This window comes from Burkholderia sp. NRF60-BP8 (genome assembly GCF_001522585.2).
GTDB lineage: Bacteria > Pseudomonadota > Gammaproteobacteria > Burkholderiales > Burkholderiaceae > Burkholderia.
The window spans coordinates 1875657-1932519 of the sequence record NZ_CP013373.1 but is presented as its reverse complement, the minus strand read 5'-3'; the positions used below and the strand labels follow the sequence as shown (position 1 = coordinate 1932519).

52 protein-coding genes and 1 pseudogene (1 of these 53 running past the window's edge) are annotated in these 56863 nt (G+C 67.3%); 36 read left to right on the top strand and 17 right to left on the bottom strand.

Annotated elements, in window-relative coordinates; translation table 11 throughout:
* Positions 1-1492, top strand: the 3' portion of a protein-coding gene (locus tag WS54_RS22330; protein ID WP_034207430.1) for a potassium transporter Kup. 425 nt of this gene lie to the left of the window's left edge; 1492 of the gene's 1917 nt are visible here — the last part of the coding sequence; its start codon lies off the left edge, out of view; it ends in the stop codon at positions 1490-1492.
* A gap of 110 nt (positions 1493-1602) precedes the next feature.
* Here WS54_RS22330 and WS54_RS22325 read toward each other — a convergent pair whose 3' ends face one another.
* Entirely contained in the window at positions 1603-3927 is a 2325-nt protein-coding gene (locus WS54_RS22325) for a Tex family protein (RefSeq protein ID WP_059781073.1), read from the bottom strand.
* 164 nt (positions 3928-4091) lie between these two features.
* Here WS54_RS22325 and WS54_RS22320 point away from each other — a divergent pair, with 164 nt between their 5' ends.
* From WS54_RS22320 to WS54_RS22310, 3 genes are all read left to right on the top strand, one after another.
* Positions 4092-4841: a hypothetical protein gene (locus WS54_RS22320; RefSeq protein WP_034207428.1), complete on the top strand. Its 750-nt coding sequence runs from the start codon at positions 4092-4094 to the stop codon at positions 4839-4841.
* 76 nt (positions 4842-4917) lie between these two features.
* On the top strand, positions 4918-5133 hold the full coding sequence (locus WS54_RS22315) for a YdcH family protein (RefSeq protein WP_006478692.1): 216 nt from the start codon (positions 4918-4920) through the stop codon (positions 5131-5133).
* Between the two features lie 55 nt (positions 5134-5188).
* Entirely contained in the window at positions 5189-7435 is a 2247-nt protein-coding gene (locus tag WS54_RS22310) for an ATP-dependent DNA helicase (RefSeq protein WP_059781076.1), read from the top strand.
* 121 nt (positions 7436-7556) lie between these two features.
* On the opposite strand, the gene WS54_RS22305 is transcribed toward WS54_RS22310, so the two are convergent.
* On the bottom strand, positions 7557-8381 hold the full coding sequence (locus WS54_RS22305; protein WP_034207426.1) for an outer membrane protein assembly factor BamD: 825 nt from the start codon (positions 8379-8381) through the stop codon (positions 7557-7559).
* A 41-nt stretch (positions 8382-8422) separates the two neighbouring features.
* On the opposite strand from WS54_RS22305, the gene WS54_RS22300 reads away from it, so the two are divergent.
* The 7 genes from WS54_RS22300 (at position 8423) to WS54_RS22270 (ending at position 16773) form a co-directional block, all read left to right on the top strand.
* Positions 8423-9631, top strand: a complete 1209-nt coding sequence (locus WS54_RS22300; protein ID WP_059781079.1) for an RluA family pseudouridine synthase — start codon at positions 8423-8425, stop codon at positions 9629-9631.
* A 6-nt stretch (positions 9632-9637) separates the two neighbouring features.
* Entirely contained in the window at positions 9638-10477 is an 840-nt protein-coding gene (pgeF, locus tag WS54_RS22295) for a peptidoglycan editing factor PgeF (RefSeq protein WP_059781081.1), read from the top strand.
* A 360-nt stretch (positions 10478-10837) separates the two neighbouring features.
* Positions 10838-12700 carry a class I poly(R)-hydroxyalkanoic acid synthase gene (gene phaC / locus WS54_RS22290; RefSeq protein ID WP_059781084.1) on the top strand — a complete coding sequence of 621 codons (1863 nt, stop codon included), beginning with the start codon at positions 10838-10840 and terminating at the stop codon, positions 12698-12700.
* Positions 12701-12799: 99 nt separating this feature from the next.
* Positions 12800-13981, top strand: a complete 1182-nt coding sequence (locus tag WS54_RS22285; RefSeq protein ID WP_108041942.1) for an acetyl-CoA C-acetyltransferase — start codon at positions 12800-12802, stop codon at positions 13979-13981.
* 135 nt (positions 13982-14116) lie between these two features.
* Positions 14117-14857: a 3-ketoacyl-ACP reductase gene (locus tag WS54_RS22280; protein WP_034207422.1), complete on the top strand. Its 741-nt coding sequence runs from the start codon at positions 14117-14119 to the stop codon at positions 14855-14857.
* A 119-nt stretch (positions 14858-14976) separates the two neighbouring features.
* Positions 14977-15543, top strand: a complete 567-nt coding sequence (gene phaR / locus WS54_RS22275) for a polyhydroxyalkanoate synthesis repressor PhaR (protein WP_006485265.1) — start codon at positions 14977-14979, stop codon at positions 15541-15543.
* A 105-nt stretch (positions 15544-15648) separates the two neighbouring features.
* Complete coding sequence (locus WS54_RS22270; RefSeq protein ID WP_236872771.1) at positions 15649-16773, top strand: lysozyme inhibitor LprI family protein; 1125 nt, start codon at positions 15649-15651, stop codon at positions 16771-16773.
* 121 nt (positions 16774-16894) lie between these two features.
* Here WS54_RS22270 and WS54_RS22265 read toward each other — a convergent pair whose 3' ends face one another.
* Positions 16895-17149, bottom strand: a complete 255-nt coding sequence (locus WS54_RS22265; RefSeq protein WP_059498821.1) for a hypothetical protein — start codon at positions 17147-17149, stop codon at positions 16895-16897.
* Between the two features lie 533 nt (positions 17150-17682).
* Here WS54_RS22265 and WS54_RS22260 point away from each other — a divergent pair.
* On the top strand, positions 17683-17955 hold the full coding sequence (locus tag WS54_RS22260) for an AbrB/MazE/SpoVT family DNA-binding domain-containing protein (protein WP_059785958.1): 273 nt from the start codon (positions 17683-17685) through the stop codon (positions 17953-17955).
* A 26-nt stretch (positions 17956-17981) separates the two neighbouring features.
* Complete coding sequence (locus WS54_RS22255) at positions 17982-18320, top strand: type II toxin-antitoxin system PemK/MazF family toxin (protein ID WP_059785955.1); 339 nt, start codon at positions 17982-17984, stop codon at positions 18318-18320.
* Between the two features lie 29 nt (positions 18321-18349).
* On the opposite strand, the gene WS54_RS22250 is transcribed toward WS54_RS22255, so the two are convergent.
* Positions 18350-18637 (bottom strand): hypothetical protein, encoded by a 288-nt coding sequence (locus WS54_RS22250; protein ID WP_059785952.1) that lies wholly within the window; start codon positions 18635-18637, stop codon positions 18350-18352.
* Positions 18638-18893: 256 nt separating this feature from the next.
* Here WS54_RS22250 and rimO point away from each other — a divergent pair, with 256 nt between their 5' ends.
* From rimO to WS54_RS22230, 4 genes are all read left to right on the top strand, one after another.
* A complete protein-coding gene (gene rimO, locus WS54_RS22245) occupies positions 18894-20255 on the top strand; it encodes a 30S ribosomal protein S12 methylthiotransferase RimO (RefSeq protein WP_006497181.1) in 1362 nt (453 codons plus the stop codon).
* A gap of 3 nt (positions 20256-20258) precedes the next feature.
* The gene (locus WS54_RS22240; protein ID WP_034207417.1) at positions 20259-21185 is read left to right on the top strand and encodes a sugar kinase; all 927 of its coding nucleotides are present in this window, start codon (positions 20259-20261) and stop codon (positions 21183-21185) included.
* A 120-nt stretch (positions 21186-21305) separates the two neighbouring features.
* Positions 21306-21848, top strand: a complete 543-nt coding sequence (locus tag WS54_RS22235) for a hypothetical protein (protein ID WP_059785950.1) — start codon at positions 21306-21308, stop codon at positions 21846-21848.
* Positions 21849-21961: 113 nt separating this feature from the next.
* Positions 21962-23143: a cystathionine beta-lyase gene (locus tag WS54_RS22230; protein ID WP_059785947.1), complete on the top strand. Its 1182-nt coding sequence runs from the start codon at positions 21962-21964 to the stop codon at positions 23141-23143.
* An 87-nt stretch (positions 23144-23230) separates the two neighbouring features.
* Here the strand turns inward: WS54_RS22230 and serB are convergent, their stop codons facing one another.
* Positions 23231-24076, bottom strand: a complete 846-nt coding sequence (serB, locus tag WS54_RS22225; RefSeq protein WP_059498826.1) for a phosphoserine phosphatase SerB — start codon at positions 24074-24076, stop codon at positions 23231-23233.
* 173 nt (positions 24077-24249) lie between these two features.
* Complete coding sequence (locus WS54_RS22220; protein ID WP_059785944.1) at positions 24250-25185, bottom strand: LysR family transcriptional regulator; 936 nt, start codon at positions 25183-25185, stop codon at positions 24250-24252.
* Positions 25186-25309: 124 nt separating this feature from the next.
* On the opposite strand from WS54_RS22220, the gene WS54_RS22215 reads away from it, so the two are divergent.
* Both WS54_RS22215 and WS54_RS22210 read left to right on the top strand, forming a co-directional pair.
* Entirely contained in the window at positions 25310-26326 is a 1017-nt protein-coding gene (locus WS54_RS22215) for a zinc-binding alcohol dehydrogenase family protein (RefSeq protein WP_059785943.1), read from the top strand.
* A 159-nt stretch (positions 26327-26485) separates the two neighbouring features.
* A complete protein-coding gene (locus tag WS54_RS22210) occupies positions 26486-27037 on the top strand; it encodes a DUF6013 family protein (protein ID WP_034207915.1) in 552 nt (183 codons plus the stop codon).
* A 260-nt stretch (positions 27038-27297) separates the two neighbouring features.
* Here WS54_RS22210 and WS54_RS22205 read toward each other — a convergent pair whose 3' ends face one another.
* Positions 27298-28101, bottom strand: coding sequence for an ABC transporter permease (locus WS54_RS22205; protein WP_059785938.1), 804 nt, complete (start codon positions 28099-28101; stop codon positions 27298-27300).
* The gene (locus WS54_RS22200) at positions 28098-28799 is read right to left on the bottom strand and encodes an ABC transporter ATP-binding protein (RefSeq protein WP_059785936.1); all 702 of its coding nucleotides are present in this window, start codon (positions 28797-28799) and stop codon (positions 28098-28100) included. The genes WS54_RS22205 and WS54_RS22200 overlap by 4 nt, the downstream gene beginning before the upstream one ends.
* Positions 28800-28951: 152 nt before the next feature.
* On the opposite strand from WS54_RS22200, the gene WS54_RS22195 reads away from it, so the two are divergent.
* The gene (locus WS54_RS22195; RefSeq protein WP_059785934.1) at positions 28952-31249 is read left to right on the top strand and encodes an AsmA family protein; all 2298 of its coding nucleotides are present in this window, start codon (positions 28952-28954) and stop codon (positions 31247-31249) included.
* Between the two features lie 6 nt (positions 31250-31255).
* Here the strand turns inward: WS54_RS22195 and WS54_RS22190 are convergent, their stop codons facing one another.
* Positions 31256-31708, bottom strand: coding sequence for a lipocalin-like domain-containing protein (locus WS54_RS22190; RefSeq protein WP_034207409.1), 453 nt, complete (start codon positions 31706-31708; stop codon positions 31256-31258).
* Between the two features lie 169 nt (positions 31709-31877).
* On the opposite strand from WS54_RS22190, the gene WS54_RS22185 reads away from it, so the two are divergent.
* The 6 genes from WS54_RS22185 to WS54_RS22160 all read left to right on the top strand — a co-directional run bounded on the left by WS54_RS22185 (position 31878) and on the right by WS54_RS22160 (position 38612).
* On the top strand, positions 31878-33470 hold the full coding sequence (locus tag WS54_RS22185) for an ABC-F family ATPase (RefSeq protein WP_059785932.1): 1593 nt from the start codon (positions 31878-31880) through the stop codon (positions 33468-33470).
* A gap of 233 nt (positions 33471-33703) precedes the next feature.
* The gene (locus WS54_RS22180; protein ID WP_034207407.1) at positions 33704-34453 is read left to right on the top strand and encodes an FkbM family methyltransferase; all 750 of its coding nucleotides are present in this window, start codon (positions 33704-33706) and stop codon (positions 34451-34453) included.
* Entirely contained in the window at positions 34454-35452 is a 999-nt protein-coding gene (locus WS54_RS22175) for a phosphotransferase enzyme family protein (protein WP_059785929.1), read from the top strand.
* A 1-nt stretch (position 35453) separates the two neighbouring features.
* Positions 35454-36332: a 4Fe-4S cluster-binding domain-containing protein gene (locus tag WS54_RS22170; protein WP_059785926.1), complete on the top strand. Its 879-nt coding sequence runs from the start codon at positions 35454-35456 to the stop codon at positions 36330-36332.
* Positions 36329-37396: an asparagine synthase-related protein gene (locus WS54_RS22165; RefSeq protein WP_059785924.1), complete on the top strand. Its 1068-nt coding sequence runs from the start codon at positions 36329-36331 to the stop codon at positions 37394-37396. The genes WS54_RS22170 and WS54_RS22165 overlap by 4 nt, the downstream gene beginning before the upstream one ends.
* Before the next feature lie 7 nt (positions 37397-37403).
* Positions 37404-38612, top strand: coding sequence for a glycosyltransferase (locus tag WS54_RS22160; RefSeq protein WP_059785922.1), 1209 nt, complete (start codon positions 37404-37406; stop codon positions 38610-38612).
* On the opposite strand, the gene WS54_RS22155 is transcribed toward WS54_RS22160, so the two are convergent.
* Entirely contained in the window at positions 38569-39258 is a 690-nt protein-coding gene (locus tag WS54_RS22155) for a cephalosporin hydroxylase family protein (protein ID WP_034207402.1), read from the bottom strand. The genes WS54_RS22160 and WS54_RS22155 overlap by 44 nt on opposite strands.
* Positions 39259-39283: 25 nt before the next feature.
* On the opposite strand from WS54_RS22155, the gene WS54_RS22150 reads away from it, so the two are divergent.
* Positions 39284-40249: a phosphotransferase gene (locus WS54_RS22150; protein ID WP_059785919.1), complete on the top strand. Its 966-nt coding sequence runs from the start codon at positions 39284-39286 to the stop codon at positions 40247-40249.
* Positions 40250-40261: 12 nt separating this feature from the next.
* Here WS54_RS22150 and WS54_RS22145 read toward each other — a convergent pair whose 3' ends face one another.
* Complete coding sequence (locus WS54_RS22145; RefSeq protein WP_059785916.1) at positions 40262-40840, bottom strand: polysaccharide deacetylase family protein; 579 nt, start codon at positions 40838-40840, stop codon at positions 40262-40264.
* A 408-nt stretch (positions 40841-41248) separates the two neighbouring features.
* On the opposite strand from WS54_RS22145, the gene WS54_RS22135 reads away from it, so the two are divergent.
* Entirely contained in the window at positions 41249-41731 is a 483-nt protein-coding gene (locus WS54_RS22135) for a DUF2501 domain-containing protein (protein WP_034207399.1), read from the top strand.
* Positions 41732-41884: 153 nt separating this feature from the next.
* On the opposite strand, the gene WS54_RS22130 is transcribed toward WS54_RS22135, so the two are convergent.
* Positions 41885-42250 (bottom strand): hypothetical protein, encoded by a 366-nt coding sequence (locus WS54_RS22130; protein ID WP_027784520.1) that lies wholly within the window; start codon positions 42248-42250, stop codon positions 41885-41887.
* Positions 42251-42533: 283 nt separating this feature from the next.
* Between WS54_RS22130 and WS54_RS22125 the strand changes: the two genes are divergently transcribed.
* The 3 genes from WS54_RS22125 to WS54_RS22115 all read left to right on the top strand — a co-directional run bounded on the left by WS54_RS22125 (position 42534) and on the right by WS54_RS22115 (position 45991).
* Entirely contained in the window at positions 42534-43970 is a 1437-nt protein-coding gene (locus tag WS54_RS22125) for an aldehyde dehydrogenase family protein (protein ID WP_059785913.1), read from the top strand.
* A 123-nt stretch (positions 43971-44093) separates the two neighbouring features.
* A complete protein-coding gene (locus tag WS54_RS22120; RefSeq protein ID WP_059785910.1) occupies positions 44094-45284 on the top strand; it encodes an NAD(P)H-dependent flavin oxidoreductase in 1191 nt (396 codons plus the stop codon).
* Between the two features lie 65 nt (positions 45285-45349).
* Positions 45350-45991: an OmpW/AlkL family protein gene (locus WS54_RS22115; protein WP_059785908.1), complete on the top strand. Its 642-nt coding sequence runs from the start codon at positions 45350-45352 to the stop codon at positions 45989-45991.
* Between the two features lie 75 nt (positions 45992-46066).
* On the opposite strand, the gene WS54_RS22110 is transcribed toward WS54_RS22115, so the two are convergent.
* Positions 46067-46270, bottom strand: coding sequence for a DUF1289 domain-containing protein (locus tag WS54_RS22110; protein ID WP_006493160.1), 204 nt, complete (start codon positions 46268-46270; stop codon positions 46067-46069).
* Positions 46271-46687: 417 nt separating this feature from the next.
* On the opposite strand from WS54_RS22110, the gene WS54_RS22105 reads away from it, so the two are divergent.
* From WS54_RS22105 to WS54_RS22090, 4 genes are all read left to right on the top strand, one after another.
* Positions 46688-47782, top strand: coding sequence for a polyamine ABC transporter substrate-binding protein (locus WS54_RS22105; protein ID WP_034207395.1), 1095 nt, complete (start codon positions 46688-46690; stop codon positions 47780-47782).
* Positions 47783-47868: 86 nt separating this feature from the next.
* Entirely contained in the window at positions 47869-49029 is a 1161-nt protein-coding gene (locus WS54_RS22100; protein WP_059785905.1) for an ABC transporter ATP-binding protein, read from the top strand.
* Positions 49026-49952, top strand: coding sequence for an ABC transporter permease subunit (locus tag WS54_RS22095; protein WP_034207393.1), 927 nt, complete (start codon positions 49026-49028; stop codon positions 49950-49952). The genes WS54_RS22100 and WS54_RS22095 overlap by 4 nt, the downstream gene beginning before the upstream one ends.
* Positions 49949-50770, top strand: coding sequence for an ABC transporter permease subunit (locus WS54_RS22090; protein WP_034207392.1), 822 nt, complete (start codon positions 49949-49951; stop codon positions 50768-50770). Before WS54_RS22095 ends, WS54_RS22090 begins: the two co-directional genes overlap by 4 nt.
* 99 nt (positions 50771-50869) lie before the next feature.
* On the opposite strand, the gene WS54_RS22085 is transcribed toward WS54_RS22090, so the two are convergent.
* The 3 genes and pseudogenes from WS54_RS22085 to WS54_RS22075 all read right to left on the bottom strand — a co-directional run bounded on the left by WS54_RS22085 (position 50870) and on the right by WS54_RS22075 (position 53951).
* Positions 50870-51676, bottom strand: a complete 807-nt coding sequence (locus tag WS54_RS22085; RefSeq protein WP_059785902.1) for a sulfite exporter TauE/SafE family protein — start codon at positions 51674-51676, stop codon at positions 50870-50872.
* Positions 51677-51694: 18 nt separating this feature from the next.
* Positions 51695-52984 (bottom strand): annotated as a pseudogene (locus WS54_RS22080) (NAD(P)/FAD-dependent oxidoreductase); the annotation flags it as partial.
* An 82-nt stretch (positions 52985-53066) separates the two neighbouring features.
* Positions 53067-53951, bottom strand: coding sequence for an MBL fold metallo-hydrolase (locus tag WS54_RS22075; protein ID WP_059785897.1), 885 nt, complete (start codon positions 53949-53951; stop codon positions 53067-53069).
* Between the two features lie 253 nt (positions 53952-54204).
* On the opposite strand from WS54_RS22075, the gene WS54_RS22070 reads away from it, so the two are divergent.
* Complete coding sequence (locus WS54_RS22070) at positions 54205-55602, top strand: sigma-54 interaction domain-containing protein (RefSeq protein WP_059785894.1); 1398 nt, start codon at positions 54205-54207, stop codon at positions 55600-55602.
* Between the two features lie 159 nt (positions 55603-55761).
* Here WS54_RS22070 and WS54_RS22065 read toward each other — a convergent pair whose 3' ends face one another.
* Positions 55762-56790, bottom strand: a complete 1029-nt coding sequence (locus tag WS54_RS22065) for a MerR family transcriptional regulator (protein WP_034207388.1) — start codon at positions 56788-56790, stop codon at positions 55762-55764.
* Positions 56791-56863: the final 73 nt, after the last annotated feature.

Genomic DNA, 56863 nt, shown 5'->3' with positions numbered 1-56863 from the left:
GGCCGTCGAAGGCCTCGAGATCGCGACGCCGCACCTGTCCCATCTCGTGCTGCCGATCACGATCGTGATCCTGATCGCGCTGTTCTGGATCCAGCGGCACGGCACCGCGCTGGTCGGCAAGCTGTTCGGCCCGATCATGGTGCTGTGGTTCGTCGTGATCGCGGCGCTCGGCGTATACCACATCGTTCGCGTGCCGGGCATCATCGCGGCAATCAATCCGTATTACGCGGCGTCGTTCATGGCCGATCACCTGCTGCAGGCGTACGTCGTGCTCGGCTCGGTCGTGCTGGTGCTGACCGGTGCGGAAGCGCTCTACGCGGACATGGGCCATTTCGGTGCAAAGCCGATCCGGTTGGCCGCGTACGGGCTCGTGATGCCGTCGCTCGTGCTGAACTACTTCGGTCAGGGCGCGCTGCTGATCCAGAATCCGAAAGCGATCGAAAACCCGTTCTTCCTGCTCGCGCCCGAATGGGGGCTGCTGCCGCTCGTCGTGCTGTCGACGGTCGCGACCGTGATCGCGTCGCAGGCCGTGATCTCCGGTGCGTATTCGCTGACGTCGCAGGCGATCCAGCTCGGCTACGTGCCGCGCATGAAGGTGCTGCATACGTCCGAGCTTGCGATCGGCCAGATCTACGTGCCGGTCGTGAACTGGCTGCTGCTGTTCGTGATCCTCTGTATCGTCGTCGGTTTCAAGAGTTCGGACAACCTCGCGGCCGCGTACGGTATCGCGGTGACGGCGACGATGGTGATCACGACCGTGCTCGCGTGCGTCGTGATGGTGAAGGTGTGGAACTGGAACCGGCTGCTGGTCGGCGCGATCATCGCGGTGTTCCTCGCGATCGACCTCGGCTTTTTCGGCGCGAACCTGCTGAAGGTCGCGCAGGGCGGCTGGTTGCCGCTCGGCATCGGTGCGCTGCTGTTCTTCCTGCTGATGACCTGGTACAAGGGGCGTCACATCGTCAAGGAGCGCACGGCGGCCGACGGTATTCCGCTCGAGCCGTTCCTGCAGGGGCTGCTCGCGCATCCGCCGCATCGCGTGTCGGGCACCGCGATCTACCTGACCGGCAACGACAAGCTCGTGCCCGTCAGCCTGCTGCACAACCTGAAGCACAACAAGGTGCTGCACGAGCGGACCATTTTCCTGACGTTCGTCACGCGCGACATTCCGTACGTGCGCGACGACAGGCGCCTGAGCTCGCGTGATGCGGGCGGCGGACTGTACATCGTCAAGGCCGAGTACGGCTTCAACGAGACGCCGGACGTGAAGGCCGTGCTCGAGGAATTCGGCCGCACGCACGACATGACGTTCGAGCTGATGGACACGTCGTTCTTCCTCGCGCGCGAAACGGTCGTGCCGACGCATCTGCCCGGCATGTCGATCTGGCGCGAGCGCGTGTTCGCGTGGATGCATCAGAACGCGGCGAAGCCGACCGATTTCTTCTCGATTCCGGCGAATCGCGTCGTCGAGCTCGGGACGAAGATCGAGATCTGACGGGCGCGAGCGGGCTGCGTATGCGGCCCATGCCGAATCGGGCTGCGCGCCGCCGAAGCAATAAAAAACCCGCCTTTCGGCGGGTTTTTTATTGCTTCGGCGCCTTCGACTCAGCGTTTCAGCTTCGCGAATGCCGCGGCCATCGCGCCGGCCGGTTCCGGCTCGCGCGTCCGCTGCGGGCGGGCGGCGCCGCGCCCCGCGTTGCCGCGATCCTGGCCGCCGCGCGACGACGTGCCGGGGGCTGCCGCGTCGTCGTCGAGGCGCATCGTCAGCGGAATGCGCTGGCGCTTCACGTCGACGTCGATCACCTTCACCTTGACGACCTGGCCGGCCTTCACGACTTCGTGCGGATCCTTGATGAACTTCGTCGACATCGCGGACACGTGGACGAGGCCGTCCTGGTGCACGCCGATATCCACGAACGCGCCGAATGCGGCGACGTTCGTCACGACGCCTTCGAGCGTCATGCCCGGCACGAGATCCGAGACCTTCTCGACGCCTTCGCGGAACGTGGCCGTCTTGAATTCCGGGCGTGGATCGCGGCCCGGCTTTTCCAGCTCGGCCAGGATGTCGCGCACGGTCGGCAGGCCGAAACGTTCGTCAACGAATTCCATCGGCGACAGGCCCGCTAGCGCTTCGCGGTTGCCGAGCACGTCGTCGATGCGCTTGTTGATCTTCGCGAGCATCCGTTCGACGACCGGATACGCTTCCGGGTGCACCGACGAGCGATCGAGCGGATTCTCGCCGCCGTTGATGCGCAGGAAGCCGGCGGCCTGTTCGAAGGTCTTGTCGCCGAGGCGCGGCACCTTGCGCAGGTGCTCGCGCGACGGGAACGGGCCGTTCGCGTCGCGATAGTCGACGATGTTGCGCGCGAGCGTCGCGTTCAGGCCCGACACGCGGGCGAGCAGCGGGGCCGACGCCGTGTTCGCGTCGACGCCGACCGCGTTCACGCAATCCTCGACGACCGCGTCGAGCGAGCGGGCGAGTTCGCGCTGGTTCACGTCGTGCTGATACTGGCCGACGCCGATCGCCTTCGGCTCGATCTTCACGAGCTCGGCGAGCGGGTCCTGCAGGCGACGGGCGATCGACACGGCGCCGCGCAGCGACACGTCGAGCTCCGGGAATTCCTTCGCGGCGAGCTCGGACGCCGAGTAGACCGACGCGCCGGCTTCCGACACGACGATCTTCTGCAGCCGCAGCTCCGGGTGTTTCGCGATCAGTTCGCTCGCGAGCTTGTCGGTTTCGCGCGACGCGGTGCCGTTGCCGATGCTGATCAGTTCGGCCTGCGTCTGCGCGGCGAGGCGCGCGAGTTTCGCGATCGAGCCGTCCCAGTCGCGGCGCGGTTCGTGCGGGTAGATCGTGTCGGTCGCGAGCACCTTGCCGGTGCGATCGACGACCGCGACCTTCACGCCGGTGCGCAGGCCGGGGTCGAGGCCGATTACGGCCTTCGGGCCGGCCGGGGCGGCCAGCAGCAGGTCGTTCAGGTTGCGCGCGAACACGCGGATCGCTTCGGTTTCGGCCGTTTCGCGCAGTTGCGTGAGCAGTTCGTTTTCGATATGCGGCTGCACCTTCACGCGCCAGCACCAGCGGCAGACGTCGGACAGCCATTTGTCGGCCGGGCGATTCTGGTTCGCGATGCCGAAATGGCGCGCGATCATCGCCTCGCCGGGATGCGGCACCTGCGCGTCGAGCTCTTCGCCGAGGCCGAGCTTGATCGTCAGCACGCCCGCGTTGCGGCCGCGGAACAGCGCGAGCGCGCGGTGCGACGGCACCGTCTTGATCGTTTCCGCGTAGTCGTAATAGTCGCGGAATTTCTCGCCTTCCTCGTTTTCCTTGCCCTCCACGACCGCCGACGACACGACGCCCTGGTTGTGCAGGTAGTCACGCAGCTTGCCGAGCAGCTCCGCCGTCTCGCCGAACTGTTCGGACAGGATGTCGCGCGCGCCGTCGAGCGCGGCCTTCACGTCGGCGACGCCCTTGTCGGCGTCGACATACGCGGCCGCCTCGGTCTGCGGGTCGAGCAGCGGATTCGCGAGCAGCGCCTGTGCGAGCGGCTCGAGGCCTGCCTCGCGGGCGATCTGCGCACGCGTGCGGCGCTTCGGCTTGTACGGCAGATAAAGGTCCTCGAGCACCTGCTTGCTGTCGGCCGCGTCGATCGCGGCACGCAGTTCGTCGGTCAGCTTGCCCTGTTCGTCGATGCTCGACAGGATCGCGGCGCGGCGATCCTCGAGTTCGCGCAGGTACAGGAGGCGTTCCTCGAGCTGGCGCAACTGCGTGTCGTCCAGGTTGCCGGTCACTTCCTTGCGGTACCGGGCAATGAACGGAACGGTCGAGCCTTCGTCGAGAAGTTGCACGGCCGCCGCGACCTGGCGCGGCTGGACGGACAGTTCGGTGGCGATGCGCTGTACGATCTTGAGTGCTACGGTTTCCGTCATGTCGTGGATGGTCTGTCTGCCTGCTGAAATCGCGGCGCGGGCCGGCAGGCCCGGAGCGGCGGGCTGCCCGGCCGGCCCGCCGGGCCAGAGGCCGCGGGTGAATGAAGCGGGGCATTTTGCCATAAATGGCGGAGCGTCCAGCCGGGGGTGATAGAATTTGACACATGTCCCGCAGCTTTCCTACGACGTTGCCAACTTCCCGTATTTCTCTCGTCGCGCTCGGCGCAGCGCTCGCCGCCGCTTTGTCTGCCGGGCCTTCCGGCGCATTCGCGCAGGCCTCGGGCGCCAGCGCGCCGGACGCCGCCGCTTCCGCGCCCGTCGCAGCCTCCGCCGCGCCGGATTTCGACGCCCGTCAAAAAGTGCTCAATCAACGTTCCGCGGAAAACGATTATCGTTATGCGGTGGCGGAGCACGATTGTTACAGCAAGTTCTTCGTCAACCATTGTCTCGGCAAGGCGCGCGATCGGATGCGCGAGGAGCGGGCGAGCATTCGCCAGGAGCAACTCGCGCTCAACGACGAGCAGCGCGCGGTGCGGGCGCAGCAGCGCGACCAGCAGCAGGCGCTGAAGCAGGCCCGGGACGCGGCGGAAGCGCCGCAGCGGGCGGCGAACGACGCGGCGAACGCGGCTGCATTCCGCGACAAGCAGGAGCAGAATGCACTGAAGCAGGCGCAGCGCGGCGCGGAAGCCCCGCAACGCGCGGCGAACAAGCAGGCATACGACCAGAAGCAGGCGGATTTCCAGCGCAAGCTCGACCAGGCGCACCAGCAGGCGGCGCAGAAGGCGCAGGAGCGGGCGGACAACGCCACGCGCTACGAGCAGAAGCAGAAGGCAGCCGCGCAGCACAAGGCCGATGTCGAGCGGCGTCAGCAGGAAGCGGCCGAGAAGGCCAAGCAGCAACAGCAGGGGCAGTAACGTGTTGAATTGATCGGGCTCAGTCTCGGGCGCGTCGGCACGCCAGCCGTCGCGCTGCTTCGATGAGGAGGCAGGTATGCAAAACCGTCACACGGAACAGCAGCAGGAATTGCACAACCGTTTGGCTGCATTGCAGGAGCAGCACCAGCAGCTCGCTCGGGAGATCGAGCTGAAGGAAGGACACTCCGACATCGACGACATCACGCTGCACCGGCTGAAGAAGGAAAAGCTGGCCGCCAAGGACAAAATCATTTTGCTGCAATCGCAGCTCGAACCGGATAAGCGCGCCTGAGCGCGGCCTGGCAAGCGCCGGCGCCGCTCGGGCGCTGGACACAGGAACGCTTGCCTTGAATTCACCGCTTGAAGCCACCCCCGATGCCCGGCGTGACACGACGTCCGCCGGGCGCGTTCGTGCGCCCGAAGGCACTTTCGAGCTGAGCCGCAAGCGCGTCGACGAACTCGACACGATCTTCGGCGAAGGCGGGTTGCTGGCGCGCGCGCTCGACGGCTATCGACCGCGTACGTCGCAGATCGAGATGGCGCGCGCGGTCGCGTCCGCGATGGAAGCGTCCGCACGCCGGATGCCCGAGCCCGAGATCTTCGAAACCCGCAAGCGGCCGGCGCGCCGCCTCGGCGACGGCGGCCAGGCGGCCGAGGCGGCCGGGGACGCCGCCGCGCCAGCCGAATCCGACAACGACGCAGGCGACAACACGCTGATCGTCGAGGCCGGCACGGGTACCGGCAAGACCTACGCGTATCTCGTGCCCGCCATGTTGTGGGGCGGCAAGGTGATCGTGTCGACCGGCACGAAGCACCTGCAGGACCAGTTGTTCCAGCGCGACATCCCGACCGTGCGCAACGCGCTCGCGGTGCCGGTGACGGTCGCGATGCTCAAGGGACGCTCGAACTACCTCTGCCATTACTACCTGCAACGCACCGCCGACAACGGCCGGCTGCCGTCGCGGCAGGACACCGCGTATCTGCAGGAAATCGTCCGCTTCGCGAAAATCACGAAGAGCGGCGACAAGGCCGAACTCGCGAGCGTGCCGGAAACGGCGCCCGTGTGGTCGATGGTCACGTCCACGCGCGACAATTGCCTCGGCCAGGAGTGCCCGCACTACAAGGAATGCTTCGTGATGCAGGCGCGGCGCGAGGCCCAGCAGGCCGACGTCGTCGTCGTCAACCATCACCTGTTCTTCGCGGACATCATGCTGCGCGACACGGGGATGGCCGAACTGCTGCCGAACGCGAACACGATCATCTTCGACGAAGCGCACCAGTTGCCGGAAACGGCGACGCTGTTCTTCGGCGAGACGCTGTCGACGACGCAGATCCTCGAGCTCGCGCGCGACACGGTCGCCGAGGGCCTGAGCCATGCGCGCGATGCGGTGGAGTGGGTGAAGCTCGGCGGCGATCTCGAGCGCGCGGCGCGCGACTTGCGTCTCGCGTTCGCGAACGACCAGATCGTGCGCATGTCGCTCGCACAGCTCGGCGACGATCACCCGATGTTCGGTGCGCTCGACGCGCTCGACGTTGCGCTCGATGCGCTCGCAACGGCGCTCGCGAGCCAGGCCGAGCGCGCGGAATCGCTCGGCGCATGCCTGCGGCGCGCCCGCGAGCTGCAGGACCTGCTGGCGGGCTGGGTCGCGCCCGGCGCGGCGCAAGCGGCAGCGAAGGCCGATGCGGCGGCCGGCGACAACGCGGCCGCCGACGGCGATCCGAACGAGAAGGTGCGCTGGGTCGAGGTGTTCGCGCATACCGTCCAGCTCCATGAAACGCCGCTGTCGGTGGCGCCGATTTTCGCGAAACAGCGTGCGGGCGTACCGCGTGCATGGGTGTTCACGTCGGCGACGTTGTCGGTGCGCGGCGATTTCACGCACTACGCGGCGCAGATGGGCCTCAGCTCGCGTCGTTCGATGACGCTCGCCAGCCCGTTCGATTACCAGTCGCAGGGGCTGCTGTACGTGCCGCGCAATCTGCCGCAGCCGTCGTCGCCGGCATTTACCGACGCCGTCTTCGATGCCGCGCTGCCGGCGATCGAGGCGTCCGGCGGCGGCGTGTTCATGCTGTGCACGACGCTGCGCGCGGTCGACCGGATCGCGTCGAAGCTGCGCGACGCGATCGAATCGCGCGGCTGGAACATGCCGCTGCTCGTGCAGGGCGACGCAAGCCGCACCGAGCTGCTCGACCGTTTCCGCGCGTACGGCAATGCGATCCTGGTCGGCAGCCAGAGTTTCTGGGAAGGCGTGGACGTGCGCGGCGATGCGTTGTCGCTGGTCGTGATCGACAAGCTGCCGTTCGCGCCGCCGGACGATCCGGTGCTGGCAGCGCGGCTCGACGCGTTGACGAAGAAGGGGCTGAGCCCGTTCGCCGTGCATCAACTGCCGCAGGCCGTGATCACGCTGAAGCAGGGCGCGGGCCGGTTGATTCGCGCGGAGACGGATCGCGGCGTGCTGATGATCTGCGATACGCGGCTCGTCGACAAGCCTTACGGGCGCCGGATCTGGCAAAGCTTGCCGCCGTTCAAGCGCACGCGCGAGATCGCGGTCGTGCAGGATTTCTTCGACGAGCACCGCGCGGACAAGCGCGCGTGAGCGCACGCGCGGCGCTTGCCGCGCGAACGCCCTGGCGTCGACCGAATGCGGCGCCAATAAAAAACCCGGCTCGATGGCCGGGTTTTTCGTATGCGCAACGGGTGTTGCAGCGCGCCGTGCGTCAGAACTGCCACCACGACTTCTTCGCACCGGGGCGCGCATGGCCCGTCACGTACGGGCTGTCGGGGAACGTGCCCGCGAGCACGCGCTTGGTGTCCTCGGCGAGTTCCGGCTGGTTCAGCTTGCCGTACGACAGGATCATGATGTGCAGCGCGTCTTCGATCGCCGGCGCGCCCTTGTAGTCCTTGATCGCGAGCTGGGCGCGGTTGATCGCCGCGACATACGCGCCGCGGCGATAGTAGTAGTCGGCCGCGTGCACTTCGTGCGATGCGAGCGCGTTGACGATGTAGCGCATCCGCGCGGCCGCATCGGGTGCGTACTTGCTTTTCGGGAAGCGGTCGACGACGACCTTGAACGCATCGTACGATTCGCGCAGCGCCTGCGGATCGCGTTCGCTCATGTCCTGGCCGGAGAAGCGCCCGAACAGGCCGAGATCGTCGTTGAAGTGGATCATCCCCTTCAGGTAGTACGCGTACGGGATATCCGGATGATCGGGGTGGAGCTGGATGAAGCGATCGACGGCCTGGTCGGCGGCCGCCGCTTCGTTGTCCTTCCAGTTGCAGTATGCAACGTTGATCTGCGCCTGTTGCGCGAAATGGCCGAACGGATCGCGGCCTTGCAGCGATTCGAAATATTTCGCGCACTTGCCCCAGTCGCCGCCGGACAGTGCGTCCTGGGCCTCTGAGTATAATTTGTTGTTCGACCAGGTAGCCGTCTCGTCCTGCTTCTGCGGCAAGCCGTGGCAGCCGGCGATGAGGGCCGCGGCCGCTACCGCCGCAGCCCGGGCGGCGACGGTTCTGGCCGTGCGTTTGGTCGAATTCATCATGCTCGCATGTCCTAGCTTCAAGTCTCGGTGACCCAGTCTAAATGACCCGTTCAAGTTCGCAGAATGCCCAGCCGGGCACACCAAATCGCGAAGATTATAGCCCAAGCGATCGGCCCGCCGACGCCGCGTCGGGGGATTCCCTCGATGACGATCTGGCCGGCGACGCGATGCAGGCGCCCGTGGTGCCGTCCGCGGCGCGCGACGACGCGCCGCGCATCGTCGAAGTGCCGCTGTCGCTCGCGGGCGAACGTCTCGACAAGGCGCTCGCCCAACTGTTCCCCGAATTCTCGCGCAGCCGCCTGCAGAGCTGGATCGAGGCGCAGCGCGTGCTTGTCGACGGCGCGCCGGCGAAGATCCGCCAGCCGGTGCCGCTGGGCGCGAAGATCGAGCTCGTGCCCGATCTGCTGCCCGAGCAGCTCGCGTTCACGCCGGAGCCCGTGCTGCTCGACGTGATCTACGAGGACGACGCGCTCGTCGTCATCAACAAGCCGGCCGGTCTCGTCGTCCATCCGGCCGCCGGCAACTGGAGCGGCACGATCCTCAACGGTCTGCTGCATCGCTACGGCGACGCGGCGGCCGGCCTGCCGCGCGCGGGGATCGTCCACCGGCTCGACAAGGAAACGTCCGGCCTGATGGTGGTCGCCCGCACGCTGGCCGCGCAGACGGACCTCGTGCGCCAGTTGCAGGCCCGCACAGTGAAGCGCCGCTATTTCGCGCTGGTGTGGGGCACGATGCCGGAGGAAGGCACGATCGACGCGCCGATCGGCCGCGACCCGCGCGAGCGCACGCGCATGGCCGTGGTTACCGGCGCGTCGGGCAAGCCCGCGCGCACGCATTTCCGTACGGTTGACACATGCCTGTGGCAACGTCAGCCGGTGTCGGCGATTCAATGCGATCTCGAAACCGGCCGCACGCATCAGATCCGTGTGCACTGCGCGCACGCCGGCCATCCGCTGCTCGGCGATCCGGTCTACGGGCGTGCGCGCGGCAAGCGCTCGGTCGCGCCGCTGCCGGACGGGTTCGCACGACAGGCGCTGCATGCGTGGCGGCTCGGTCTCGTGCATCCGGTCACGGGCAAGGCGATGCAGTGGCGCTGCCCGTTGCCGGACGACATGAACGCACTGGTCGCGGCGCTCGGCTTCGGGCAGGGCGACGAGGAATTCGACGACGACGACAATCTCTACGACGATGACGATTTCGGCGGCGAGTATCACGACGACGAGCCGTACCTGGACGATGAGGAGGAGTGAGTGCCGATGACGAATCTGGCGCCGTTGACGTGGCAGGACTGCGTGCAGCCCGACTGGCGCGTGTCGCCGCGCGTGCGCGCGCTGATCACGACGCGCGACGGCGGCGTGAGCGAAGGCCCGTACGGGCGCTGGCAGGATGGGGCGGCATTGGCGGGCGGGATGAATCTCGGCCTGCATACGGGTGACGATCCCGATCATGTCGCCATCAATCGCGCGCGCGTGCTCGCCCTCGCGGGCCAGTCGGGCGCCGCATGGCTCGAGCAGGTTCACGGCGCGCAGATCGTGCGGGCGGACGAGGTGATCGCCGCGGCGGCCGCCGCCACGGCGCCGGTGCAGGCCGACGCGAGCGTCACGGATCGGGCCGGCGCCGTCTGCGTGGTGATGGTGGCCGATTGCCTGCCCGTGCTGCTGTGCGACGCGCAGGGCCGCGCGGTCGGCGCCGCGCATGCGGGCTGGCGCGGGCTCGCGGCCGGCATCGTCGAGCAGACGGCTGCGCGCGTCGCGGCGCTCGCGGGCGGCGCGGCGGACACGCTGCATGCCTATCTCGGGCCGGCGATCGGTCCGCAGGCGTTCGAGGTCGGCGCCGACGTGCGCGACGCGTTTCTCGACACGGCTCCGCAGTCGGAGCATGATGAAACCCGTCGTGCGTTCGTCGCGGTGGACGGCGCGCCCGGCAAGTTCCTTGCCGATCTCTACGCGCTCGCGCGCCTGCGGCTCGTGCGTGCGGGCGTGGTGCACGTGAGCGGCGGGACGGCTTGCACGGTCGCCGAGCGCGCGCGCTTCTATTCGTATCGGCGCGACCGCGTGACGGGCCGCATGGCCGCGGCAATCTGGCTGGCCGATTGATCGCATGTGCATGCGCGCCGGTTTTGTTGCGTCGCGAAATCGGGTTATCTCGATATTGAGGCGGCAATGCGGCGTTGCATGCGCGACTGAATGAAAAATCCCGACGTCAAGTCAAGCAAAATATTTTATGTTTCGCCGGAACCCTTGTCCCGTCTGTCGTGCGCGGATTATCTCCGTATCGAAATGTTCAGTGGTTTGACCGGGCGCTTCACATGGGGAAAACGATAATGATAAAAATACCGCACTGCGGCAGAATCTGGAGACGCCTCTCCAGAGCATGACGGCCCGGCTCGCAGCCGGCACGCCGCGCGCGAGCAGGATTTCACGATTGACGCTCACGAATCACCGGTAAGGCAGGTAATGACAGCATCGAAAAATTCGTCGACGTCCGCTCATGCGGGCACTTCCGCGGGCAGTACCGGGTTCGATCCGGCCGCTCAGCCGATGCAGCAGATGTTCGAGTCGTGGTTGAACGCGTGGCGTAGTTTTGCCGATCCGGCGCGCGCCGCGACGGCATCGGCCTCCGTCAACCCGTTCGCGACATTCCAGTTCCCGACGTCGTTTCCGTTCCAGATGCCGTCGATGCCCGATCTCGGCGCGATGGCGTCGCCGTTCGCGGGCCTGAAACTGCCGGTTGCCGCGATTCCGCCCGAACGGCTCCAGGCCTTGCAGGCCGACTACGCGCGCGACTGCATGACGTTGATGCAGCAGGCGGCCGCCGCGAAGCTCGAGTCGCCGGAGTTGAAAGACCGCCGCTTCAGCGGCGACGCGTGGAAGGCATCGCCCGCGCATGCGTTCGCGGCCGCGTGGTATCTGCTCAACGCGCGCTATCTGCAGGAGCTGGCCGACGCGCTTCAGACCGATCCGAAGACGCGCGAGCGCATCCGCTTCACGGTTCAGCAATGGACGGCCGCCGCCGCGCCGAGCAACTTCCTCGCACTCAATCCCGACGCCCAGAAATCGATCCTCGAAACGCATGGCGAAAGCCTGCGGCAGGGGATGATGAACCTGCTCGGCGACCTGCAGCGCGGCAAGATTTCGCAGACCGACGAATCGCAGTTCGTGGTCGGCAAGAACCTCGGGTGCACCGAGGGCGCGGTCGTGTACGAGAACGACCTGATCCAGCTGATCCAGTACACGCCGAAGACGGACAAGGTGTTCGAGCGGCCGCTGCTGATCGTCCCGCCGTGCATCAACAAGTTCTACATCCTCGACCTGCAACCCGAGAATTCGCTCGTCGCGCACGCGCTGTCGAACGGTCATCAGGTATTCCTCGTGTCGTGGCGCAATGCGGATGCATCGGTCGCGCACAAGACGTGGGACGACTACATGAACGAAGGGCTGCTCGCGGCGATCGACGCCGTGCAGCAGATCAGCGGCCGCGAGCAGATCAACACGCTCGGCTTCTGCGTCGGCGGCACGATGCTCGCGACCGCGCTCGCGGTGCTCGCCGCGCGCGGCGAACATCCGGCCGCGTCGATGACGCTGCTCACCGCGATGCTCGACTTCACCGATACGGGCATCCTCGACGTGTTCGTCGACGAGGCGCATGTGCAGATGCGCGAGCAGACCATCGGCGGCAAGAACGGTACGCAACCGGGGCTGATGCGCGGCGTCGAGTTCGCAAATACGTTCTCGTTCCTGCGGCCGAACGATCTCGTGTGGAACTACGTCGTCGACAACTATCTGAAGGGCCGCACGCCCGCGCCGTTCGACCTGCTGTACTGGAACAGCGATTCGACGAGCCTGCCGGGGCCGATGTACGCGTGGTACCTGCGCCATACCTATCTCGAAAACAAGCTGCGCGAGCCGGGTGCGCTGACCGTATGCGGCGAACCGGTCGACCTGTCGCTGATCGACGTGCCGACCTTCATCTACGGTTCGCGCGAGGATCACATCGTGCCGTGGCAGACGGCCTACGCATCGACGTCGATCCTGTCGGGCCCGCTGAAGTTCGTGCTCGGCGCGTCGGGGCACATCGCGGGCGTGATCAACCCGCCGGCGAAGAAGAAGCGCAGCTACTGGATCAACGACGACTTGCCCGAATCCGCGGACGACTGGTTCGCCGCGGCGACCGAGCAGCCCGGAAGCTGGTGGACGACATGGGTCGAGTGGCTCGACGCGTACGGCGGCCGCAAGGTCGCGCCGCCGGCCCAGCCGGGTTCCGCACAATTCCCGGCGATCGAGCCGGCGCCCGGGCGCTACGTGTTGCAGCGCGATTGACGAAAGCCGGACAGCGGCGCACGCTGTCCGGCGCACCACAGTTTTTTTAACGGGGCCGGTAACGACGCGCCGTGTCGTGCGGGCCTGGAGGAAAGGGAAATGACGGATGTAGTGATCGTATCGGCCGCGCGGACCGCGGTCGGCAAATTCGGCGGCTCGCTGGCGAAGATTGCGGCGCCGGAATTGGGCGCGACGGTGATCCGCGCAGTGCTGGAGCGTGCGGGCGTGAAGCCCGAGCAGGTCAGCGAAGTGATCATGGGCCAGGTGCTGACGGCCGGCTCCGGGCAGAACCCGGCGCGGCAGTCGCTGATCAAGGCGGGGCTGCCGAGCGCCGTGCCGGGGATGACGATCAACAAGGTGTGCGGCTCGGGCCTGAAGGCCGTGATGCTGGCGGCGAACGCGATCGTCGCGGGCGACGCGGACATCGTGGTCGCGGGCGGCCAGGAGAACATGAGCGCGGCGCCGCACGTGCTGCCGGGCTCGCGCGACGGGTTCCGGATGGGCGACGCGAAGCTGGTCGACACGATGATCGTCGACGGGCTGTGGGACGTGTACAACCAGTACCACATGGGCATCACGGCGGAGAACGTCGCGAAGGAATACGGGATCACGCGCGAAGCGCAGGACGCGTTCGCGGCGCTGTCGCAGAACAAGGCGGAAGCCGCGCAGAAGGCCGGTCGCTTCGACGACGAGATCGTGCCGGTGTCGATTCCGCAACGCAAGGGCGAGCCGCTGCAGTTCGCGACCGACGAGTTCGTGCGTCACGGCGTGACGGCGGAGTCGCTGGCCGGGCTGAAGCCGGCGTTCTCGAAGGACGGCACGGTGACGGCGGCGAACGCGTCGGGGCTGAACGACGGCGCGGCGGCGGTGCTGGTGATGTCGGCGCAGAAGGCGGCGGCGCTGGGCCTGACGCCGCTCGCGCGGATCAAGGCGTACGCGAACGCGGGCGTGGATCCGAGCGTGATGGGCATGGGCCCGGTGCCGGCGTCGCGCCGTGCGCTGGAGCGCGCGGGCTGGACGCCGGGCGACCTGGACCTGATGGAGATCAACGAAGCGTTCGCGGCGCAGGCGCTGGCGGTGCACAAGCAGATGGGCTGGGACACGTCGAAGGTGAACGTGAACGGCGGCGCGATCGCGATCGGCCACCCGATCGGTGCGTCGGGCTGCCGGATCCTGGTGACGCTGCTGCACGAGATGGTCAAGCGCGATGCGAAGCGCGGGCTGGCGTCGCTGTGCATCGGCGGCGGGATGGGCGTTGCGCTCGCGGTCGAGCGTCCGTGATCGGTCGTTCGTAACCGGCCGTTCGCCATCGGCGAACCGGATCCGTGCGCCGGCTGATTGCAGCTTCGGCCGGCGTCACGTGAAGTCAGAGGGGGCCTCCGGCAGCTCTCGAAACCAAAAAATGGAGTGAGATTTATGTCTCAGCGAATTGCGTACGTAACGGGCGGGATGGGCGGCATCGGCACCAGCATCTGCCAGCGCCTGTCGAAAGACGGCTTCAAGGTGGTCGCAGGGTGTGGCCCGAACTCGCCGCGCCGGGTGAAATGGCTCGAGGACCAGAAGGCGCTCGGGTACGACTTCATCGCGTCGGAAGGCAACGTCGGCGACTGGGACTCGACCAAGGAAGCGTTCGACAAGGTCAAGGCGGAAGTCGGCGAGATCGACGTGCTGGTCAACAACGCGGGCATCACGCGCGACGTCGTGTTCCGCAAGATGACGCATGAAGACTGGACGGCCGTGATCGACACCAACCTGACGAGCCTGTTCAACGTGACGAAGCAGGTGATCGACGGGATGGTCGAACGTGGCTGGGGCCGTATCATCAACATTTCGTCGGTGAACGGCCAGAAAGGGCAATTCGGCCAGACCAACTACTCGACCGCGAAGGCCGGCATTCACGGCTTCACGATGGCGCTCGCACAGGAAGTCGCGACGAAGGGCGTGACGGTCAATACCGTGTCGCCCGGCTACATCGGCACCGACATGGTAAAGGCGATCCGTCCGGACGTGCTCGAGAAGATCGTCGCGACGATTCCGGTGCGGCGTCTCGGCGCGCCCGAGGAAATCGGCTCGATCGTCGCGTGGCTCGCATCGAACGATTCGGGTTTCGCGACGGGCGCCGATTTCTCGCTGAACGGCGGCCTGCACATGGGCTGAGCGTCCGGGCTGCGCGGGCAGGATGGCTGCGCAGCCGGGCGTTTTCCGAAGGCCCCCGCCTCCCGGATTCGGGCGGCGGGGATTCGTCACTTGCGCTACGCTGCACTCAAAGGCGTTACATGACTACTACAAAGAAGACGGCCGAACGGCTCATCAAGAAGTACCCGAACCGCCGGCTCTACGATACCGAGACAAGCACGTACATTACGCTCACGGACGTGAAGCAGCTCGTGCTCGAGCAGGAGGATTTCAAGGTCGTCGACGCGAAATCCAACGAAGACCTGACGCGCAGCATCCTCCTGCAGATCATCCTCGAGGAGGAGAGCGGTGGCGTACCGATGTTCTCGTCGTCGATGCTGTCGCAGATCATCCGTTTCTACGGTCATGCGATGCAGGGCATGATGGGCACGTACCTGGAAAAGAACATCCAGGCATTCATCGACATCCAGAACAAGCTCGCGGATCAATCGAAGAACCTCTACGAAGGTAACGCGATGAATCCGGAAGTCTGGTCGCAGTTCATGAACATGCAGGCGCCGATGATGCAAGGGATGATGACGAGCTACATCGAGCAGTCGAAGAACATGTTCGTGCAGATGCAGGAGCAGATGCAGAACCAGGCGAAGTCGATGTTCAGCACGTTTCCGTTCAAGCAGCCCGGCGCATCGGAGCCCGAAAAGAAGTAACGGCATCGCGGCAAGCCGGCCCGGGGCGGCGCGAGCCGTCGGGCGTCGGCGCCGCGAAGCGGGGCGGCCGGTCGCTGTCGTGCATTCGGGTACGGCGATGCGCGGTTGCCGCTTGCCGGAAGAGAGCGCCGACGGTCGTCCAGGATCGTCGGCACCGAATGCCCGTGCCCGGCAGGCGCGGACATCGTCGTCGTCCAGTCGATCGAGATCCCGTCCATACGAACGAAAGCCGGGTCGCACCGTGCCCGCGCGAACGCTTGCCTGGCGTACCATAAGCGGCCGCTGCACAGCGATGCGCGAAATGCGCTAGCGGTTCCCGCGCATGGCGAGAGGCCCGATGCCGCATCATGCGGGCGGCCGAGAAAAACAAACCGACTGAGAGAGAGCATGCGAGGGATTCGAACGGCATCGACCGGCAGGCTGGCCGGTCTTGCTGCGATGTTCATGATGGGTGTCGGCCTGGCCGTGCCGGGCTTTGCGATGGATTGCGCGAAAGCCGCCCAGCCGATCGAGAAGCGCATTTGCGCGAGCCCCGCGTTGCGCGCGGCCGATGCGCGGATGAATGCGGCCTATGCGGGCGCGCTACAGGCCGCGCCGGACACCGCCGTCCGCGACATGCTGGTGCGCAGCCAGCGCCGCTGGCTCGACGCGCGCAACAAACGACTCGATACCGATTACGACGGCCATCGACTGGCAGCCGACGAAGTGCGCAAGGCCTTCGATCGGCGCACCGCCGTGCTGGCCGACCGGTCGGGTGAAGGGCTGATCGCGCGCGCACTGGCCGAGCGGCAGTGGCTCGCGAAATACAGCGGCGGCCCGCTGGCCGGCTTCGATGCCAATTGCGATTTCATCCCCGACGATGCGAGCGGCGCGCATGTTTCCTATGCGTGTTTCGGCGCGATTCATGTGCAACATCATGCGCGGGTGTGCAGTCAGAGCGAGGACTGGGCGACCGGTGCGGTCTATCAGTACCGCCTGGTGAGCGCGGCCGACGGCGGGAAGGTGCATCCGGTGGCGTTCTGCGAAGCGCAGGGCACGCATGCATGCGACAGCGGCAGCGCGCAGGCGGGGTGGGTGCGGGCCGCGGCGTCCGGTGGCGAGAACCGTACGCCGGCGCCGGTGGCCGGCCTGCCGCAGCTCGACGCCGAATTGTGGCCGCTCGGGGAGGGCGGCGATGCCGCGTGGTTCGATCGGTGTCTGAAGGCGCCGGTGTTTCCGGATGCGCACTGACGCGCGGCGTTCCGAGTTCGAGCACGGCCCGCCAAGCGAATCGACGGGCTGGGTGCTGCGGCGCCGTGGACCGGCGCGCAGGGTCATCGGTACGGATGACCGCGGCGCGTTCCGTCGTTGCTCAGTGTGCCGAACCGAAATCCTGATCGTCGTCCGACGGAGGAAGGTCGAGCACGAGCTTGACGGCACTGTAGTTCGCTTTGAGCGAAAACACGCGACCGATCACGAGAAACGTCTGGCGCGAGTTATCGAGTTCGACGAAATCGCCCGGTTGCGGCACGTGCGCGCCTTGATCGTAGGAAAAGCTGGTGCTGGTCTGCTCGCCGATGGCTTCTGCGGCGTGCTCGGTGAATTCGATCGTGATGTGGGTGGTCATGCGGGCCCCGTTGGGTCGATTGGAGAGAGCGGATGCCGCATTTTCGCATAGCGGCTGCTCTAATTCGGGGCGATTCTTGCTCGAAGGGGCGGGGCAGTGGCGTCGGTTCTCGGGTGCGCGGGCGTTTCTTTCCCGGCAGCGCGATCGGGTGTTCGGGATCCGAGCGAGTCGCGCTTGAGCCCGCAGTGGCTCGACTCGGCTCGATCCGTCGAGCCCTTCGGCAACCCGCGCGGAGTCGGTTGACGCCGACTGACCCGGTCGCGCGCAGGAGCACGCGGGAACACGTTACGCGCTCCCAGTCCGACGTAATAGGTTCGTATCCCTTGAGTGCCCAAAGGATGGTGAATCTATAGCGTTCTTGATGTATCAACAATGTTGACACGTGCGCAGGGAACGACTATTCTGAGTGCGTATCGACATTGTTGATACATAACACTGATGGTATTGCACGCGAGGGGGCGGAAAGCAGTTCGGATGCCGCAAGAGTGGCACGAAAACCTTCTCCGCCTCTGACCCTTTGAGGGGATGGATGTATGGCTATTCAAACGCTCAAGCGTTGGGGGAATAGCCTTGCGGTGCGTATCCCGGCAAACGTCGCGCAAGAGGTGGCGTTCGCCGAGGGGCAAGAAGTGGATATTCGTGTGGTCGATGGCAAGGTGGAGATTCGTCCCCACAGTGCAATCAAGCGCTTTTCTCGCGAACGCTATTTGCAGCAGCTTCGCGAGGCGAAGCTCGAGCCGCATCCGATCATCGACTTCGGCGAACCGCAGGGCAGTGAGTTCGGGGGACCGGACGAGCAGGCCTGACGCGGAACCAGAAGGACGGGAACAAGATGCACAACGGAGTTCCGGAAGCAGGGGATGTCGTTAGGCTGTATATCGGGCCGAGCAAGGGCAACGAGCAGGACGGGTATCGTGCCGTGGTCGTCATCACGCCGGTCGATATCAATGAGTTGACGGGGAGGTTTGTCGGCTTGCCGATCACCTCGACTGTACGGGGATGGGAATCGGAGGTTCCGATTTCGAGTCTCGCACGGCCTGGCGTTGCGCTCGTCGATCAGATCGTGAATCTGTCGTTCAAAGCACGCGAGTTTCAGTTCGAGGGCGAGCGAGCAACTGACGAAGAAATGGAAGCGATCAGATACGCGGTTCGAACGTTTCTCGACCTGTAGCACTACAACGGCGCCACGAGGCGCCGTTTTTATTTGCCCCTCGTGCTGGGCGGCTGCGTCAGGACGCGAAGGTGACCGTCGCCGATCAGGAAATTGCGAGACGAACGGGTTGCGACGTCCCGTACCGCGCGCATCACGCTCGGGCTGGCCCCGATGATCTTGCCATTCTGATCGATGACGGCGAGGGTTGCGGGATTTCCGTCCGGCGTCACGATGCTGAGCCCTTGAGAGCTGACGGCGCTGATCGTGCTCGCGATCGCTGCTGCAATCTGCGTGTCGGCCGTCGGGCTTTCTTGTTTCGATTGTTTCTTCGTCATTCCGACGTCCCTCCCACTCGTTTAAATTCGACGACCCATACCCACGGGTTCGTGTCCCAGTCATAGCCATGCGCGGCGTTGAGGCCGTTCCAGAGATCGTGTGATAGGGACGCATCAAGCCCCATCTGGTTGTCGGCCGCCCACCGGGCAGCGTACCCGAGCTGTCGATCAACGCTACCGCCGGTCGCTCATTTTGGCTCGCCGCCCCTAAATCGCTGTAAACTCACGCTTTTGCCGCCACGCCCCCACATTCCAGATGTCCCAATCCCCCAAAGTAGGGTTCGTATCCCTCGGGTGCCCGAAAGCGCTCGTCGATTCCGAACAAATCATCACGCAACTGCGCGCCGAAGGTTATGAAATCTCCGGCACCTACGACGGCGCCGACCTCGTCGTCGTGAACACCTGCGGCTTCATCGACGAAGCCGTGCAGGAAAGCCTCGACGCGATCGGCGAAGCGCTGACCGAGAACGGCAAGGTGATCGTCACCGGCTGCCTCGGCGCGAAGTCGAGCGCCAGCGGCTCGAACCTGATCGAGGAAGTCCACCCGAAGGTGCTCGCCGTCACCGGCCCGCACGCGGTGGGCGAAGTGATGCAGGCCGTGCATTCGCACCTGCCGAAGCCGCACGACCCGTTCGTCGATCTCGTACCCGCGGCCGGCATCAAGCTCACGCCGCGTCACTATGCATACCTGAAGATCTCCGAAGGCTGCAACCACCGTTGCACGTTCTGCATCATCCCGTCGATGCGCGGCGACCTCGTGTCGCGCCCGGTCGCCGAAGTGATGCTGGAAGCCGAGAACCTGTTCAAGTCGGGCGTGAAGGAACTGCTCGTGATCTCGCAGGACACGAGCGCTTACGGCGTCGACGTGAAGTACCGCACGGGCTTCTGGAACGGCAAGCCGATCAAGACGCGCATGACCGACCTGGTCGCCGCGCTCGGCGAACTCGCCGCGCAGTACGGCGCGTGGGTGCGCCTGCACTACGTATATCCGTATCCGAGCGTCGACGAAGTGATTCCGCTGATGGCCGAAGGTCCGTTCAAGGGCCACGTGCTGCCGTATCTCGACGTGCCGTTCCAGCACGCGCACCCGGAAGTGCTGAAGCGCATGAAGCGTCCGGCGAACGCCGAGAAGGTGCTCGAGCGCGTGCAGAAGTGGCGCGAGATCTGCCCGGACCTGACGATCCGCAGCACGTTCATCGCGGGCTTCCCCGGCGAGACGGAAGAGCAGTTCGAAACGCTGCTCGACTTCGTGCGCGAAGCGGAACTCGATCGCGTCGGCTGTTTCGCGTATTCGCCGGTCGAAGGCGCGACCGCGAACGACCTGGACGGCGCGTTGCCGGACGAGGTCCGGGAGGAGCGTCGCGCGCGCTTCATGGAAGTGGCCGAGGAAGTATCGGCGAACCGCATGCAGCGCAAGGTCGGCAAGACGCTCAAGGTGCTGATCGACGAAGTCGGCGAAGAAGGCGGCATCGGCCGTACGGCGGCCGATGCGCCGGAAATCGACGGCGTCGTCTATGTCGAGCCGGCGGCGAAGGCATCGAAGCGCTACAAGGTCGGCGATTTCGTGTCCGTGAAGATCACGGGCGCCGACGGCCACGATCTGTGGGGCGAGGTGTAAGCGATGGCCGCTGCGTTTCCGGAGATCCTCGCGCTCGGCGAGGCGATGATCGAATTCAACCAGTCGCAGCCGGGGCGTCCCGAATTCCTGCAGGGCTTCGGCGGCGACACGTCGAACTTCTGCATCGCGGCGGCGCGCCAGGGCGCGTCGACGGGCTTCGTGTCGGCGATCGGCGACGATCCGTTCGGCCGGCTGCTGGCCGACATGTGGGCGGCGGAGCAGGTCGACACGACGTACGTGCGCATCGACCGCACGGCGCCGACCGGCGTGTATTTCGTCACGCACGGCATCGACGGCCATCAGTTCGACTATCTGCGCGCGGGGTCGGCTGCGAGCCGCTATGCGACGGGCGACCTGCCGCTCGACGCGCTCGCGGCCGCGAAGGCCGTGCACTTGTCGGGCATCAGTCTTGCGATCGGCACGGCCCCGTGCGATGCGGCATTCGCGGCGATCGACCATGCGCGTCGCCACGGCGCGAAGGTCAGCTTCGACACGAACCTGCGCCTGAAGCTGTGGCCGCTGCCGCGTGCCCGTGCGGTGATGCGCGAGGCGCTGCGCCAGACGGACATCTGTCTGCCGAGCTGGGACGACGTGACGGCGCTCACGGGCGCGAACGATCGCGACGCGATCGTCGACGCGATGCTCGAGCACGGGCCGCAGGTCGTCGCGCTGAAGCTCGGCAAGGAAGGCGCGTATGTCGCGACGCCGCATGAGCGGCGCGTCGTGCCGGGCTTCGCGGTCGAGGCCGTCGACGCGACCGGCGCGGGCGACTGCTTCGGCGGCGCGTTCGTCGCGCGGATCGTCGCGGGCGACGATCCGTTCGCGGCCGCGCGTTATGCGAACGCGGCGGCGGCGCTGTCGACGACCGGCTACGGCGCGGTCGCGCCGATTCCGCACCGCGCTGCGGTGGAAAGCCTGATGCAGGGCTGACGCGAAACGCGCACGCCGACGCAGTCGCGGCGCAGGCTGGCGCGGCGACGCAAGAGCCGGGTTTCGACCCGGCACGGTCCCGCGATCGACGGGCGAATCTGAAGCAAGGAGCAACACGAGGTGGGTCGATATTCGGAATGGCAACGGGCGCTCGTCGTCGCGGGTGCGCTGGCAGCGGGCATCGCGATGCCGGCGGCGGTCGAAGCGCAGGCGGTTGCACCCGGCGTGCAGCAGGATGAACCGGCGCCGGCGCGGCCGCTGAAGCCGAATCCCGAGTTCGCCCGCCTGCCGCGCTACGAAGGCACGCTCGGCGACCGGCCGATCGTCGTGCATCTCGGCCCCAAGACGGACGAGGAAGGCGTGCACGGCGAATACCAGTTCGCCGACACGGGCGAGGTCGTGCTGCTCGCGGGCGACCGCGACGGCGATACGCTCGAGATCGAGGAGTCGAACGACGGCACGAACATCACCGGCGTGTGGATCGGCCGTTTCGACGCGGCGGGCGACCTGAAGGCGGACCGGATGAATTCGGACGAATCGGATCCGCAGCCGGTCGTGCTGCGTTTGGCGCCGGGCAAGCGCGCGGCGCTGCAGGTGCGCGACGGCCGCGTGCGCGAAATCGAGACGGTGGGCGGCGTCGTCAACCTGCGAACCGACGACTGAACGGGCGCTGGCTCGGCGTGCGCGGCGCGCACTGTACCGGGCCAAGTGCGCCGATTTTGGCTACTCTAGCGACATATTCCGCAACCGAACGGCCTCGTGCCCGGCCTCCAGTCATGACCGCATCCACTCCCAAGCGCGCGCTGCAAACCCGCATCGTTCAACCCGACGACGCCATTCCGGAAGGCTTCCGTTCGTTCGTGCCGCCGGTCGCGCGCGCGTCGACGGTCGTGTTCCCCGATCTCGCGACGATGCGCGCGCTGGTCTGGCACGACGACAACCAGTGGCGCTACGGGCTGCACGCGACGCCGACGTCGCTCGCGCTCGCGCAGCGGCTGGCCGAGATCGAGGGCGGCACGCACGCGCTGCTGCAGCCGTCGGGTCTCGCGGCGATCATGAACGTCTACTTCGGGATCGTGAAAGCGGGCGACGACGTGCTGATTCCGCACAACGTGTACGGCCCGAACGCCGATTTCGGCAAGTGGCTGGCGAACGATTTCGGCATCACCGCGCGTTTTTACGATCCGTTGATCGGCGCCGGCATCGCGGCGCTGATCCAGCCGAACACGCGGCTGATCTGGATCGAGGCGCCCGGCTCGGTGACGATGGAAGTGCCCGACGTGCAGGCGATCACGGCGGCCGCGAAGGCGCGCGGCATCGTCACCGCGATCGACAACACCTTTTCCGCGGGCCTCGCGTTCAAGCCGTTCGCGCACGGCGTCGACATCTCGGTGCAGGCGCTGACCAAGTACCAGTCGGGCGGCAGCGACGTGCTGATGGGCGCGACGATCACCGCGAACGCGGAACTGCATGCGAAGCTGAAGCTCGCGCGGATGCGCTGCGGGATCGGCGTGTCGGTCGACGATTGCTCGCTCGTGCTGCGCAGCCTGCCGAGCATGCAGCTGCGCTTCGACGCGCACGGCAAGAGCGCGCTCGCGCTCGCGCAATGGCTGAAGGCGCGGCCGGAGATTGCGGCGGTGCTGCATCCGCAGATCGCCGACTGCCCGGGGCACGCGTCGTTCATGCGCGATTTCACCGGCGCGGGCGGGCTGTTCTCGGTGGTGTTCGACGCACGCTACAGTGCGGAGCAGGTCGACCGTTTCGTCGAGTCGCTCGAGCTGTTCGCGATCGGCTGGAGCTGGGGCGGCGCGTGCAGCCTCGCGATGCCTTACGACGTCGCGTCGATGCGTCCGGACTGGCCGCATCGCGGCACGCTGGTGCGTTTCTACGTCGGTCTGGAAGACGAAGCCGATTTGCGCGCGGACATCGAGCGCGCGATGCAGGCCGCGCTCGGCTGATCGCCGGCCGGCAACGTCCGGCACACAAACGAAACGCCGGCGCGATACCCTGTCGCGCCGGCGTTTTTCATTGACGGTGCGGCTGGATCAGAACAGTCGCAGCAGCCCGTCGAGGCCGACATGGTCGAACGCGACCGTCGCCGCGTCGCGCACGACGGGCTTCGCGTGGAACGCGACCGACAGCCCGGCTTCGGCCATCATCTTCAGATCGTTCGAGCCGTCGCCCATCGCGATCGCGCGGCGCGGCTCGAGGCCGAGCGACGCGCACGTCTCGCGCAGCAGGCGCGCCTTCACGTCGGCGTTGACGATCTCGCCGAGCACCTTGCCGGTGAGCTTGCCGTCGACGATCTCGAGTGTGTTCGCATGCGCGTAGTCGATGCCGAGGCGCGCCTTCAGCCGCTCGGTGAAGAACGTGAAGCCGCCCGACACGAGCAGCGTCTTCATGCCGGCGGCCTTCACGCCGGCCAGCATCGTCTCGGCGCCAGGCGACAGTTGCAGCCGTTCTTCGTACACGCGCTCGAGTGCGTGCGCGTCGAGCCCGGCCAGCAGCGCGACGCGGCGCGTGAGGCTTTCGTTGAAATCGCGGATCTCGCCGCGCATCGACGCTTCGGTGATCTCCGCGACCTGCGTCTTCAGCCCGCAGAAATCGGCGATCTCGTCGATGCATTCGATCGTGATCAGCGTCGAATCCATGTCCATCACCGCGAGCCCGAAATCGCCGAGCGTGAGGCCGGCCTCGACGAACCCGAAGTCGAGCGCATGCGTGCCGCAGTACGCGTCGATGTCGAGGCGCTGCGCCGGGCTCGCGTTTTCGACGCGCAACGCGTGATCGTCGGTCTGCACGATGCGGGTGCCGCGCGAGAGCGCGAGCAGCGGTTTGTGATGGGCGTCCGACAGCGGCGCAAGACTCTGGATGACGAGATTGTGGGTCATGACGAGTGGTTGGAAAGACGAATGAATGACGTGCGCGGCCCACGGGCGGCCGCCTGCGGACGCGGGCCTCGTGCGGCTGCAGGCCATTGCGTCGCGAACGCGCCATTGTAGCCGTTTGGCCGTGCATGGCGGCCGGCGCCGGAGCGAAACCGTGCGCGGTGCGGCGGCGGTCATCAGTTTGCGCGATCCCAGTACGGCGGATCGCCGAAATGCTCGGCCAGGAACGCGATGAACGCGAGGGTTTTCAGCGGCACGTGCGCGCGGCTCGGGTAGACGGCCCAGATCGCGACGTCCTCCGCGAACGGATAGTCGTCGAGCACGGTGACGAGCGCGCCGCTCGCGAGCAGCGGGCCGACGTCCCAGGTCGACTTGATCGCGATGCCGAAGCCGTCGACGAGCGCTTCGCGGATCGCCTCGCCGTTGCTCGCGACGAGCCGGCCGCCGACCCGCACCGTGAGCGGGCCTTGCGGCGTCGCGAACGACCAGTCGCGCTGGTCGCCGAGGATCACGCATTCGTGCTGCGTCAGGTCGGCCGGATGGCGCGGCGTGCCGTGTTCGGCGAGATAGGCGGGCGAGCAGCACAGCACGCGGCGGTTGACGGCGAGCTTGCGGGCGACGAGCGTCGAATCCTTCAGCGCACCGAGGCGGATCGCGACGTCGTAGCCGTCGTCGACCAGATCGACGATCTCGTCGGACAGCCGCAGATCGAGCGACACGGACGGATAGCGGCGCAGGAACGCCGGAATCACCGGCGCGACGTGCTGGCGGCCGAACGACGACGACATCGACACCTTCAGCCGCCCGTACGGCTCGCTGCGACCGCGGCCGACCGACGCGCGGGCGGCGTCGGCGGCCGCGAGCAGCGCGTCGGCGCGCGCCATGAAGATTTCGCCGTCCTGCGTGAGGCTGATGCGGCGCGTGGTGCGATGCAGCAACCGCGCGCCGAGCTGGCGTTCGAGCTGCGCGATGCGTGCGCTCGCGACCGCTGCCGACACGCCGAATTCGCGCCCGGCCGCGCTGACGTTCGCGAGCAGTGCCGCGCGCACGAACAGCGCGACGTCGAGCAGGTCGAGCGGCTTGTCGGGCGCCGAAACAGGAGCGGACGTCATTATTCTGAAATTCCTGAAAATGTTTCAGGAAATATAGCGGTTTTCTCGAATGATCGGGTTGCCTACGATGGCACGCATGGAGGTTGCGCCGCAGCCTGCCGGATTTCCTGAAAGGAGTATCGAGATGAAAGCCGTTGGATTGACCCGTTATCTGCCGATCGACGACCCGCAAGCGTTGCTCGACGTCGAACTGCCGCAGCCCGTGCCGGGCCCGCGGGATGTGCTCGTGAAGGTCGAGGCGATTTCCGTGAACCCGGTCGACACCAAGGTGCGTGCGCCGAAGCCGCAGATCGAGGAGACGCCGCGCGTGCTCGGCTGGGATGCGGCCGGCACGGTCGTCGCGGTCGGCGCCGACGTCACGCTGTTCCGGCCCGGCGACGAAGTGTTCTACGCGGGCAGCATCACGCGGCCCGGCGCGAACAGCGAATTCCACGCGGTCGACGAGCGGATCGCCGCGCTGAAGCCGCGCACGCTCGACTTCGCGGCGGCGGCCGCGCTGCCGCTCACCGCGCTGACCGCATGGGAAGCGCTGTTCGACCGGTTGCGCGTGTCGCCGCAGGGCGCGGACGCGGGCAAGTCGGTGCTGATCATCGGCGGCGCGGGCGGCGTGGGCTCGATTGCAATCCAGCTCGCGAAGACGCTCGGCAAGCTGCACGTGATCGCGACTGCGTCGCGGCCGGCGTCGGCCGACTGGGTGCGCGCGCTGGGCGCGGATGCGGTGGTCGACCATTTCGGCGATCTGCCGGCGCAATTGCGCGAGATCGGCCATCCGAGCGTCGACTACGCGCTGATCTTCAACGATACCGACCATCATTTCCCGGCCGCTGCGGAAGTCATCCGGCCGCAGGGCGGTATTTGCACGATCGTCGAGAACGCGAAGCCGGTGCCGGTCGAATTGCTGAAGGCGAAGAGCGCCGCGTTTCACTGGGAATTCATGTTCACGCGTGCGATGTTCGAGACGCCGGACATGATCGAGCAGCACAAGATCCTGAGCGAGGTGGCGCGGCTCGTCGACGGCGGCACGCTGCGCACGACGCTCGGCGAACAGCTCGGCACGATCAATGCCGAGAACGTGCGGCGCGCGCACCGGATGCTCGAGGGCGGGCGCGCGATCGGCAAGCTCGTGTTGAGCGGGTTCTGAGCCGGCGGTACGCGTAAGGTTGCGGCGCCGCGAACGCAAGCGGGGTAACACCCGATGCGTTTGCGGCGCATTGCATCCCGCTTGGCGGTAGACTGGCAGCGCATCATGCATCGAAAACCGCGCGGCACGCGCGTGCCGCCGCATTACAAGGAGGTCAGCATGAGCCAACGCAGCTTGTCGGTCGCCGCATCGTGGTCGGTCGTGTTCGCGGCGGCGTGCGTCAGCGCGAGCGTATTCGCGGCGCCGCCGGTCAAGGGCAGCCTGAAGGGCGGCGGTACGGGACAGCTCGAATACACCGTCAAGGTCGACTCGAAGACCTTCGGCAATACGCAGGAGACCCGCAAGATCCGCTCGGGCGAGACGGACGATTTCAACTGGAAGTCGGTGCCGCCGAGCGGTGCCGTGGCGATGCCGGACGGCTGCCCGAACGCCGACAACCTGCCGCGCGACGCGAACGGCGCGATGGTGCGGCAGACCCAGGTGCGGCTCGCGCCGTCGGTCGACGCAAAGGGCGTCGCCAACGTGCAGTTGAGCTTCCAGGCGGCCGCGCCGAAGGGCACGCGCAGCGTGACGGCCGGCGGCAAGTCGCTGCAGTGTCCGGACGTCGCGTCGGTGAGCCAGGTGAAGTGGGTGTCGATTCCGACCAACGGCGGGTCGAAGTCCGTGACGATGAGCGACGGCACCAAGGTGACGGTGTCGATCAAGCGTTGAGCGACGCGCGCGGGCCGGCGTTTCGTCCGGTCCGGTGCGCGCGCAACCGGTTCGATAGGCGGAACGAGCCAGCCAGCACGCGAGCAGGTCTGCCGTGCCGCCGTCGCGATGCATCCGTTGCCGGCTTCGCGGCGCGGCGCCGCGACCGTGCAACGGCGACGTGTGACGTGATGCGGATGTCACGTCATGCTCGCGCGCATCCTGTCCGTCCGGTCATGACATTTCGGTGAAACTTCGCATGCGCAGGCTGCCGCCGCGCGTCAGTGCGTGCGCTCTTCGAGCCGGGACGCGAGAAAGCGGTGATCGGCCGAGAACAGCCGGCGATAGGTCATCAGCACCGCGCCGACGGTGCCGAGCGCGGACGCGGCGGCGATCAGGAACATGATCACGATCTGGTAGCGCACGGCCTGTAGCGGCGACTGGCCGGCCAGCACCTGGCCCGTCATCATCCCCGGCAGGCTCACGACGCCGACCACCGCCATCTGGTTCAGCGTCGGCAGCATGCCCGCGCGCACGGCCTGGCGCGCGGCGTCCTGCGCGGCTTCCCAGCGCGTCGCACCCAGCGCGAGCGCGGTTTCGACGCGATCGCGGCGCGCGGTGAGTTCCTCCATCATCCGCTCGACGCCGAGCGAGACGCCCGTCAGCGTATTGCCGAGAATCATCCCGAGGATCGGGATCGCGTATTGCGGCGCGAACCACGGATGGATGCGGATCACGACGAACAGGCCGACCGCCGCGACGAACCAGCTGCTGAACCAGATCGACGCGATGCTGTCGATGCGTTGGCCGCGGTACGTGCGCTTGCCGCGCCCCGCGCCGGCGAAACCGGCGATCAGCGTCATCAACGCGGTGAGCGGCAGCACGACGTACCAGTGCGGATGGCCGAACACCCAGCCGAGCACGTAGCCGATCGCGAGCAACTGCACGACGGTGCGCATCGCCGCGAGCGCGAGCTTGCGGCCGAGGCCGAGCGACAGCGCCGCCGAGATCGCGCCGTTGACGGCGACGAGCGCGGCGGCGATGCCGACGTCGACCAGACTCAGGTCCTGCAGTGCCGGGCTCATCGCGCAATCTCCGTCGGGTTGGCCGCGTGCAATACGCCGGCCTGCATCACGAGCCGTGTCGTGCCGATCCGCGCGGCCTGGGCCGGATCGTGCGAGATCCACATGTATGCGCGTACATCGGGCGCGGCGTCGAACCACGCGCCGACGAGCGCTTCGATCGCGCGTGCCGATTCGGGATCGAGCGCGGAGGTTGGCTCGTCGAGCAGCAGCACGTCGGGATCGAGCTGCAGCACGCGCAGCAGCGCGGCGATCTGCGCCTCGCCGCCGGACAGGTCGCTCGCGCGCTTGTCGAGAAAGTCGGCGCCGCGGCCGGCCTGTGCGGCGAGTGTTTCGGCGCGTGCGCGATCGAACACGACGTCGCGATAGATCGCGAGCGAATACGGATAGCGCAACTGCGATTCGACGGTGCCGTCCATTTGCGCGGGGCGCTGGCGGACATAGGCGACACTGCGCCGGTAGCGCGGAATCGCGCTGCGCCGGATCCGGCTGCCGCGCCACAGGAGGCGGCCGCCGTCGAGCGGATCGAGTAGCGCGAGAGCGCGCAGCAGCACGCTCTTGCCCGACCCGGAGGGGCCGGTGACAGCGATTCGCGACCCCGCGGCGAGGCTGAAATCGGTCGGGGCGAGCAGCGTCTTGCCGCTGCTGGCGTCGCGCCGCGTGATGTGCTGCGCGTCGATGAGGCCGGTGGGGGAGGTCATGTCACAAATGAAAAAAAGCGTTAATGGCGCCGAAAGGCCGTCATGTCGTGCGTCATAATACCGATCGAAAAGCCGCAGTTGTCGTGCGCCGTTCGTCCACGCAAGCGGCCCGGCACGGTGCGGCAACACTTCAGAACAACAACGGAACCGCCATGACGCTAACCCGAGCCATCGGCAAATCGGCTGCATGGGTCGTCGGCATCGTCGCGGTGCTCATCGCGGCGGCCGGCGTCTTTCTCTTCACGTTCGACTGGAACCGCGCGAAACCGTGGGTCAACGAACAGGTGAGCGCTGCACTCGGCCGCCCGTTCGCGATCAACGGCGACCTCAAGGTCGGCTGGCGTCGCCCCGATGGCGAAACCGGCTGGCGCGCATGGGTGCCCTGGCCGAGCTTCTCCGCCACGCAACTCGAAATCGGCAATCCCGACTGGGCGAAGGCGCCCAAGTTCGTTACGCTCGATGCCGCGCACTTCGATCTCGCGATCCTGCCGCTGCTTGCGCATGAAATCGTCATCCCGTCGATCGACGTCGTGAATCCGGCCGTCGATCTCGAGCGGCGCGCGGACGGCAGCAATACGTGGACCTTCCAGTTCAAGCAATCGTCGCAGCCTTCGCGGTGGAAGGTGCGGCTCGACAGCTTCGGGTTCGCGAAGGGCACCGTCACGTATCGCGACGCGATCACGAAGGCCGATCTGACCGTCGCGATCGATACGCTCGGCCAGCCGATCCCCCTCGGCGACGTGCTGAAGGAACAGGAGCAGACGTCGCGTGCGGCGTCGGCGCAGCGCGTGGGCAAGCATGGCGCCGCGCAACTGGGCGCGAAGGCCGATGCGCAAGCCGCGTCGGGGGCGAGCGCGGCCGCGGCCTCGGGCGCGTCGGCCGCGAGTGTCGTTGCGTCGGCCGCTTCCGGTTCGTCGGGGTTGCCCGCTGCGTCCGCGCCTGCCACGCCTTCCGCGTCGGCGGCCGCTGCCGCGTCCGGCGCCAGCGGCGCGGCGGCGCCCGCGAAGCCGTCCGGCCCGACCTATGCCTTCGGGCTGAAGGTCGACGGCCGTTACAAGAACGTGCCGATCAGCGGCACCGGCAAGGTCGGCGGCGTGCTCGCGATCCAGGATGCGTCGCGGCCGTTCCCGCTGCAGGCCGACGTGAAGGCCGGCGATACGCGGCTCGCGATCGTCGGCACGCTGACCGACCCGATGCATCTCGCGGCGCTCGACCTGCGGCTGTGGCTGCAGGGCACGTCGATGTCGCACCTTTATCAGCTCACCGGCATCACGCTGCCCGATACGCCGCCTTATGCGACCGAAGGGCGCTTGATCGGCAACTTCAAGCCGCACGCGAGCACCTTCCGCTACGAGAACTTCAACGGCCGCGTCGGCGGCAGCGACCTCGGCGGCACGCTCGTCTGGGCGCAGCGCGCGCCGCGGCCGAAGCTGTCGGGCGAACTCGTGTCGAACCTGCTGCAGTTCTCCGATCTCGCGCCGGTGATCGGCGCGGATACGGCCGCGAGCAAGGCCAAGCGCGGCGACACGACGCGCCAGCCGCCCGATCGCGTGCTGCCGGTGGAGACGTTCCGCACCGAACGCTGGAGCGCGATCGACGCGGACGTGAAGTTCACCGGCCGCAAGCTGATCAAGAGCCCGCAGTTGCCGATCACCAACCTGTACACGCACATTCTGATGCAGGACGGCGTGCTGTCGTTCGAGCCGCTGCAGTTCGGCGTCGCGGGCGGCACGCTCGAGACGAACGCGCATCTCGACGGCAGTCGCACACCGCTCAAGGGCCGCTTCAAGCTGGTCGCACGGCATCTGAAGCTCAAGCAGCTGTTCCCGACGCAGAAGGTGATGCAGACGGCACTCGGCGAAATCAACGGCGACGCGTCGCTGTCGGCAACCGGCAATTCGCCGGCCGCGCTCGCGGCGACGTCGACCGGCGAAGTGAAGGCGCTGATCACCAACGGCCGCATCAGCCGCTTGCTGATGGAGGCGGCGGGGTTGAACGTCGCGAACGTCGTCTACGAGAAGCTGTTCGGCAACCGCGACGTCAACATCAATTGCGCGGCGATCGATTTCGTGGCGACCGACGGCATGCTCGACCCGAAGGTCTTCGCGCTCGATACCGACGATGCGCTGATCAACGTCGACGGCCCGATCAACCTGCGCGACGAATCGCTCGACCTGAAGATCCATCCGCATACGAAGGGCTTCCGGATCTTCTCGCTGCGCTCGCCGTTGTATGCGAAGGGCACGTTCAAGAACCCGAAGGTCGGCGTCGATGCGGGCGCGCTCGCGCTGCGCGCCGGCGCGATGATCGGGCTCGGGCTGATCAACCCGTTCGCGGCGCTGATTCCGCTGATCGCGCCGAGCAACAACCGCGACGTGCCATGCTCGGAACTGTTCGGGCAGATGAAGGCGCAGGCGGCGCAGAAGGCTGCCGGCAAGGCCGGCAAGTGATGCGCGTCAGCGGCCCGCGCGCGCCCACAGCAGCACGGCGTCGACCTCGCGGCCGTCGATCCGCACCGGCGCGACGGTGCCGAGCTGCAGACGATCGCCGTCGAGCATGACGGCCCGCTGCTGGACGTCGCCGATCCAGTTCGGGAACAGGCTGACGTCCATCGCGTGGGTCAGCGTGCCGTCGTCGGCGACCTGAAAGGGGCCGGAGTAGGCGATATAGCCGCGCGCGGCGGCCGCGCATTCGTCGTCGGTGCCGCCCTGAAGATCGCCGTTGGCGTAGCGCGGCCGGCCGGCGGCCATGAGCTGGGCCGACATGTAGCCGTCCGGTGTATAGAGGATCCAGCCGCGTACGTCGCGGCCGAGCGGATAGGCGACCGCGCTGCCGTCGCACGGGCGGATTTCGTAGGAGACGAGGCGCCATGCGCCTACGAGACGTTCGCGAAGCTGGCTGGCGAGCATGCGGGATTCCGGCAGGACGGCGGTGGGGCGCGTGCCGTCGTGTTGATGGGCCGCCGGGCGGCGAGGCGGAGGGCCTGGAATGGGCTGCCGGGCGGTGCGGTCGGCAGTTTCGCCGACACCTGCTAAAATACACGGTTTTCCGTCGATTTCTCTCTTAACGGGACCTGCCGTGCTTTCTACTGCCAACATCACGATGCAATTCGGGCCGAAGCCCTTGTTCGAGAATATCTCGGTCAAATTCGGCGAGGGCAACCGCTACGGTCTGATCGGCGCGAACGGCTGCGGCAAGTCGACCTTCATGAAGATCCTCGGCGGCGACCTCGAGCCGAGCGCCGGCAACGTCGCGCTGGAGCCGAACGTCCGCCTGGGCAAGCTGCGCCAGGACCAGTTCGCGTACGAAAACGTGCGCGTGCTCGACGTCGTGATGATGGGCCACACCGAGATGTGGGCCGCGATGACCGAGCGCGACGCGATCTACGCGAACCCGGAAGCCACCGACGACGACTACATGCACGCGGCGGAGCTCGAAGGCAAGTTCGCCGAATACGGCGGCTACGACGCCGAGGCGCGCGCGGGCGCGCTGCTGCTCGGCATCGGTATCGAGGAGAAGTTCCACAACGGCACGATGGCCGACGTCGCGCCGGGCTGGAAGCTGCGCGTGCTGCTCGCGCAGGCGCTGTTTTCGAAGCCGGACGTGCTGCTGCTCGACGAACCGACCAACAACCTCGACATCAACTCGATCCGTTGGCTCGAGCACACGCTCAACGAGTACAACTCGACGATGATCATCATTTCGCACGATCGTCACTTCCTGAACTCGGTGTGCACGCACATGGCCGACATGGACTACGGCACGCTGAAGGTCTGGCCGGGCAACTACGACGACTACATGCTCGCATCGGCCCAGGCGCGCGAGCGTCAGGCCGCGGCGAACGCACGTGCGAAGGAGCGCGTGGCCGAACTGCAGGATTTCGTGCGCCGCTTCTCGGCGAACAAGTCGAAGGCGCGCCAGGCCACCAGCCGCGCGAAGCAGATCGACAAGATCAAGATCGAGGAATTCAAGCCGTCGTCGCGGCAGAACCCGTTCATCCGCTTCGAGTTCGAGAAGAAGCTGCACAACGTCGCGGTGGTCGCCGAAGAGATCACGAAGAAGTACGAGCGCACGATCTTCCAGAATTTCAACCTGTCGGTGCAGCCGGGCGAGCGCATCGCGATCATCGGCGAGAACGGCGCGGGCAAGACGACGCTGCTGCGTGCGCTGCTCGGCAACCTGCCGCTCGATCACGGCACGGTGAAGTGGGCCGAGAACGCGAACGTCGGCTACATGCCGCAGGACACGTACGAGGAATTCCCGGACGACATCACGCTGATGGACTGGATCGACCAGTACCGCAAGGACGGCGACGACGAAACGATGGTGCGCGGCACGCTGGGCCGCCTGCTGTTCTCGTCGGACGACATCAAGAAGTCGGTGAAGGTACTGTCGGGCGGCGAGAAGGGCCGCATGATCTGGGGCAAGCTGATGCTCGGCCGCCACAACGTGCTGTTGATGGACGAGCCGACCAACCACATGGACATGGAATCGATCGAGTCGCTGCAGATCGCGCTCGAGCAGTTCGAAGGCACGCTGATTTTCGTATCGCACGACCGCGAATTCGTGAGCGGGCTGGCGAACCGGATCATCGAAGTGCGTACGGACGGCACGCTGTTCGACTTCGGCGGGAATTACGAGGAGTTCCTGGCGAGTCAGGGGCAGGAGTAAGTGTCCTGAGGTTTCGTCCGGTCGTGGGGCCAGGTCAGGAATCACCGCACCGGCGAACCGCCAGCAGCGCGACAGGCCCGCATCGACAGCAATGTCGATGCGGGCTTTTTCATATCCGCTGCGGCAAAACCTGCCACGCCGCGCATTCCGGTTTCCTCTGCTCAATCGACTTCGGGTAAATTACCCATCCAGCACCGCCCATCATTCCCCATTTCGCCCCGGAGCCGCTCTCGATGCAGGACCATCCTCTCCCGCTCGACCTGTCCGGCCTTGCGCCCAGCCTCTACGCGCAGGGCACCGAGGAGGGCATCCTGTCGCGTCTGATGGAGCGGATCGCGCCGACCAACCGCTTCTGCGTCGATATCGGCGCGAGCGACGGCCTGCGCAACAGCAATACCGCGCGCTTGCTGCGCGAGCAGGATTGGTCCGGCGTACTCGTGGAAGGCAGCGCATACCGGTTCGGCAAGCTTGCCGCGCACTACGCGGGCGTGGCGCGCGTGCGCCTGCATCACGATCGCGTGCAGCCCGACACGGTTGACCGACTGCTCGCCGACGCGAACGTACCGACCGACTTCGACCTGCTGTCGATCGACATCGACGGCAACGATTACTGGGTGTGGCGCGGCCTGCAATCGTTCCGGCCGCGCATCGTCGTGATCGAATACAACCCGTACTACACGCCGCCCGAGCGCTGGGTCATGTGCTTCAATCCCGACCACGAATGGGACGGATCGACCTATTACGGCGCGAGCCTCGAATCGCTCGTTCATCTCGGCAGGCAGAAGGGCTATGAACTCGTCTGCTGCGACGACATGGGCAACAACGCGTTCTTCGTGCGGCATGACCTGTACCCGCTGCTCGGCATCGCGAACAACGATCCGTCGGTGTTGTTCCGGCCGGCGATGTACAAGCTGCGCTACGTGGGACACAACACGTTCCTGACCGGTCATCCGTATCGGCACGGGCCGGCCGAGCACATCTGAATGGATTCGCTCGCCGCCACCTTCGACCAGATTCGCGACGCCTACGGGCTCGGTCGCGGCGGCCCGCCGACGCAGGTCAGCGAGCGGGTGTGGCATCTGCCGACCGACGGCGGCGCAGGCGTGGCAGTCAAGCTCCATGCGCTCGAACACCACGCACGCGCCGTCAAGGAAACCGCCGTCCTCGCGCATCTGGAAACGCATGGCGATACGCGTTTCCATGTGCAGACGCTGGAGCGTACGACGTCCGGCGCATCGCTGTGGTCGGGGCAGCATTCGCACGCGATGCTGACGCGCTGGGAAGCCGGACAATTCAAAACCTACGATACGTTCTCGCGAACCGAATGGGAGGCGCTCGGCGCGAGTCTGGCCGCGTTGCACCTGAGCCTCGAATCGCTGCATCTGCCGTCGCGCGATACGATCCGTGCGCGGCTGACCGCGATCGACGCGGACGCGGTACGCGGCAGTCTGCTGGATGCGCTCGGTCGAGCCGATGCGAACGTCCATTCCGCCGCGAACCTGCGCCGCTATGTCGATCTCGCGCTGCGCATGCTCGATCGCTACTATCCGGGCAGCATCGATGCGTTTCCGGTCGACGATCCGCAGCACCCGATCCACAACGACTACAACCAGTTCAACTATCTGTTCACGGGCAAGCTGCCGCCGCTGATCCTCGATTGGGAGGCGTCGATCGGCGCGCCTCGCGAATACGAGCTTGTGCGATGCCTGAATCACTTGCCGCTGGAAGCGCCGCACCTCGCGGCAGCGTTCGTGCGTGCCTATCGGCGCGTGCGGCCGCCGAACCTGGCCAACCTCGGATGGGCGGTCGACGCCGCATGCTTGCAGCACGCGCTCAAGCTGTGGATCGTGCAAGGCTGGCTCGACGATCCGTCGCGCTTCGCGTCGCACCTGAACGGCGCGGTGACGATGGGGGCGGCGTTGGTGGACGCGCGCGACCATCTGGTCGATTTCTTTTTCCGATGCGTGGAAGCAGGAAGCTGATGTGAGTGCGAATCCGAACACGATCCCGAATCCGCCGCGAGCCGGCGAGCGCCAGCACGTGTTTCCGCCGCCGCTGGATCGCGATTACCGCGTCGAGGACGGGCGCGTCCAGACGCGCTCGCTGGAAGCGCATATCGTCGATCACTGCAACCTGACCTGCGCGGAATGCTGTTCGCTGTCGCCGCTTTTGCCCGAATGGTATGCACGGCCCGAATCGATCGAAGCCGATCTGCGCAAGGCCGCGAAGGTGCTGCGCCCGAGGATGTTCAAGCTGGTCGGCGGCGAACCGTTGTTGCATCCGGCGCTCGTCGAACTCGTCGAACGCGTGCGCGGCACGGGCATCGCGCCCGTGATCTCGGTCACGACGAACGGCCTGAGGCTCGGCGAGATGCCCGACGCATTCTGGCAAGCGGTGGACGCGCTGACGATCTCGCGCTATCCGAAGCCGGCGCTCTCCGCCGATCTGGTCGCGCACGTCGAGCATCAGGCCGCGCGCTTCGACGTGCGTCTGAACTGGAAGGTGCAGGACGTGTTCACGACGATGAACCGCGCCCAGCCCGGCACGGACCGCGACGAAGCCCGGCGTCTTTATCGCGATTGCTGGATCCGCGAGCGCTGCCATATGATTCGCGACGGCATGTTCTACACGTGCACGCGTCCCGCGCATTTCCATACGCTGTACAAGGGCGAGAAGGATTTCCAGGCCGACGGCCTGCCGTTGCGCGACGATGCGGGCATGCTCGACGCGATGCTGGCCTATCTGCAACGCGAGACGCCGCTCGAAGCGTGCCTGCATTGTCAGGGCGGCAGCGCGCCGGTGGCGCCGCATCGCATCCTCAAACGCATTGAAGTGGACACCTTGAAGGCTCGTTATCCATGATCGTCGGCACGCGCGACCCGTTCGGTTTCGATCGTCTGCACTACCATCCGCGCAGCGGCGTGTCGGCGTCCGGCATCCGCGCCGTATTGCGGGCGTCGGGGCAACCGGCCGGCGCGCCGGATGCGGCCGCCATCGCGGGTTACCTGAGCGGCGAGCGTCTCGTCGGCCGGACCGTGCTGCGCGACGTGCTCGCGGTGCCGCCCGGCCATGCACTGATCCGGTCGCCGCAAGGGCTGACGGTGCAGCCGGCGCCCGAGCGGCCGCAGCATGCCGATCTCGACACCGTGCTGCGCGCGTCGCTGCAGCGCGCGCTCGACAGCGGCAAGCGCGTCGCACTGGCGCTGAGCGGCGGGCTCGATTCGGCGCTGCTGCTCGCGTTACTGCGCGAGCTCGGCGCGTTGGGGCATGTGACGGCCTACATCCTCGCAACCGGCATGCCCGATTACTGCGAACGCGATGCGGCGCTCGAACTCGCCGCGCGGATGCAGGCGAACGTGAAGATCGTGCGCGCGAACGAGGCCGATTTCGTCGCGGCGCTGCCGAGAACGACCCATGCGGTCGAGGAGCCGATGTTCAACCTGCATCCGGTCGCGAAGCTGCTGCTGGCCGATGCGATGGCGGCGGACGGCGTCGAGGTGGCGATTACCGGCGACGGCGCGGATCAGGTATTGCGCCGCGACCGGTCGGCCAACTATCTGCCGCTGTGCCACGCGTTGTTCGACGCCGCGTCGGTCGACCTGCATCCGCCGTTCGTCGACCCCGCCGTCGTCGCGCATCTGACGAGCGTCGCGCCCGACCCGAACAAGCAGTGCCTGCGCGATCTCGGCGCGCGCCTGAAGCTGCCGGACCGTCTCGTGCACGGCCCCAAGCGCGGGCGGCTCGCGCCGGCGATGGATCTCGCGACGCTGCTCGATCGCGGCCGCACGCATGCGCTGGCCGACACGCTCGGCTTGCCCGCGCCCGCGTTGCAGACGGATACCGAGCGCGTGTTGTGGACGACGCTGACACTGATTCTCGATCATCTCGATCGCCTTCATCCCGATGCCGCGCATCGCCCGACCTGAGCCGCTCATGAAACGCATCCTGTTCTGCGTCGTGCCCGAGAAGGGCCACGTCAATCCCTGCATCGGCCCGGCCCAGCATCTGCGCGCGGCCGGTTGCGACGTCGCCTTCTATGCGCCGGCCGACATCAGCGAACAGCTCGACGGCGCCGGCGACTTCGCGTTCGTCGGGCCGCGCGAGACGCCCGAGCGCCACGACCTGTCGCGCGGCGCGAGCTTCGCCGCGAACATTCGCGACGCGGACTGGCTGCGGCACTGGATCCGCACGCTGCTGATCGACCTCGCGCCCGCGCAGGTGGACGGCATCCGCGCGGTGCTGCGCGAATGGCAGCCCGACGTGGTCGTGATCGATCCGCTGCTCTATGCCGCGGCGATTGCCGCCGAACTGGAAGGGCTGCCGTGGGTCTCGATGTCCAATTCGCTGAATCCGGTGCTGCCGGACGATCTGGATTCGGAACTGCTGCGCACGGTGCGATGGCTGGAACCGGAACGCACGCGGCTGTTCGCCCGCTACGGCCTCGACGCGCGCTTTCGCGGTTGCGACGTGCTGTCGCCGCACCTGACGCTCGCGTTCACGACCGACGCGCTGGTCGGCGCGCCGCCGCCCGGCGTCGAACTGGTCGGCCCCGCGATGCCGTCGGGCCCGCGCGGCGACGAGACGGCGTTCCCGTGGGAACGCGTCGATGCGGATCGCCCGCTCGTCTATATGTCGCTCGGCAGCCAGCTTTACTACCATCCGGCGCTGTTCGCGAAGGTGATCGAGGCGACGCGCGCGACGTCCGCGCAACTGGTGCTGTCGGTCGGCGAGCTGGTCGATTCGGATCTGCTGCCGGCCGGCGACGAACGCGTGATCGCGGTACGTTACGCGCCGCAACTGGCGCTGCTGCGACGCACGCACGCGTTCGTCAGCCACGGCGGCGCGAATTCGGTGATGGAGTCGCTCGCGTGCGGCGTGCCGATGCTGCTGTCGCCGTTCTGCAACGACCAGTTCCATTCGGCGCACTTCGTCGAGCGGGCCGGCGCGGGCTGCGTGCTCGATCTGCAGCAGGCCGGCGTCGCGGAAATCGCCGGCGCGCTCGAACGCCTGTTGCGCCCGGGATCGTTGCGCGAGCAAGCGGCGCGGATCCGCGACAGCTATGCCGCGCGCGACGGCTCCGCGCAGGCCGCCCGCCTGATCAGCGCACTCGCTTCAGGAAGCCGCCTGGCGACAGCGTCATGAGTACGCGGTCCTCGATGTCGCGATCGACGTCGAACCGGTCGTCGCGGGCGAGAAATTCGCGCGTGGCCGTGGCCGGGTTGTTGCCTCGGCCGTACGGCTTGCCGTCGAACATCGACTCGGGCAGGTATTCCATGATGGTGTCCATCACGATCGCGTAGCTGCCGGGCGTCACGAACGGCGCATAGCATTCGAGTTCGCGCAGCACGTGCGCATGCGTATGCGTGAGATCGAGGATCGCCATCACGCGCGCGCCGTCGCCGATCTGCGCGCGTACCGAGGCGAGCGTGTCGGCCGCGCACGATTCGCCTTCGATCAGCACCATGCGGTGGGCGAGTCGGTGTGCGTGCAGGCGCTGCCTGACCTCGTCGCGCAGGCGCGGTTCGATCGCGACGACGCGGCCCGGGTTGCCCGCCAGTTCGAGCATCGACGCGGTGAACACCACGCCGCCGCCCGCGGCGATGCCGGTCTGGACGATGCAGTCGGGGCGCTCGCGCCAGATCAGTTCCTGCAGCGCGAGCATGTCGCCGGGCAGATGGAAGAAGCGCTCGCCGAGCCAGCGGGTCTGGAACAGATGGCCGAATTCGGCGGCGCGCGTCAGCCATTCGACGTTGATGTCCCGCATGCGGGCCGAAGGACGCTCTGACATGGTCGATGCAACGAGTGGGAGTGACGTGAAAACGCTGGAATCGTGGCTACAGCGGTACTGGAACATCGCGCCGGCGCGCCTGCGGGCGCTGGCGTCCGGCCATACTAACAAAACGTATCTCGTCGAGTGCGATGGGGGGCGCACGGTGCTGCGCGTGTCGTGGGCCGGCAAGCCGGTCGGGCAGTTGCGGCGCGAGGCGTCGATACTCGGCCGTCTCGGCGATGCGCGCATGGCGTCGAAGCTGCCCGCGCTGCCTCGGCTACGGCCGACCGTCGATGCGCGAACCGGCGTGCAGATGCCCGACGGGAGCTGGCTGCATCTGTTCGAGCATATCGACGGCCGTCCCGGCTTGCCGGACGACCCGCACGCGGGGGCGACCGATGCGATGCGCACGCTCGCGCATCTGCATGCGGCACTGGCCGCGATACCCGCGAGCGAAGCGACGCCGCTGGCGTGGTTGCGCGCACGTCATGCGCGTGTGGCGGCGCGCGCGATGCCGTCGCTGCCGAGCGACCTGCGCGATGCTTACGACACGGTGATCCGGCGGATCGGCGTGCAGCTCGACGCAGCATCGTCGTGGCTCACGGGGCAGGTGCATTGGCTGCACGGCGACTATCACGCAGGCAACCTGCTGTATGTCGGCAACGCGGTGAACGGCGTGCTGGATTTCGACGATGTGGGGCAAGGGGCGCAATGGCTCGAGGCGGCCTTTGCGTCGTTCGCGCTGTCGCGCGATGCGGACCGCGACGACTGCTTCGTGTTCGACCGTGCGCGCTGGGCGGCCTGCCTGCAGGTTTATGCGGCGACGCGGGCCGACGCGGCGCCCGAATGGCTGCGCGACAACCGCGAGCCGTTGATGGCGCTGTTCTGCGCGGACCAGACGCTGATCCATCTCGAAGCCGCGCAGCGCGGCCTGTGGATGCCGGGGCCGGGCATCGGGTTCCTCGGCGGCTGGCGTCAGTTGCTCGACGGGGAGCGGCTCGCGGATTAGCCGGCCATCGCGTCAGCGCTGCCGGTTCAGGAACAACCGTACGGCTTCGACCGTGTTGGGCCGCGCGTCGCCGTGCCGCGATCCGTCGTGCAGGCAGAACAGTACGTCGCGATGCTGGGCTGCGCAGGCGTCGACGTGCGCGCACATCGCGTCGAACAGCGCCTGCGGCGATGGCGCCGGCCGCTGCCAGTCGTCCAGTATCGCGGTCCAGCCCGTGTGTTCGCGTTGCAGGCGCGCGAGCACGGCGGCGCGATCGTCCTGCGGCAGCAATCCGTACGGAAGACGCAGCGGGATCGCGTCCGGCGCGGCGAGGCCGGCGCGGCGGTAGACGTCACGAATCAGCATGTCGGTCGTGTGGATTTCGTCGATCAGTGCGGCGTCCGCGAGCGCTCCCGGCCGCGCATGCGAATGGGTGTGATTGCCGAGCCGATGGCCTTCGCGCGCGATTCTCGTCGCGACGTCGAGCACGCCCGCCAGGTGCTTGCCGAGCACGAAGAAGGTCGCCGCGCACGATGCGTCGCGCAGCACGTCGAGCAACGCGGGCGTAGAGGGGCCGGGGCCGTCGTCGAAACTGAGGTGAATGGAGGTCATGGGTTGGCGGGGCCGCTCACTGAACCGGGTCGATGGCCGGCGGGCACGTGCCGACCGGACGCGCGCCGGCCGTCAGCGCGGTCGATGCGTCGGCGATCAGCAGAAGTCGATGGGCAAACGCCACGCGAGTGATCCTTCCTGTCCGAGATCGATGTCGGGTCGCGACGGCCGACCGGCCGGCGACGACGATTTTATGACGCTTCGCGCGGGCCGGCGAGACGGAATGGCGGTCGCCCGCCTGTCGAGCCGGCGAGGCCGCGCGCGATTTCGCGTCAAGCATTGTCAAATCGCCGCGATATCACGATGCCTGACGTTTCATGCGGTGCCGGAGGCTGTCATGCCGCGGTCGATTGAGTATCCTTGGATGCGAATCGCGGTACTCACGCAGTCACAACCGGGAGGCTTCACATGAATGCACGTCTTTACCGCGCGACCGTCGCCGGCGCGCTGATCGGATTGCTCGCGCCGTTTTCGGTCGCGCATGCGCAACTGGGCGATGTCCTGAAGCAGGTCGGCGGTGGCGGCGATTCGGGCGGCAGCGCGGGCGGGGCGCTGGGCAACCTCGGCGGACTCGGCGGCGCGCTGACGGGCGGCGGCGGTACGTCGCTGATGCCGGGCAGCACCGGCAACGTCGCGGGCCTGCTGCAGTTCTGCATCCAGAACAACTATCTCGGCGGCGCAACCGGCGGCGGCGCGGCGTCGGTGAAGGACGCGCTGATGGGCAAGCTCGGCGGCAACGCGTCGTCCGACAGCGGCTATACGAGCGGCGCGAGCGGGATCCTCGACGCAGGCAACGGCAGCAAGCTCGACCTGAGCGGCGGCGGCCTGAAGCAGCAGGTGACCAAGCAGGTGTGCGACAAGGTGCTGACGCAGGCCAAGTCGCTGCTGTAAACGTATCGGCACGCATCGCGCGTGCCGATGCCGGGGGGGCGGTGCGCATGCACCGTCCCCCGGCGATCATTCCGGCCGCTACGTTCGTCGCGGCGACAAGCGCGTCGCGCTCGGCGATGCCGCACCCCGTCGCATGGGCGGCCCTCGTGCGGCTCAATCGGCCAGCCGCTTGTCCGCGAGCGCCTTGCAGCAGTCCTCGTACACCCATTGCACGAGTTTGGCCCGATAGTCGAGATCGTCGGTATCGACGATTTCCTCGACCGCGTCGCGCGCCCACGACGCGTCGACGAATCCCGCATGCCGCTTCGCGATGTCCTGCGCGAGCGCTGCGAGCCGGGCGACCGCGAGCCAGTCGGCCTGGCGGTGATGGCGGTCGAGCCAGCGGTGTGCGGCCTGGACCTGGAACGCGGCGTCCGGCCATGATTCGTTGAGGTAAAACGCGCCGAGGTTGCCGCAGGTGAGCCAGCAAAGCAGCTCCAGGCGGTCTTGCGAGCCGAGGGTATGGGATGCGTCGGACATGGCAGCGCTCACGAAGTGCGTCGATTCCGGGCGGCGCCGGCCGCAACGGGCCGATGCCGATAATAAAAACATAGCACGATGCAGGCCCGGCCGCGCATCCTGGCGGATGCCGGCGTGGCGGCGGCCCGACGAATGCGTGGCCAGCCACGCGCGGCGGGCGACGGCGTACCGACGCGACGGCGCACCGACGCGACGGCGCTCGGTCCTTTCGAATGGCTGTCATTCGTCACACCAGCCACCGGAACGCTCGCTAGAATGTCGGCTTCCCTGGAGGCGGAACACGATGAACATCTACGACCAGTTCTACATCGACGGCGCATGGCGCAAACCGGCTGGCACCGGCACGATCGACGTGATCGATTCGGGCACCGAAGCCGTGATCGGCCGGATTCCCGAGGGCATCGCGTCCGACGCGCAGGACGCGATCCGCGCGGCGCGCGCGGCCTTCGACGCATGGGCGGCCACGCCGGCCGCGACGCGCGCGGGTTATCTGCGCAAGATCGTCGAGCATCTGCAGGCGCGCAGCGAGGAACTCGCGCAGTCGATCACCGGCGAAGTCGGCATGCCGATCAAGCTGTCGCGCGCGATCCAGGTCGGCGGCCCGATCTACAACTGGAAGGCGTACGCGAAGCTCGCCGAATCGTTCGAATTCGAGGCGCAGGTCGGCAATTCGCTGGTGGTGCGCGAGCCGGTCGGCGTCGTCGCGGCGATCACGCCGTGGAACTACCCGCTCAACCAGATCACGCTGAAGGTTGCGCCGGCGCTCGCGGCCGGCTGCACGGTCGTGCTGAAGCCATCCGAAGTCGCGCCGCTCAACGCGTTCATGCTCGCCGAAGCGATCCACGCGGCCGGGCTGCCGGCCGGCGTGTTCAACCTCGTGTGCGGGTACGGCCCGGTCGTCGGCGAGGTGCTGGCCACCGATCCGGACGTCGACATGGTGTCGTTCACCGGCTCGACGCGTGCGGGCAAGCGCGTGGCCGAGCTGGCGGCCGCGGGTGTCAAGCGCGTCGCGCTGGAGCTGGGCGGCAAGTCGGCGTCGGTGATCCTCGACGATGCCGATTTCGCGACGGCGGTGAAGGGCACGGTCAACGCGTGCTACCTGAACGCCGGCCAGACCTGCTCCGCGCATACGCGGATGCTGGTGCCGGAAGCCCGCTACGACGAAGCGCGCGAGATCGCGAAGGCCGCGGCCGAAACGTACGTCGCGGGCGACCCGCGGCAGGAGACGACGCGCCTCGGCGCGCTGGCGTCGGCCGCGCAGCAGCAGCGCGTGCAGGCGTACATCCAGCGCGGGATCGACGAAGGCGCGGAACTCGTGACGGGCGGCACCGGTTTACCGGAAGGGCTCGCGAAGGGCTTCTTCGTGAAGCCGACCGTGTTCGGCCGCGTCGATCCGAAATCGACGATCGCGCAGGAAGAGATCTTCGGGCCGGTGCTGTCGATCATCACGTATCGCGATGAAGACGAGGCCGTGCGGATCGCGAACGATTCGCCGTACGGGCTCGGCGGCGCGGTGTGGGCCGGCAGCGACGAACGCGCGATGCGCGTCGCGCGCCGCATCCGCACGGGGCAGGTGGACATCAACGGCGGCACGTGGAACGGCGCCGCGCCGTTCGGCGGCTTCAAGCAGTCGGGGCACGGCCGCGAGAACGGCGTGTACGGGCTCGAAGAGTATCTCGAATACAAGTCGATGCAGTTGAAGCCGGCGAAGCCGGCCTGAACGCCGCTCGCGGCCCGAACCGGAAACGGCACGTTCGCGTGCCGTTTTTTTATTGACGGCCGTCAAGGTGCGCGGCGGCGGATCGTCGATCATCGCGATTCCGACGTTCCGATGAGGTTTCAGATGACCGTACGCACTTCCTTTCCGCCGCTGACGATTCGCGGCCGCCCCTTGCTGCCCGTCGTGCAGGGCGGCATGGGCGTCGGCATCTCCGCGCACCGGCTGGCGGGCAGCGTCGCGCGCGAAGGCGCGGTCGGCACGATCGCGAGCATCGACCTGCGGCACCATCATGCGGATCTGCTCGCGCGTTGCCGCGCGCAACCCGATCGCGCGACGCTCGAAGCGGCGAACCTCGACGCGCTCGCGCGCGAGATCCGTCTCGCGAAGACCTACGGCGAAGGGCGCGGGATGATCGCGGTCAACGTGATGAAGGCGGTGAGCGCGCATGCGGACTACGTGCGGGTCGCGTGCGACGAGGGCGCGGACGCGATCGTGATGGGCGCGGGCCTGCCGCTCGATCTGCCCGACCTCACGCAAGGGCGCGACATCGCGCTGATTCCGATCCTGTCGGACAGCCGCGGGATCGCGCTGGTGCTGAAGAAATGGATGAAGAAGGGGCGCCTGCCCGATGCGATCGTGATCGAGCATCCGGCACACGCGGGCGGGCACCTCGGCGTCACGCAGATCGACGACATGCACGACGGCCGTTTCGATTTCGCGCGCGTGCTCGACGAAACCGCACTGGTGATGGCGTCGCTCGGTCTCGCCCGCGACACGATCCCGCTGATCGTGGCCGGCGGGATCAACGGTCACGACGCGGTGCGCGCGGCGTTCGCGGCCGGCGCGAACGGCGTGCAGGTCGGGACGCCGTTCGCGGTGACGGAAGAAGGTGACGCGCATCCGCAATTCAAGCGCGTGCTCGCCGATGCGACGCCCGACGACATCGTCGAATTCGTCAGCGTGACGGGGCTGCCGGCGCGCGCGGTGAAGACGCCGTGGCTCGATCGTTACCTGCGCAACGAGACGCGCATTCGCGACAAGCTCGGCGCGTTGAAGCAGCGCTGTCCGACCGCGCTCGAATGCCTGAGCGTATGCGGGCTGCGCGACGGCATCGAGAAGTTCGGCCACTTCTGCATCGATACGCGGCTCGCGGCCGCGCTGCGCGGCGACGTCGCGAACGGGCTGTTCTTCCGCGGCCGCGAAGCGTTGCCGTTCGGCCGCGCGATCCGCAGCGTGCGCGATCTGCTCGACCTGCTGCTGACGGGCAGCGCGACCGAGCCTGCGGCAAACCGTCCCACGTTTACGCTGGCTTGACCAATATCAAGATGGCGAAAAGACCCTATAGGGAGAATGGTAACCATTCTTTGGGGGTCCGTACCATGCATAAAACGATTCGAACTTGTATCACCGCAGCCGCCGTCACGGCCGGCGTCGTCGCGATGCCGTCGCTGTCGCACGCGGCGTCGCCGGGCGACGGCATCAACCAGGGCGACGTACTGGTCCGGCTGCGCGCGATCAGCATCCAGCCGAACGAGCGCGCGAGCGATACGCTCGGCGCGATCAACACGGGCGTGAACAACGCGATCGTGCCCGAGCTCGACTTCACGTACATGATCCGCGACTACCTCGGCGTCGAGCTGATCCTCGGCACGTCGCGGCACCAACTGACGTCGAGCCTCGGCAATCTCGGCGGCGTGGGCGTGCTGCCGCCGACGCTGCTGCTGCAGTATCACTTCAACCATGCGGGCAAGGTGCGGCCGTACGTCGGCGCCGGGTTGAACTACACGTACTTCTACAACAACGGGCTCAACGTCGGCGGAGAGGGCGTGTCGATCAACAAGAGCAGCTTCGGCCCCGCGCTGCAGTTCGGCGTGGACGTGCAGCTGACGAAGAAGGTGTTCATGAACGTCGACGTGAAGAAGATCTGGATGAGCACCGATGCGACGCTCGGCGACAAGGGCATCGGCACGCTGCACATCGATCCGCTGATCGTCGGCGTGGGCGTCGGGATGAAGTTCTAGACGCGACGGAACAAGAACAGAGTTGGGGTTGGCGGCATGGCGGTCGGCATGCCGCTCTTTTTTTGCGCGGCGGATTTACAGCTTGTCGTACTGGAAGCGCATCGCGGTGCCTTCGCGCGTGATGCGCTCCCACACCGCGCGCTTTTCGTCGTCGCTCAGGAACACCCAGTTCGAGACTTCGGCGGCCGTGCGGCCGCAGCCCTTGCAGACTTCGTCGAAGAGCGTCGAGCACACGCCGATGCAGGGGCTGTCGGGGAGGTCGTGAAGATTGGATGCCATCGGGAGGTTCGCGCCGTTGAATCGTCAGCCGCCATTTTAATGCATCGCGGCGGCCCGCCCGGCCGCCGACGCCGGCGGGTCGCTCGGCGCGGCGGCGGGACGGTCCGGCCGGGCGTCGGCCGCGTTCGCCGGGCGGTCGTACCTGCCATGCGAGCGCAGGTTCGTCGCCGTCCGCTTTTCCCGGTGGACAGCCGCCGATTACCCGATAGAATTCCCCCGGAACGCCCCGCCGCACGGGCAGGCCGAACGGCCGGCAGCGGGAATCTGTTCCGTTTGCGCGACACCGGCATGATTTTTTTGTGACGGGGCGCGAATGATGGTAGTTTTCGGGGTTTTCGAGGGGCGGCGCGCCAGAATGCGCCGCCATGACGAGGCAGACGGCAGCCGGGCAACGCGTCCGGCCGGAGGGAGAACGGGATGAAAGCAAAGGTAGTGGGCCGGTTCGCGGCGCTCGCGCTGTGCGTGGGGGCATCGGCGGCAGCGGCGAAGGATACGCAGCTCAATGTCTATAACTGGTCGGACTACATTGCGAAGGACACGATCCCGAACTTCGAGAAGCAGGCGGGCGTCAAGGTCCGCTACGACAACTACGACAGCGACGACACGCTGCAGGCGAAGCTGCTGACGGGCAGCTCGGGCTACGACATCGTCGTGCCGACCAGCAACTACGCGGGCAAGCAGATCGCCGCCGGCATCTTCGCGCCGCTCGACAAGTCGAAGCTGCCGAACCTCAAGTACCTCGATCCGCAACTGATGGCGCTCGTCGCCGGCGCGGACCCGGGCAACAAGTACTCGGTGCCCTGGGCATACGGCACGACCGGTCTCGCGTACAACCTGACGAAGGCGCAGCAGGCGCTCGGCAAGGTGCCGCTCGACAACTGGGACATCCTGTTCAAGCCGGAAAACCTGTCGAAGCTGAAGACCTGCGGCGTGTCGGTGCTCGACGCGCCCGACCAGATGTTCGCGGCGGCGCTGCACTACATCGGCAAGGATCCGATGAGCACGAACCCGGCCGACTACAAGGCCGCGATGGACGTGCTGAAGAAGATCCGTCCGTACATCACGCAATTCAACTCGTCGGGTTACATCAACGATCTGGTCGGCGGCGACATCTGCTTCGCGTTCGGCTGGTCGGGCGACGTCGTGATCGCGAAGCATCGCGCGATCGAGGCGAAGAAGCCGTACAAAATCGAGTACTACATTCCGAAGGGCGGTGCGCCGGTGTGGTTCGACGTGATGGCGATCCCGAAGGATGCGAAGAACAAGGAAGCCGCGCTGCAGTGGATCAACTACATCGAGGATCCGAAGGTGCACGCGGCGATCACCAACGCGGTGTACTACCCGAGCGCCAACGCCGAGGCACGCAAGTACGTGCGCCCCGACGTCGCAAACGATCCGGCGGTCTACCCGCCGGCCGACGTCGTGAAGACGCTGTTCCTGCTCAAGCCGCTGCCGCCTGAAATCCAGCGTCTGCAGACGCGTCTGTGGACCGAGCTGAAGTCGGGCCGCTGACGCGAGCCGAAGTGAACCCGCAGTCATGAAGCCCCTGGTGCCCCCGGGGGCTTTGTTCGTCTAACGCAGGAGAGAAGCAGCACATCATGAATAGCCAGTCGGGCGCGCCGGTCGCGGGCGCGCCGTTCTCCGTTCCTTCCTCCGGCGCCGATGCGCGCGCCGAGAACTTTGTCCAGATCGTCGACGTCGTCAAGAAATTCGGCGACACCGAAGCCGTGCGCAGCGTCAACCTGACCGTGCGCCAGGGCGAGCTGTTCGCGCTGCTCGGCAGCTCGGGCTGCGGCAAGTCGACGTTGCTGCGGATGCTGGCGGGCCTCGAGACGGTCACGTCGGGCAAGATCCTGATCGACGGCGAGGACCTCGCGCAGATGCCGCCGTACAAGCGGCCCGTGAACATGATGTTCCAGTCGTATGCGCTGTTCCCGCACATGTCGGTCGAGTCGAACGTCGCGTTCGGGTTGAAGCAGGAAGGCACGCCGAAGGCCGAGATCAAGGAGCGCGTTGCCGCGGCGCTCGAACTCGTGCAGATGGGCAAGTACGCGAAGCGCAAGCCGCACCAGCTGTCGGGCGGCCAGCAGCAGCGCGTCGCGCTCGCGCGTTCGCTCGTCAAGCGTCCGAAACTGCTGCTGCTCGACGAGCCGATGTCCGCGCTCGACAAGCAGATTCGCCAGCGCACGCAGATCGAGCTCGTCAACATTCTGAACAAGGTCGGCGTCACCTGCATCATGGTCACGCACGACCAGGAAGAGGCGATGACGATGGCGAACCGCCTCGCCGTGATGAGCGAAGGCCAGATCGTGCAGATCGGCTCGCCGAACGAAGTGTACGAATACCCGAACAGCCGCTTCTCGGCCGAATTCATCGGCTCGACGAACCTGTTCGACGGCGTGACGGTCGAGGACGAACCCGATCACGTGTACATCGAATCGCCGGAGCTGCCGAGCCGGCTGTACGTGAGCCACGGGATCTCGGGCCCGCTCGGCATGCCGGTCACGGTGTCGGTGCGCCCCGAGCGGATCGCGCTCACGCGCAAGCCGCCCGAAGGCGCGTTCAACTGGGCGCGCGGCCGGATCAGCAACGTCGCGTACATGGGCGGCTATTCGCTGTATCACGTGAAGCTCGACGCGGGCAAGACGGTGGTCGCGAACGTGTCGAGCCTCGCGATTTCCGAACTCGACACGCCGGCGCTCGGCGACGAGATCTACGTGCGCTGGAGCGCGACCGCCGGCGTGGTGTTGACGTCATGAGCGCGTTCAAGTCCCTGCTCGCGTGGCCGGTGCGGCGCTTCAACCTGACGGGTGCCACGGCGGTCGTCGCCGGGCCGTTCACGTGGCTCGTGCTGTTCTTCCTCGTGCCGTTCGTGCTGGTCGTGAAGATCAGTTTCGCGGAGCTGCAGCTCGGCATCCCGCCGTATACGGAGCTCGCGTCGTACGCGGACGGCGTCGTGCACATCGCGCTGAACCTGTCGCACTACGCGTTCCTGCTCACGGACAGCCTGTATTTCGCGACCTACGTGAACTCGGTGTGGGTCGCCGCGATCACGACGCTGCTGTGTCTGCTGCTCGGCTATCCGATGGCGTACTACATCGCGCGGTCGAACCCGGCCACCCGCAACCTGCTGATGATGGGCGTGATGCTGCCGTTCTGGACGTCGTTCCTGATCCGCGTGTACGCATGGATCGGGATCCTGAAGAACAACGGGCTTTTGAACAACTTCCTGATGTGGATCGGGCTCACCCATACGCCGATCGAGCTGTACCGCACGAACTACGCGGTGTACATCGGGATGGTGTATTCGTACCTGCCGTTCCTCGTGATGCCGCTCTACGCGCACCTCGTGAAGATGGACCTGCGCCTGCTCGAAGCCGCGTACGACCTCGGCGCAAAGCCGTGGAAGGCATTCGTGCAGATCACGCTGCCGCTGTCGAAGAACGGGATCATCGCGGGCTGCCTGCTGGTGTTCATTCCGGCGGTCGGCGAGTACGTGATTCCGGAGCTGCTCGGCGGCGCGAATACGCTGATGATCGGCCGTGTGATGTGGAACGAGTTCTTCAACAACGCGGACTGGCCGATGGCGTCGGCCGTGACTTGCGCGATGGTGTTGCTGCTGCTCGTGCCGATGGCGATGTTCCAGCACTTCCAGGCGAAGGAACAGGGAGGCCGTCGATGAAGCCGAATCGTTACCTGCAGTTCACGGCGCTGTTCGTCGGTTTCGCGTTCCTGTACATCCCGATCATCAGCCTGATCGTCTATTCGTTCAACGAGTCGAAGCTCGTCACCGTGTGGTCGGGCTTCTCGTTCCGCTGGTACGCGGCGCTCGTCGAGGACGACGAGCTGCTGGCGGCCGCATGGCTGTCGCTGAAGATCGGCGTGCTGACCGCGTTCGCGTCGGTGTTCATCGGCACGTGGGCCGGCTTCGTGCTCGCGCGGATGGGGCGTTTTCGCGGCTTCGCGCTGTTCAGCGGGATGATCAACGCGCCGCTCGTGATTCCCGAGGTGATCCAGGGGATCTCGCTGCTGCTGCTGTTCATCGAGCTCGCGAAGTGGATCGGCTGGCCGGCCGAGCGCGGCGTGTTCACGATCTGGCTCGGCCACGTGATGCTGTGCATCTCGTACGTCGCGATCATCGTGCAGTCGCGCGTGCGCGAGCTGAATCCGTCGCTGGAAGAAGCCGCGCTCGATCTCGGCGCGACGCCGCTGAAGGTGTTCTTCACGATCACGCTGCCGCTGATCTCGCAGGCGCTGATCGCGGGCTGGCTGCTGTCGTTCACGCTGTCGATCGACGACCTCGTGCTGTCGGCGTTCCTGTCGGGCCCCGGCTCGACGACGCTGCCGCTCGTCGTGTTCTCGCGCGTGCGCCTCGGCTTGAACCCGGAGATGAACGCGCTCGCGACGCTGTTCATCATCGCCGTGACGGCCGGCGTCGTGATCGCGAACTTCGTGATGCTGCGTCAGGAACGCAAGCGGATGGCGGGGTTCGCGGCCTGACGCGCCGGCGGTTGCCGCCGTGAAAAACGCCCGGTGCCGACGACGAGTCGGACCGGGCGTTTCGTTGGCGGCGCGTGATCGCCGGCCCGTCGTCGGCGTTCATGCGCCGAATGCCGCCTTCGCCAGCAACCCCACCGCGACGCACACGAGCACGGCCGCGAAGCCGGCCTGCACGTGCCGCGCGGCGAGGCGGCGCGACGCGCCGCGGCCGGCGGCCATGCCGAGCGCGGTGGCGACGGTAAACCACAGCGTCACGTCGAGCGGCGCGCGCGTGCCCGACGCGAGCGTCGCGAGCACGCCGCCGGTGCCGACCAGCGCGATCACCATCAGCGACGTCGCGACCACCCCATGCATCGACACGTTCGTGAACTTGCGCAGCATCGGCACGATCACGAAGCCGCCACCGACGCCGAGCAACCCGGTCATCAAGCCCGTGACTGCGCCGGTCGACGCCAGCGCGATACCCACGGGCCACGACCACACGAGTCGGCCCGTATCGGGATTCACGCGGCCGACGCACAGCGGCGACGCGTCGGCATCGGCCGGCTGCGGCCGTAGTGCCTGTCGCAGCAGGCGGCCGGCGACGACGAGCATCGTCAGCGCGAACAGCGTGAGCAGCAGGCGCTGCGGCAGCACGTGCGCGAGCCGGACGCCGAGCGTGGTCAGCGGCACGCCGGCCACGGCCATCAGCAGCGCCGCGCGATAGCGCACGAGCCCGCGGCGGAAGCCTTCGAGCGTGCCGAGCGCGGCACTGCCCGCGACCGCGACGAGTGCGACGGGGGTGGCCTGCTGCATCGGCCAGCTCATCCCGACGACGAGCGCGGGCACTGCGAGAATGCCGCCGCCGGCGCCGGTCAGGCCGAGCACGGCGCCGACGAAGCCGCCCAGTACGAGGGAAATCAGCATGACGTCATCGCGCTCCGGTCAACGTGCGATCGCGGGCTTCGCGAGCCATTCGCGGCCCTTGAGCATCGCCTTCCAGTAGAGCGGCGGCAGCACGCGCTCCTTGAGCAGCCACGCGAGCCGCGACGGCCGCTTGCCGTCGATCAGCCATGCGGGAAAGGTCGGGGCGACCTTGCCGCCGTACAGGAATTCGGCGAGCACGATCTTGCCGCGCTCGACGGTGAGCGGGCACGAGCCGTAGCCGTCGTACGCGGCGTCGCCCCATGCGAGGCCGAGCGACGCGAGCAGGTTGTGCGCGACGACGGGCGCCTGCTTGCGGGCGGCTGCGGCGGTTTTCGCGTTGGTCGTGTTGGTGACGTCGCCGAGGGCGTAGATGTCCGGAAACCGTGTGTGCCGCAGCGTCGCCGGATCGACGTCGATCCAGCCGGCCGCATCGGCGAGCGGGCTCGCGCGCACGAAGTCGGGCGCCTTCTGCGGCGGCACGACGTGAATCATGTCGAACGAACGCTCGACCGTTTCCTTGCCGCCGTCCGGCAGCGCGCGCGAGAACGTCGCACGGCGCGCAGGCCCGTCGATCGCGACGAGGTCATGGCCGAACGACAGTGCGATGTCGTAGCTTTTCACGTACTCCATCAGCGCGGGCACGTAATCGGCGACGCCGAACAGCGCGCCGCCCGCATTCAGGAATTCGACGTTCGCGGCGTCGAGGCGCCCGGTGCGTCGCCAGTGGTCGCACGACAGGTACATCGCCTTTTGCGGTGCGCCCGCACACTTGATCGGCATCGGCGGTTGCGTGAACAGCGCATTGCCGCCGCGGAACGCGCGCACGAGCTCCCACGTGTACGGCGCGAGTTCGTAGCGGTAGTTCGACGTGACGCCGTTGCGGCCGAGCGTGTCGGCGAGGCCGTCGATCGCGTGCCAGTCGAGCTTGAGCCCCGGGCACACGACGAGCCTGCGATAACCGATGCGTCGGCCGCCGTCGAGCACGACCGCGTGCGCGTCGGGCTCGAAGCCCGCGACGGCGGCCCGGATCCGCTGCACGCCGCGCGGCAGCACGTCGGTCATCGGCCGCGCGGTGGCGCCGGGCCGGAACACGCCCGCGCCGACCATCGTCCAGCCGGGCTGGTAATAGTGAACGTCGGCGGGATCGATTACCGCGATGTCGAGCGACGCGTCGCGCGCGCGCAGGCTCGACGCGACCGCGATGCCGGCCGCGCCGGCGCCGACGATCACGATGTCGTGCCGCGCGTCCGCGGCCGGCGCCGCCTGGCGGATGCCCGCCGCGTGAAGCGCGGGCAGGTCGGCCGCCGCGATCTGCGGCGGGACCGACTGCGCGTCGGTCAGCTTGCGAATGGTCATGTCGGGGTTCTCCGGAGGGGGCGGGGCGCGCGGCTCAGATCGCGTCGAGCGGGATCTTCAGGTAGCGCACGCCGTTGTTTTCGGGCTCGGGCAGGTGGCCGGCGCGCATGTTGACCTGCACGGACGGCAGCATCAGCACGGGCATGTCGAGCGTCGCGTCGCGCGCGGTGCGCATCGCGACGAAATCGTCCTCGGTCACGCCGTCCTTCACGTGCACGTTCGTGCGGCGCTGCTCGGCGACGGTCGTCACGAACTGCACGTCGCGGCCGCCCGGCTGGTAGTCGTGGCACAGGTACAGGCGCGTGTCGGGCGGCAGCGCGAGTACGCGCGCGATCGAGCGGTACAGCGTGCGCGCGTCGCCGCCCGGGAAGTCGCAGCGGGCCGTGCCGTAGTCGGGCATGAACAGCGTGTCGCCGACGAACGCCGCGCGCTGCGTCGCGTCGGCCACGCAGTAGGTCATGCACGCGGGCGTGTGGCCCGGCGTGTGCAGCGCGCGGATCGTCAACGCGCCGAGCGCGAGCGTGTCGCCGTCGTCGACGAGCCGATCGAACTGACGGCCGTCCGCCGCGAAGCCGGGGCCCGCGTTGAACAGCGTGCCGAACACGTGCTGCACGCGGCGCACGTGCGAGCCGATCGCGATCTGGCCGCCGACCTGCGTTTTCAGGTACGGCGCGGCCGACAGGTGGTCGGCGTGCACGTGCGTCTCCAGCAGCCAGTGCACGGTCGCGCCGAGCTCGGCGACACGCGCGATCAGCCGGTCGGCGCTGACGGTGCGGGTGCGGCCGGATTTCGGGTCGTAGTCGAGCACGCTGTCGATCAGCGCGCACGCGCGGCTCGCCGTATCGAGCAGCAGATAGCTGACGGTGTGGGTCGCCGGGTCGAAAAAGCCTTCGACCGACAGGGCGGGGGCGTTGCTCACGGGGTGTCCTCGATCGGGTTCTGCATCTGCAATCGCGATCTTCATTTCAAGAAGCGTGCCAGCGGGCGGCGCGGCACCGGCCGATGCGCCAGGGACTTGATTCGGCTCGGGTTTTCGGTGCGCCGGCGTCGCCGCGAGGGCGACAACGACAGCCGGTGGCTGACAGGGACTGCCACAACTGGCAGTGTCGTGGCAGAATTGGCAGTCAGCCTGGCAGTCCGTCCGGGCGCCTCTCCGCCGAGCGAGCCTGCGCATGAATCCGCACGACACCATTCCGATCGTTCCTGCCCCGCGCCGCGACGCGATGCCGGATGTCCGCGCGCTCGTCGCGTATCTCGAGCAGGACCCGCAGCCGATGATCGTGGTCGATCCCGCCTACCGCATCCTCGCGGCGAACGATGCGTACCGGCGCCAGTTCGGCGTGGCCGGCGTCGAGCATGTGGGCCGGCACTGTTTCCAGGTGTCGCATCGCTACGACGTGCCGTGCGACCAGGCCGGCGAGCACTGCCCGATGAAGCAGGCGCTCGAATCGCGCGGGCTGAACCGCGTGCTGCACATCCACCACACGCCGCGCGGCCCCGAGCATGTCGACGTCGAGCTGCGGCCGATCTTCGACGCGGACGGCAACGTGATCGCGTATGTCGAGCGGCTGACGACGGTGCGCAGCGCGTCCGCGCAGCCGAGCGCGGAAGGGCTCGTCGGCGGCGCCGACGCGTTCAACGCGGCGCTCGGCGCGCTGCAGCGCGTTGCGCCGTCGACGCTGCCGGTGCTGCTGCTCGGCGAATCGGGCACCGGCAAGGAGCTGTTCGCCCGCGCGCTGCACGAGGCGAGCGATCGCGCGATGGGGCCGTTCGTCGTCGTCGATTGCTCGGGGATCGCCGAGACGCTGTTCGAGAGCGAACTGTTCGGCTACGAGAAGGGCGCGTTCACGGGCGCGAACCAGCGCAAGCCGGGCCTCGTCGAAACCGCGCAGGGCGGCACGCTGTTTCTCGACGAGATCGGCGACGTGCCGCTGCCGATGCAGGTGAAGCTGCTGCGGCTGATCGAATCGGGCACGTTCCGGCGCGTCGGCGGCGTCGAGGCGCTGCGCGCCGATTTCCGGCTCGTCGCGGCCACGCACAAGCCGCTGCGCGAGATGATCGACGATGGCCGGTTCCGGCAGGACCTCTACTACCGGATCAACGCGTTTCCGATTCCGCTGCCGGCGCTGCGCGAACGGCGCGCCGACATCGCGCTGCTGGCCGAATCGATCTTGCGGCGGATCGCGAACGCGCGCGGCAATGCGAGCGACACGAATGCGCGACCGTTCACGGCCCGACCGTTCGTGCTGACCGAGCGCGCGCGGGCGTGCCTCGACGCGTATGCGTGGCCCGGCAACATCCGCGAGCTGCGCAACGTGCTCGAGCGCGCGTGCCTGTTCGCGGACGACGGGACGATTCGCGTCGAACATCTGCCGGCCGAGCTCGTCGCGGCAGCGGCGGCGCCGCACGCGCAGGCGGCGGACACGCGCGGCGTGTCCGATGCGGAGCTGGTCCGTATCGCGCGTGCGTTCGACGGCACGCGCAAGGCGCTCGCCGCGCAGCTCGGATTGAGCGAGCGGACGCTGTACCGGCGGATGAAGGCGCTCGGCCTCGGCGCCCGCGAGCGCTGAACGGGCCTGCAGCGCGGCCGGCGGCGGCACGCGGCTTTGCCGATCATGGCGCGTTCGTCTCCGGATGCGCCGGGTACGTCGCACAGCACGCGATGCCGGCTGCCGATGGTGAAACGGGCGACGAGCAGGAAACCCGCTTGCCGCCCGCGCATCATGCGATCAGCGCACCGGCGCCAGCTGCGCCATCGCTTCGCGCACGAAACCGATCAGCGTGTCGTCGGCCCACGAATCCTTCGTCAGCGCCGGCTCGTTCGCCAGCGCCGCGCGGAATTTCGCGTGCGTGGCCGGATCGTGGCCCGCGTAGCTGCAGAACAGTTCGAGCCAGCGCTGCGCGAGCGCACGGCCTTGCGGCGAATCGGGTGGCACGCCCGATTCGACCGCGTCGCGCACGTCGGCCATCAGTTGTGGCCATTCCGTCGCGCGTTCGCGATAGTGCGCCCGCATGAAGCGGATCTCGTCCGGCGCGAGGTACTTCTCGAAGAGGCGCATCTTCGTTTCCGACGAGGCACGCAGCACGTAGTCGCGCAATGCGGTCGAAATGCCGATCTTCGACTGCATCGACGGTTCCTGCTCGTGCATCAGGTTCAGCTTCGCGAGCAAGCGCGGATCGTTGTTCGTGTCGCGTACCAGCAGCGCCATCCAGCGCGCGGCGAGCGCGCGCACGCGCTCGTCCTCGGCGGGCACGCCCGCATCGTGCAGCGCTCGCACTTCGGCAACGAGCGCGATCCATTCGGCGTCGCCGGCCTGGCTCTTCTGGTACATCGGCAGGCGAGCGAGTTCTTCCTCGGAGAAATATTTGTCGTACACGGTCATCAACTCCAGTGTGGTGAGCCAATCGGCCAGTTCCGGCTCGGCGCCCGCCGCGAGCTGCGCATGCAGGCTCGCGAGCCGCTCGCGCAGCTGCGCGGTTTGCGCGAGCTGGCGGTCGAGCGACGCGATCTGCTTGGCGACGAGATCGACGAGCGGGGTGCCGGGCCGGTTCAGGTAATCGCCGATTTCGGCGAGCGACAGTCCGAAGCGACGCAGGGCCTGGATCTGGTGGAGCCGGGCGATGTCGTCGCGGTCGTACAGCCGGTAGCCGTTGTCGGCGCGCGCCGAAGGCGTCAGCAGACCGATTGCGTGATAGTGATGAAGCGTGCGGACGGTCAGCCCGGTGCGTTTCGCCAGTTCTCCCACTTTCAGCCGCATTCGTTCCTCCGTTGGTGCGCACACTGGAGTCTCGAACGTTACGCTACGTGAGGGTCAAGCGGAAGATCGGCGA

Excerpts from the sequence above, each read along its gene's own strand:
- WS54_RS22220 (WP_059785944.1), bottom strand. The coding sequence starts at position 25,185 with ATGACGTCCGCTCCTGTTTCGGCGCCCGACAAGCCGCTCGACCTGCTC.
- WS54_RS22135 (WP_034207399.1), top strand. The coding sequence starts at position 41,249 with ATGAATGCACGTCTTTACCGCGCGACCGTCGCCGGCGCGCTGATCGGA.
- WS54_RS22305 (WP_034207426.1), bottom strand. The coding sequence starts at position 8,381 with ATGATGAATTCGACCAAACGCACGGCCAGAACCGTCGCCGCCCGGGCT.
- WS54_RS22180 (WP_034207407.1), top strand. The coding sequence starts at position 33,704 with ATGCAGGACCATCCTCTCCCGCTCGACCTGTCCGGCCTTGCGCCCAGC.
- WS54_RS22120 (WP_059785910.1), top strand. The coding sequence starts at position 44,094 with ATGACCGTACGCACTTCCTTTCCGCCGCTGACGATTCGCGGCCGCCCC.
- WS54_RS22320 (WP_034207428.1), top strand. The coding sequence starts at position 4,092 with ATGTCCCGCAGCTTTCCTACGACGTTGCCAACTTCCCGTATTTCTCTC.
- WS54_RS22105 (WP_034207395.1), top strand. The coding sequence starts at position 46,688 with ATGAAAGCAAAGGTAGTGGGCCGGTTCGCGGCGCTCGCGCTGTGCGTG.
- WS54_RS22160 (WP_059785922.1), top strand. The coding sequence starts at position 37,404 with ATGAAACGCATCCTGTTCTGCGTCGTGCCCGAGAAGGGCCACGTCAAT.
- WS54_RS22090 (WP_034207392.1), top strand. The coding sequence starts at position 49,949 with ATGAAGCCGAATCGTTACCTGCAGTTCACGGCGCTGTTCGTCGGTTTC.
- phaR (WP_006485265.1), top strand. The coding sequence starts at position 14,977 with ATGACTACTACAAAGAAGACGGCCGAACGGCTCATCAAGAAGTACCCG.
- WS54_RS22125 (WP_059785913.1), top strand. The coding sequence starts at position 42,534 with ATGAACATCTACGACCAGTTCTACATCGACGGCGCATGGCGCAAACCG.
- WS54_RS22285 (WP_108041942.1), top strand. The coding sequence starts at position 12,800 with ATGACGGATGTAGTGATCGTATCGGCCGCGCGGACCGCGGTCGGCAAA.
- WS54_RS22095 (WP_034207393.1), top strand. The coding sequence starts at position 49,026 with ATGAGCGCGTTCAAGTCCCTGCTCGCGTGGCCGGTGCGGCGCTTCAAC.
- WS54_RS22255 (WP_059785955.1), top strand. The coding sequence starts at position 17,982 with ATGCACAACGGAGTTCCGGAAGCAGGGGATGTCGTTAGGCTGTATATC.
- WS54_RS22315 (WP_006478692.1), top strand. The coding sequence starts at position 4,918 with ATGCAAAACCGTCACACGGAACAGCAGCAGGAATTGCACAACCGTTTG.
- WS54_RS22210 (WP_034207915.1), top strand. The coding sequence starts at position 26,486 with ATGAGCCAACGCAGCTTGTCGGTCGCCGCATCGTGGTCGGTCGTGTTC.
- WS54_RS22300 (WP_059781079.1), top strand. The coding sequence starts at position 8,423 with ATGACCCGTTCAAGTTCGCAGAATGCCCAGCCGGGCACACCAAATCGC.
- WS54_RS22190 (WP_034207409.1), bottom strand. The coding sequence starts at position 31,708 with ATGCTCGCCAGCCAGCTTCGCGAACGTCTCGTAGGCGCATGGCGCCTC.
- WS54_RS22065 (WP_034207388.1), bottom strand. The coding sequence starts at position 56,790 with ATGCGGCTGAAAGTGGGAGAACTGGCGAAACGCACCGGGCTGACCGTC.
- WS54_RS22115 (WP_059785908.1), top strand. The coding sequence starts at position 45,350 with ATGCATAAAACGATTCGAACTTGTATCACCGCAGCCGCCGTCACGGCC.
- WS54_RS22110 (WP_006493160.1), bottom strand. The coding sequence starts at position 46,270 with ATGGCATCCAATCTTCACGACCTCCCCGACAGCCCCTGCATCGGCGTG.
- WS54_RS22100 (WP_059785905.1), top strand. The coding sequence starts at position 47,869 with ATGAATAGCCAGTCGGGCGCGCCGGTCGCGGGCGCGCCGTTCTCCGTT.
- WS54_RS22230 (WP_059785947.1), top strand. The coding sequence starts at position 21,962 with ATGACCGCATCCACTCCCAAGCGCGCGCTGCAAACCCGCATCGTTCAA.
- WS54_RS22070 (WP_059785894.1), top strand. The coding sequence starts at position 54,205 with ATGAATCCGCACGACACCATTCCGATCGTTCCTGCCCCGCGCCGCGAC.
- serB (WP_059498826.1), bottom strand. The coding sequence starts at position 24,076 with ATGACCCACAATCTCGTCATCCAGAGTCTTGCGCCGCTGTCGGACGCC.
- WS54_RS22145 (WP_059785916.1), bottom strand. The coding sequence starts at position 40,840 with ATGACCTCCATTCACCTCAGTTTCGACGACGGCCCCGGCCCCTCTACG.
- WS54_RS22200 (WP_059785936.1), bottom strand. The coding sequence starts at position 28,799 with ATGACCTCCCCCACCGGCCTCATCGACGCGCAGCACATCACGCGGCGC.
- WS54_RS22325 (WP_059781073.1), bottom strand. The coding sequence starts at position 3,927 with ATGACGGAAACCGTAGCACTCAAGATCGTACAGCGCATCGCCACCGAA.
- WS54_RS22260 (WP_059785958.1), top strand. The coding sequence starts at position 17,683 with ATGGCTATTCAAACGCTCAAGCGTTGGGGGAATAGCCTTGCGGTGCGT.
- phaC (WP_059781084.1), top strand. The coding sequence starts at position 10,838 with ATGACAGCATCGAAAAATTCGTCGACGTCCGCTCATGCGGGCACTTCC.
- WS54_RS22205 (WP_059785938.1), bottom strand. The coding sequence starts at position 28,101 with ATGAGCCCGGCACTGCAGGACCTGAGTCTGGTCGACGTCGGCATCGCC.
- WS54_RS22250 (WP_059785952.1), bottom strand. The coding sequence starts at position 18,637 with ATGACGAAGAAACAATCGAAACAAGAAAGCCCGACGGCCGACACGCAG.
- WS54_RS22215 (WP_059785943.1), top strand. The coding sequence starts at position 25,310 with ATGAAAGCCGTTGGATTGACCCGTTATCTGCCGATCGACGACCCGCAA.
- pgeF (WP_059781081.1), top strand. The coding sequence starts at position 9,638 with ATGACGAATCTGGCGCCGTTGACGTGGCAGGACTGCGTGCAGCCCGAC.
- WS54_RS22280 (WP_034207422.1), top strand. The coding sequence starts at position 14,117 with ATGTCTCAGCGAATTGCGTACGTAACGGGCGGGATGGGCGGCATCGGC.
- WS54_RS22155 (WP_034207402.1), bottom strand. The coding sequence starts at position 39,258 with ATGTCAGAGCGTCCTTCGGCCCGCATGCGGGACATCAACGTCGAATGG.
- WS54_RS22175 (WP_059785929.1), top strand. The coding sequence starts at position 34,454 with ATGGATTCGCTCGCCGCCACCTTCGACCAGATTCGCGACGCCTACGGG.
- WS54_RS22130 (WP_027784520.1), bottom strand. The coding sequence starts at position 42,250 with ATGTCCGACGCATCCCATACCCTCGGCTCGCAAGACCGCCTGGAGCTG.
- WS54_RS22165 (WP_059785924.1), top strand. The coding sequence starts at position 36,329 with ATGATCGTCGGCACGCGCGACCCGTTCGGTTTCGATCGTCTGCACTAC.
- rimO (WP_006497181.1), top strand. The coding sequence starts at position 18,894 with ATGTCCCAATCCCCCAAAGTAGGGTTCGTATCCCTCGGGTGCCCGAAA.
- WS54_RS22195 (WP_059785934.1), top strand. The coding sequence starts at position 28,952 with ATGACGCTAACCCGAGCCATCGGCAAATCGGCTGCATGGGTCGTCGGC.
- WS54_RS22085 (WP_059785902.1), bottom strand. The coding sequence starts at position 51,676 with ATGCTGATTTCCCTCGTACTGGGCGGCTTCGTCGGCGCCGTGCTCGGC.
- WS54_RS22265 (WP_059498821.1), bottom strand. The coding sequence starts at position 17,149 with ATGACCACCCACATCACGATCGAATTCACCGAGCACGCCGCAGAAGCC.
- WS54_RS22240 (WP_034207417.1), top strand. The coding sequence starts at position 20,259 with ATGGCCGCTGCGTTTCCGGAGATCCTCGCGCTCGGCGAGGCGATGATC.